Source organism: Paenibacillus kribbensis (genome assembly GCF_002240415.1).
Classification (GTDB): Bacteria; Bacillota; Bacilli; order Paenibacillales; family Paenibacillaceae; genus Paenibacillus; species Paenibacillus kribbensis.
In genome coordinates this window covers 1327501-1385171 of the sequence record NZ_CP020028.1, presented here as the reverse complement: position 1 = coordinate 1385171, position 57671 = coordinate 1327501, and the positions used below count along the sequence as shown (strand labels likewise).

The 57671-nt window shown below is 44.4% G+C and carries 34 protein-coding genes, 11 tRNA genes and 2 rRNA genes (2 of these 47 only partly in view); 3 read left to right on the top strand and 44 right to left on the bottom strand.

The features are described from left to right. The 15 genes from B4V02_RS06320 to B4V02_RS06250 all read right to left on the bottom strand — a co-directional run. Nucleotides 1-6691, bottom strand: partial view of an SDR family NAD(P)-dependent oxidoreductase gene (locus B4V02_RS06320; RefSeq protein ID WP_094154140.1) — the 5' portion only. The gene continues 3761 nt to the left of window position 1, outside the view; the window shows 6691 of its 10452 coding nt (coding positions 1-6691); the start codon lies at nt 6689-6691; its stop codon lies beyond the left edge, outside the window. Nucleotides 6692-6733: 42 nt separating this feature from the next. After that, a complete protein-coding gene (locus B4V02_RS06315; RefSeq protein WP_094154139.1) occupies nt 6734-11374 on the bottom strand; it encodes a type I polyketide synthase in 4641 nt (1546 codons plus the stop codon). After that, complete coding sequence (locus B4V02_RS06310; protein WP_167383747.1) at nt 11350-14358, bottom strand: type I polyketide synthase; 3009 nt, start codon at nt 14356-14358, stop codon at nt 11350-11352. Before B4V02_RS06310 ends, B4V02_RS06315 begins: the two co-directional genes overlap by 25 nt. Then, nucleotides 14351-16651, bottom strand: a complete 2301-nt coding sequence (gene fabD / locus B4V02_RS06305; protein ID WP_094154137.1) for an ACP S-malonyltransferase — start codon at nt 16649-16651, stop codon at nt 14351-14353. Before fabD ends, B4V02_RS06310 begins: the two co-directional genes overlap by 8 nt. Next, nucleotides 16645-17625, bottom strand: a complete 981-nt coding sequence (locus tag B4V02_RS06300; RefSeq protein WP_094154136.1) for an acyltransferase domain-containing protein — start codon at nt 17623-17625, stop codon at nt 16645-16647. The genes fabD and B4V02_RS06300 overlap by 7 nt, the downstream gene beginning before the upstream one ends. A gap of 104 nt (nt 17626-17729) precedes the next feature. After that, entirely contained in the window at nt 17730-18776 is a 1047-nt protein-coding gene (locus tag B4V02_RS06295) for a methyltransferase (RefSeq protein ID WP_094154135.1), read from the bottom strand. Then, entirely contained in the window at nt 18758-19492 is a 735-nt protein-coding gene (locus B4V02_RS06290; protein ID WP_094154134.1) for an aspartate/glutamate racemase family protein, read from the bottom strand. The genes B4V02_RS06295 and B4V02_RS06290 overlap by 19 nt, the downstream gene beginning before the upstream one ends. Nucleotides 19493-19578: 86 nt before the next feature. Then, on the bottom strand, nt 19579-23367 hold the full coding sequence (locus tag B4V02_RS06285) for a non-ribosomal peptide synthetase family protein (RefSeq protein ID WP_167383746.1): 3789 nt from the start codon (nt 23365-23367) through the stop codon (nt 19579-19581). Nucleotides 23368-23404: 37 nt separating this feature from the next. Further along, the gene (locus B4V02_RS06280; RefSeq protein ID WP_167383745.1) at nt 23405-26770 is read right to left on the bottom strand and encodes a condensation domain-containing protein; all 3366 of its coding nucleotides are present in this window, start codon (nt 26768-26770) and stop codon (nt 23405-23407) included. A 254-nt stretch (nt 26771-27024) separates the two neighbouring features. Continuing rightward, nucleotides 27025-27636, bottom strand: coding sequence for an antiterminator LoaP (gene loaP, locus B4V02_RS06275; RefSeq protein ID WP_094154131.1), 612 nt, complete (start codon nt 27634-27636; stop codon nt 27025-27027). 467 nt (nt 27637-28103) lie between these two features. After that, nucleotides 28104-28703 carry an acyl-CoA-like ligand-binding transcription factor gene (locus B4V02_RS06270; RefSeq protein ID WP_094154130.1) on the bottom strand — a complete coding sequence of 200 codons (600 nt, stop codon included), beginning with the start codon at nt 28701-28703 and terminating at the stop codon, nt 28104-28106. A gap of 284 nt (nt 28704-28987) precedes the next feature. Then, nucleotides 28988-31345, bottom strand: coding sequence for a PEP/pyruvate-binding domain-containing protein (locus B4V02_RS06265; RefSeq protein ID WP_094154129.1), 2358 nt, complete (start codon nt 31343-31345; stop codon nt 28988-28990). 642 nt (nt 31346-31987) lie between these two features. Beyond that, nucleotides 31988-32149, bottom strand: coding sequence for a hypothetical protein (locus tag B4V02_RS26080; RefSeq protein WP_167383744.1), 162 nt, complete (start codon nt 32147-32149; stop codon nt 31988-31990). A 133-nt stretch (nt 32150-32282) separates the two neighbouring features. Further along, nucleotides 32283-32729, bottom strand: coding sequence for a D-aminoacyl-tRNA deacylase (gene dtd, locus B4V02_RS06255; RefSeq protein ID WP_094154127.1), 447 nt, complete (start codon nt 32727-32729; stop codon nt 32283-32285). 139 nt (nt 32730-32868) lie between these two features. Further along, a complete protein-coding gene (locus B4V02_RS06250; RefSeq protein WP_094154126.1) occupies nt 32869-35046 on the bottom strand; it encodes a RelA/SpoT family protein in 2178 nt (725 codons plus the stop codon). Nucleotides 35047-35314: 268 nt separating this feature from the next. On the opposite strand from B4V02_RS06250, the gene uraA reads away from it, so the two are divergent. Then, a complete protein-coding gene (gene uraA / locus B4V02_RS06245) occupies nt 35315-36625 on the top strand; it encodes a uracil permease (protein ID WP_094154125.1) in 1311 nt (436 codons plus the stop codon). Between the two features lie 137 nt (nt 36626-36762). On the opposite strand, the gene B4V02_RS06240 is transcribed toward uraA, so the two are convergent. The 7 genes from B4V02_RS06240 to B4V02_RS06210 all read right to left on the bottom strand — a co-directional run bounded on the left by B4V02_RS06240 (nt 36763) and on the right by B4V02_RS06210 (nt 43841). Next, the gene (locus B4V02_RS06240) at nt 36763-37026 is read right to left on the bottom strand and encodes a hypothetical protein (protein ID WP_244188463.1); all 264 of its coding nucleotides are present in this window, start codon (nt 37024-37026) and stop codon (nt 36763-36765) included. Between the two features lie 146 nt (nt 37027-37172). Continuing rightward, nucleotides 37173-37685, bottom strand: a complete 513-nt coding sequence (locus tag B4V02_RS06235; protein ID WP_007431662.1) for an adenine phosphoribosyltransferase — start codon at nt 37683-37685, stop codon at nt 37173-37175. A gap of 69 nt (nt 37686-37754) precedes the next feature. Further along, nucleotides 37755-40151, bottom strand: coding sequence for a single-stranded-DNA-specific exonuclease RecJ (recJ, locus tag B4V02_RS06230; protein ID WP_094154124.1), 2397 nt, complete (start codon nt 40149-40151; stop codon nt 37755-37757). Between the two features lie 33 nt (nt 40152-40184). Then, a complete protein-coding gene (locus B4V02_RS06225) occupies nt 40185-41138 on the bottom strand; it encodes a cation diffusion facilitator family transporter (RefSeq protein WP_094154123.1) in 954 nt (317 codons plus the stop codon). Nucleotides 41139-41329: 191 nt separating this feature from the next. Beyond that, entirely contained in the window at nt 41330-42247 is a 918-nt protein-coding gene (gene secF / locus B4V02_RS06220; RefSeq protein WP_084011920.1) for a protein translocase subunit SecF, read from the bottom strand. Beyond that, a complete protein-coding gene (gene secD, locus B4V02_RS06215; protein ID WP_094154122.1) occupies nt 42237-43493 on the bottom strand; it encodes a protein translocase subunit SecD in 1257 nt (418 codons plus the stop codon). Before secD ends, secF begins: the two co-directional genes overlap by 11 nt. A gap of 90 nt (nt 43494-43583) precedes the next feature. Further along, nucleotides 43584-43841: a post-transcriptional regulator gene (locus B4V02_RS06210; RefSeq protein ID WP_007431667.1), complete on the bottom strand. Its 258-nt coding sequence runs from the start codon at nt 43839-43841 to the stop codon at nt 43584-43586. A 306-nt stretch (nt 43842-44147) separates the two neighbouring features. On the opposite strand from B4V02_RS06210, the gene spoVB reads away from it, so the two are divergent. Then, nucleotides 44148-45731: a stage V sporulation protein B gene (gene spoVB, locus B4V02_RS06205; RefSeq protein ID WP_094154121.1), complete on the top strand. Its 1584-nt coding sequence runs from the start codon at nt 44148-44150 to the stop codon at nt 45729-45731. Here spoVB and B4V02_RS06200 read toward each other — a convergent pair. Beyond that, entirely contained in the window at nt 45728-46507 is a 780-nt protein-coding gene (locus B4V02_RS06200; protein WP_094154120.1) for a YetF domain-containing protein, read from the bottom strand. The genes spoVB and B4V02_RS06200 overlap by 4 nt on opposite strands. Nucleotides 46508-46714: 207 nt before the next feature. Here B4V02_RS06200 and B4V02_RS06195 point away from each other — a divergent pair, with 207 nt between their 5' ends. Continuing rightward, nucleotides 46715-47104 (top strand): TIGR04086 family membrane protein, encoded by a 390-nt coding sequence (locus tag B4V02_RS06195; RefSeq protein ID WP_007431670.1) that lies wholly within the window; start codon nt 46715-46717, stop codon nt 47102-47104. A gap of 98 nt (nt 47105-47202) precedes the next feature. On the opposite strand, the gene yajC is transcribed toward B4V02_RS06195, so the two are convergent. The 21 genes from yajC to B4V02_RS06090 all read right to left on the bottom strand — a co-directional run. Beyond that, the gene (gene yajC / locus B4V02_RS06190; protein WP_094154119.1) at nt 47203-47538 is read right to left on the bottom strand and encodes a preprotein translocase subunit YajC; all 336 of its coding nucleotides are present in this window, start codon (nt 47536-47538) and stop codon (nt 47203-47205) included. 32 nt (nt 47539-47570) lie between these two features. Then, on the bottom strand, nt 47571-48710 hold the full coding sequence (gene tgt, locus B4V02_RS06185) for a tRNA guanosine(34) transglycosylase Tgt (protein ID WP_007431672.1): 1140 nt from the start codon (nt 48708-48710) through the stop codon (nt 47571-47573). A gap of 20 nt (nt 48711-48730) precedes the next feature. Beyond that, on the bottom strand, nt 48731-49759 hold the full coding sequence (gene queA / locus B4V02_RS06180; RefSeq protein ID WP_007431673.1) for a tRNA preQ1(34) S-adenosylmethionine ribosyltransferase-isomerase QueA: 1029 nt from the start codon (nt 49757-49759) through the stop codon (nt 48731-48733). A 7-nt stretch (nt 49760-49766) separates the two neighbouring features. Next, nucleotides 49767-51860 carry a SpoIID/LytB domain-containing protein gene (locus tag B4V02_RS06175; protein WP_094154118.1) on the bottom strand — a complete coding sequence of 698 codons (2094 nt, stop codon included), beginning with the start codon at nt 51858-51860 and terminating at the stop codon, nt 49767-49769. A gap of 310 nt (nt 51861-52170) precedes the next feature. After that, nucleotides 52171-53178: a Holliday junction branch migration DNA helicase RuvB gene (ruvB, locus tag B4V02_RS06170; RefSeq protein ID WP_007431675.1), complete on the bottom strand. Its 1008-nt coding sequence runs from the start codon at nt 53176-53178 to the stop codon at nt 52171-52173. Between the two features lie 49 nt (nt 53179-53227). Then, entirely contained in the window at nt 53228-53842 is a 615-nt protein-coding gene (gene ruvA, locus B4V02_RS06165) for a Holliday junction branch migration protein RuvA (protein ID WP_094154117.1), read from the bottom strand. Further along, nucleotides 53839-54342, bottom strand: coding sequence for a crossover junction endodeoxyribonuclease RuvC (ruvC, locus tag B4V02_RS06160; RefSeq protein WP_007431677.1), 504 nt, complete (start codon nt 54340-54342; stop codon nt 53839-53841). The genes ruvA and ruvC overlap by 4 nt, the downstream gene beginning before the upstream one ends. Nucleotides 54343-54571: 229 nt before the next feature. Then, a complete protein-coding gene (locus B4V02_RS06155) occupies nt 54572-55276 on the bottom strand; it encodes a BofC C-terminal domain-containing protein (RefSeq protein WP_007431678.1) in 705 nt (234 codons plus the stop codon). A 116-nt stretch (nt 55277-55392) separates the two neighbouring features. After that, nucleotides 55393-55466 (bottom strand) — tRNA-Pro (locus tag B4V02_RS06150). Between the two features lie 7 nt (nt 55467-55473). Next, nucleotides 55474-55553: transfer RNA gene (locus B4V02_RS06145), tRNA-Leu, on the bottom strand. A gap of 12 nt (nt 55554-55565) precedes the next feature. Next, a tRNA-Arg gene (locus tag B4V02_RS06140) sits at nt 55566-55642 on the bottom strand. 5 nt (nt 55643-55647) lie between these two features. Further along, nucleotides 55648-55722 (bottom strand) — tRNA-Gly (locus B4V02_RS06135). A gap of 35 nt (nt 55723-55757) precedes the next feature. Next, nucleotides 55758-55833 (bottom strand) — tRNA-Lys (locus tag B4V02_RS06130). Nucleotides 55834-55861: 28 nt separating this feature from the next. Next, nucleotides 55862-55938 (bottom strand) — tRNA-Asp (locus B4V02_RS06125). Nucleotides 55939-55952: 14 nt separating this feature from the next. Continuing rightward, nucleotides 55953-56029 (bottom strand) — tRNA-Met (locus B4V02_RS06120). Between the two features lie 31 nt (nt 56030-56060). Next, a tRNA-Val gene (locus tag B4V02_RS06115) sits at nt 56061-56136 on the bottom strand. A 10-nt stretch (nt 56137-56146) separates the two neighbouring features. After that, nucleotides 56147-56218 (bottom strand) — tRNA-Glu (locus B4V02_RS06110). Nucleotides 56219-56235: 17 nt separating this feature from the next. Then, nucleotides 56236-56327: transfer RNA gene (locus B4V02_RS06105), tRNA-Ser, on the bottom strand. Between the two features lie 3 nt (nt 56328-56330). After that, nucleotides 56331-56406: transfer RNA gene (locus B4V02_RS06100), tRNA-Asn, on the bottom strand. Nucleotides 56407-56424: 18 nt separating this feature from the next. After that, a 5S ribosomal RNA gene (gene rrf / locus B4V02_RS06095) occupies nt 56425-56541 on the bottom strand. Nucleotides 56542-56687: 146 nt separating this feature from the next. Beyond that, nucleotides 56688-57671 (bottom strand): 23S ribosomal RNA (locus B4V02_RS06090) (it continues 1944 nt past the right edge of the window).

The following is a 57671-nucleotide window of genomic DNA, read 5'->3' as shown; positions in this document are numbered from 1 at the left end:
AGGGCACCTTCCCTGTAGATGAGTATCCTTCGACGACTGTACCGGACTTGGTAAGCAACTCACTGTAGCCAGTTCTTCCGGTTCCTACAAACAATCCCATCCCGGTTCCTGATATCGCTCTAGCCGAATATCCGGCATCTTCCAAAACTTTCCAAACATAAGTCATTAGCAAACGCTGCTGAGGATCCATCAATTCGGCTTCTCGGGGAGTAATCCCAAAGAACAGAGCATCAAATTCATCCACTCCACTTATAAAACCACCCCACGGCACCTCCGCATTCGAATCCGGATCACAGGTCCCCCATTCCCCACGTTCACGAGGAACTGTAGTAATACAGTCTTTGCCTTGGACAAGATTTTGCCACAATTCATCTACATTTTTTGCCATAGGGAAAATCCCACTTATTCCGATGATAGCCACCGGTTCCAGAACTGTATGTTCTTGTAGGACAGGAGCAACAAATCTGGAGTTCATATGTCTGGAATGAAGGCTTGCTGTTTCTTCCCATTTCCAAGCTCCTAAGCCATTTTTCGTTTCCGATGGTTCTGGCAATACTTCTCCATGCCCCAGTTGCTCTGGCGCCTGCCAATTGAAAAAGTCACGGTGCTCTAATAACAGATACTTCGCAAATTCCCGAATTCCTGAATATTCAAAAAATAGAGCCGGCGTTATATCCAACTCATAAGCCTGATTAAGACGATTAGCCAGTTGAGTTAATGAAATAGAGTCAAATCCGTATTCTCCCCATTCAGCATCATCATCAATATCATTAGCATTCACATCCAAAACGTTGGATATCACTTCCGCCAAAATCATAAGCACCTTATGCAGCAGTTTTTCCGTACTATCAGCAGCTGTCGAAAGTGGTTGAATCGGCTTGGTCTTCGCCTTTTTTAAGGTAAGCAGTTTATCCCTCATTCGCGAATCCTGACCATATATGCCCATAATCTGTTTTCTCGCTGAGGACATGGCCTGATAAAAAATATCCAATCCGGTTTGAATGCTAATTGGCTGCATGCCAGTATTTTGTAGCATGAACTTCTCGGTATCCGTATCCATACGCATACCTCCGTCCCTCCAAAGGGGCCAATCTATTACCAAAGTTTGTCCTTTTCGCTGACAAGAAGCCTCCAATTCGGTCCGATATTCAGCGTAGCTGTCCATAAACAAATTGGCCATCGCATAATCAGATTGTCCAGCATTCCCCAAAATCCCGGCAGCAGATGAAAACAGAACAAAAAAGTCTAAATCAAACTCTTGGCTTTCTTCATCCAAATACAATGTGCCAGCAACCTTGGGAGCCATTACCTTCTTTACTTCTTCCGCCTGCTTGTTCAAAATGAAACTGTCGTAGATCACACCTGCACTGTGGATAATACCATTTAAAGCCCCAAACTCCTCTTTAATGCTTTCCATCAACACACGGACTGCTTGACGATCTGTAATATCTGTCCTTTTGTATAAAACTCTAGCCCCGGATGCTGCAAAATCAGTTAGTTTGGACTTCACAAGTTCATTCAGTGGAGATCTCCCAGCGAGAATCACAGTAGGACAGCGAGAATTTCTTACCATTTCTTCGCAAAAAATAAGTCCCAATCCCCCTGCACCACCGGTAATCAGATATATTCCATTATCCTTCCAAGGCTTCATGGTCTCGGACTGTCTACTAATTTCCTCCCACTCCGAGACCCAACGTCTTTCCTCATGGTAACGAACATGCAGACCCGGTGAGCATTGAGCGTTTTCTGTAATCATTCTAATAAGTTGATCCGCCGTTTCAACTGCATTAATCTCCAGCATTTGTCCTATAATTTTGCTGCTTTCAATTTGCGCGGTTTTGAGCAAGCCTAATAGGCCAGTGAACATATAACGTTCTAGCGGATTGAAGGCTACAATCTGCACTAGCACCTGTCCATTGGCCTGATCTCGAATAATTTTTTGTACTTCTCCCAATGCCTGTAATGCATAATCCTGATATCTATCTACCGCATGTATGGCCTTGGAAAGCAGGGAGACACACACCACATCGCGAAGTCCTTTTCGTATTGGTCCTATCCATCTTTCATCAGGTTCACAAAGCAAGACTACATGCTTGGTGCATTCCGTAGTTAGGACTGCTTGTTCAATGGTTTGCTGTTTCCATACAGGTGACAGTATTAATGTAGAACTATCGGGCTTATCCGCCACTTCTTCCTTTAAAATTCTTGAAGTAAGTCCATTCATTCGAATGCAGATATTCCCCGCATCATCGCAGATATCGACATCCACTCTTAACAATGAGCTTCCTGCATCATATCCTTCACTGTAACGAATACACGCCCACATGGTAGAAGTGCAGGACTGTAAGATAAGAATTTCTTGTAAGGCAAACGGCAAAAGTGGATTGTTCCCTGTCTGTCGCTGACTAAGCAATCCGATGGTTGCCTGCAATGCTGAATCGACCACACCTGGATGCAGAACATATGCCTTCCCTGAATCACTCGTCACCCATGGCAGACGCAGTTTCGCTAGAACCTGATCTGTCCCAGCATAGAGTACTTCAATTCCTCGATGTCCTTCACCGTAAGAATAACCCATTTTTTCAAATGCTTCATAACAAGCGGCCCCCGTCATACTAGTTTGATTACAGGCTGCTTGCAGACTTGAGATATCCAGTGATTGTGTTTTGATGTTCTCGCATATTTCGATTCGGCCCTGGCTGTTTACAAAATTTTCCGAGCCATCCTCAGACTTTCTGTAGATGGTATAACCAATCTCTCCTCCATCCTCCATGTATAATCCGATATGTACTTCAACAGGCAGCGTATCTACCATCACCGGACTGGCCCATACCACATTTTTTAATTTGATGGTAAGCGGATCTGCTGAAGACATGTTTGTCGCCAACTCTGCGGCTTTTCTTGCCATTTCCAAATGTGCTACACCCGGAAGGACTTTATGTCCTCTGATCCGGTGATCAGTCAAAAAGAATTCCTCGCCCGTAAATGTCGAGCTGTACCTTTGCTCAGTTAAATCTGATGTATTGCGATGAAGCAACGGATGAATATAGGCCGATCCTGCTACTGAAGAATATACGCTGTCTTTAATGCCAGCTCGGGACCTTTCGGATATCCAGTACCGCTCCTTGGCAAATGGATATACCGGGAGGCTCATTCTTTTAGGAATATCCGCTTCATATATTTGAGTCCAATCGATATCTACTCCCTTTACCCAAAGATCCAGAAGTTTGGTGTACTTTTTCTTCTGAATCCATGCCGATACCGCTTTCTTCATATCCTCATCTGCTAATAGCAGCATCATCGATTCTTTATTACGCTTGCTTCTCCCCCTATAAATATCCTTAAAATCTCCTTTTTTCTCATAAAACAACTTGAGTTTTTCTTCCAGTTCCTTGACAGAATCCACCATCAATCCCAAACGTTCCTCCATAGCCTCTCTACCTACTTGAAGGGTATAGGCCACGTTCCGTAAATGATCATCTTGAATTTGCCCTTCTTCTATGAAGGCCAGCAGCTGATGTACCTTTTCAAACAGCCTGTCTTCATTTTTTGCTGATAATACAACGATGGCTTTTTCACCTGAGTTCACATCAAATGAAGCTATAGATTCAACAGGTTCCGTATATTCCTCCATAATTACATGTGCATTGGCTCCACCCGCTCCAAAAGAGGAGATACCAGCGATTCTGGGATATTCCTTTCGCTCCCCATCCATCTCCACCATAGGTCGGTTCCAATCCGATAATTGCCTTTGAACCACAAATGGAGTATCTGAAAAAGGAATGTTGGAGTTCAATTGTTTCACATGTAAAGTGGGTACAATTTTTTGATGTTTCATTTGTAAAATTATTTTAGTCATGCCCGCCATACCAGCAGCCGCTTCCAAGTGTCCAATATTACTTTTAACCGAGCCGATTGCACAAAATTGTGATTGCTTTGTAGATGCCCTAAACGCTTGCGTAAGACCGGTAATTTCAATAGGATCTCCCAGGAGAGTTCCAGTTCCATGAGCTTCGATATAACTGATAGCCCGAGCGTCTATACCTGCTCTATCCATAGCAGTCCGAATAAGTTCTGCTTGAGCAGATGGATTAGGAACCGTATATCCACTCGTTTTACCGCCGTGATTTATACTAGTTCCACGGATACAGCCATAAATATGATCTTTATCTGCTGTCGCTCTGGACAATGGCTTTAATATAAATACGCCCACTCCCTCCCCGGGGACAAAACCGTTAGCATCCTGCCCGAAGCTTTTACACTTCCCATCCACCGACAGCATGTGCTGTCCGCATAGCTGTACATAGCTAGAAGGATGCAGGTATAGATTAACAGCTCCTGCGATGGCTACTTCACATTGACCATGACGAAGGTGCTCACAAGCTTCATGTATAGCTGTCAAAGATGATGAACACATTGTATCAATCGGCATGCTAGGTCCATTCAAATTCAACAGATAAGACACCCGGTTCGCTAACGAACTGAATGATGTATGCGGAAACAAAGTCTCTCCCTGACTCCACATATCCGGCCCATACAGATTAAATCCTGTTTTGGTAATTCCCGCAAATACCCCCACTCTTCCTTGGTGACGTATCTTCAACTGCTCGCGTGTATAAGCTGCATCCTCCAATGCTTCCCAACAAGCTTGTATAAACAAGCGCTCCTGTGGGTCCATGCTCATAGCTTCCCGAGGAGAGATATTAAAAAACAAAGGATCAAAATCAGCAAATCCTCGAACAAATCCCCCCCACTTGCTATAGCTCTTATTTTGAAGAATTGCTTCTTCACGATCCGGATGATAAAAAGAGTCCAGCTCCCATCGTTCCTCATCCAGTTCTGTTATACAGTCTTTTCCACTTACTAAATTGGACCAGAATTCTTGTAGATGATCTGCTTGAGGATAATGACCGCTTATACCGATAATGGCAATTGGGTCCGCCTCTTTTTCAGTTGACGATGGAATTTCAATTCGGGATTTTCGCTTAGCTCCATGACGTGGCACCAGCATCGTTCCTCTCTGCCGGACATCTTTTGCTGTTTTCAAGGATTCATCAGGAGCTGCGTATGAGGAAGTCAATCCTGTCCACCGTATACAAGCTTCCTGAAAATTAGAAATGAAATAAAGGGCTAATTCTTGTAAAGTCCTACATTCATAAAAGATAGTTTTTGAGCATTCCCCGAAAATACGCTCCAGCTTCTGATTTAGCTGTAAGATGAGTATAGAATCAATACCGTAACTTTCTAATGGTTCAAAAATATCAATGCGTTCTTCATCCCATTTTATTTCCTCTGCAAGCAACGACTTGAGCTTAGACACTGTTTTTTCCATTAGCTGTTCATAGTCTACTTCCACTGGTCGTTTTATAACCGCAACTGCAGTCTGCTCATTAATACCCTTTTTCAAATAATCACCTATTTTTAACCGATCCCCTTTGACCAACATTATTTGTTCCCGATCCAGACTGAATGCCTTATAGAAAGCTCGAATGCCTGTCTCTGTTGAAATAGGGTGCATCCCCGTACGATCTTCCAATATTTTGGCAATGGATTCATCAATCTGCATACCGCCTTCTCTCCACAGTGGCCAGTTTATGGATAGCGTCCGACCATGCCGAAATCCAAGCTCCCGCAAATCATTCCGGTAGCCTGCATAGGCGTCCAGAAATGCATTTGCTGCAGCATAGTCGACCTGACCAGGATTTCCAAGCGCACCAGCCACTGATGAAAACAAGATAATAAAGTCCAATTGCATACCTTTGGTCGCCTCGTCCAAACACAATAATCCTGACACTTTGGGCGCAAGGACAGCTCTGAACTCTTCTGAACTTTTATTAACAATGTAATGATCTTGAATAATCCCGGCACTATGAATAATACCGTTAACATGACCGTGCTCTCTCTCTATGGTATTTATGAATTCAACTACTCCCTCTTTGTCATTCAAATCCTGGCTTTTATAAATAACATGTGCCCCTAACTTCTGAAGCTCACTTATCCACTTCTCCTTATGCTCATCCAGGGGAGAACGACCCATAAGAATGATAGTGGAAGATTGAGTATTCTCCGCAATCTCTCTGGCAAAAATCTTTCCTAACCCTCCAGTACCTCCTGTCACTAAATACAGACCACCATCACGCCATGGTGTAGCCTGTTCCAACCAATCTTGGATACCTTCGTCCTCTAATATAAATTCCCAATGCATAACCTGCCTTTTCCCATTGATATAACGAATATGACTATCTGACGGATTATTCTTATTTTCTACAAGTTTTTGGATCAAACGGCCCTCGTCTTCATTTGCATCCACTTCAATCAGTTGCCCAGATAGTTTGGGATATTCAAGCTGCGCCGTTTTCAATATCCCGGCAAGCCCTGTAAAAAGCCTGCCTTCACCTCCACGGCTAACTATAATTTGAACTAGGATATCCTGATAGGTTCGGTCTTGAATTAACTGCTGGATAGTTTTAAATACCTGAACTGTGTAAGCCTCATATCGCTCTTCCACGGAAGTGTGTTCGGACTGTAGAGAAATACAGGTTGTTCCGTTAAGCTGAATATCTATGAGCTGACACATAGCTGGATTCATCTCACAAAGCATGACAACATGCCGAGAATGTACTGACACTGTTCTGTTCTCTGTGATAGCCTGTTCTTTCCATCTCGGCTCAAGCATCATTGTACTTGTCATGGCCAAAACTCCTTCTATAATTGAATTCTTCCACAAACATAATCAGAATCCGATCTGAATAGCAGGATATTCGTTTGACACCGTTACCAACCCCCTGATACGTATGCATACCTTCCCCTGCTCGTCGCACATTTCTACATCCAGTGACGGTATACAATCCTCATTTCCCCTACCGGGAACATATTGAAGCTTAACCCACATATTGGACGTGCAGGAATGATAGATATCAAGTTCTTTTATGGATACAGGAAAATAGGATATGTCAGCATGGGAACGTTTATTTTCCATGTAAGTCTGCCATATCGCAGACAATTGGGTAATTGCATGAATCAAATTAGGATGAACCACATATGACTGTGTGGATTCAGACATATTGTGTGGTAATGACAGCCTTACCAGGATCATATCCGCACCTGCGTAAATATCCTCAATTTCCGGCAGGTGATCAACAGACAATAACAGTTGCTGATTGCAATTCATACGCGCAGCCTGCAAATCAACATAATTAAGGTCCATGCTATCTTTCAGAATGGCATAACCTTGACTATATATTTCCACTTCTTGTCCTTGCTTTCCGGCCTGATAAATTTCAAAGCTGATTTCATCCTGATCCTCGGCATAGAGTGCAATGGTTACTTGAATAGCTTCTGTTTGAATTAAAATGGGGCTTCCCCAAACAATATTTTTCAATCGAATATATTTATGCTCTATCAGTTGGGTTTCGATTGACCATTTTATTGCCGCTCTTGCCATTTCTACCAAGACCTCTGCGGGAACAATCTTATAATCGGCCCCCTGTTCTTCCTTCACATAAAATTCCTGCCCGGTAAAAGCTGTGCAAAACCGCTGCTCCGATAAGATTGAAGTATTTTCATGCAGTAATGGATGTAGACGGGATACGCGCTCTTCTTTTGTAATTTCTTCGGTTTTTGTGGCTGGCACCCAATATCGTTGTTTTTCAAAAGGATACGTAGGAAGCGATACTCGCTGTGGTCTGGTATGATCGTTCAATAATGTCCACTCTATATCCAGGCCTTTCACCCATAATTGAGCAAGCTTTTCCAACTTCTTATTGCTCAGGAGCAGGTTCATAAACGCAGCTCCCTCTTCTCCCCCCATCAAAACCTGTAAAGTGGAATTACTTAACTTTACATTTCCCGTGTGAACATTTTCTATATTGCTTTTCGCTTGAAGATACAGATCTAGTTTCCCTACCAACTCCCCGATGCTTGATGCAACCACAGCCAGTCTTTCCTCCATAGCTTCTCTGCCGATTTGAAGCGTAAAAGCGATGTCACTCATATTGGCCTCAGGTTTTAATAAAAATGTACGAATTTCCTCAATATAGTGACAAAGTATGTCTTTGTTCTTGGCTGAAAACAAGAAAATGTGTGGTTCATTTGGTTTGGAACCATAGTCATGTTCATATTCCTCTACAACAACATGAGCATTTACCCCACCAAAACCAAAGGAACTTACGCCTGCACGTCGAGGAATATCATATCCCGTCTTTTCCCATTTCTTCGTGCTTTCTACAATATAGAACGGACTATTTTCCAGTTTGATATATGGATTTTGTTCCTTATAATGTAGTGTTTTAAGTAGCTTTTTGTGCTTCAAGCAAAGTATAATTTTGATTAGACCTGCGATACCCGCTGCTGATTCCAAATGACCTATATTTGTTTTTACTGTACCTATCCCGCAATGGGTTTTATCCGCCTGTTGTCGTCCCCAAGCGTTATATAATTCATCAAAAGCTTTTTTCAGTCCGTTAATTTCAATTGGATCCCCCAAAGATGTTCCCGAGCCATGTACTTCTATATAGCTCACAGTGGAAGGGTCCACTCTCGATTTCGTCCATGCATCTACGATTAAATCTGCCTGTGCATTTGGATTGGGTGCTGTAAGTGAATTGGCACGGCCTCCATGATTGACCGCTGTTCCTCTAATTACCGCATAAATATGATCCCCATCCTGTCTGGCTTGTGAGAGAGGCTTTAGCATTACCGCTGCACTCCCTTCACCCCGAACATATCCATTTGCTTTCTTGTCAAATGTCTTGCATCTTCCATCTTCAGACAGCATCCCGGCCTTGGCCAAAGCAATATATAGATTGGGACTCGCCAATACGTTCACGCCACCAGCAATGGCAACTTCACATTCACCACTACGCAAGCTTTCCACAGCGCGATGTATAGCAACCAAAGAGCTTGAGCAAGCCGTATCAATGGGCTCGCTTGGGCCATGAAAATTCAGTAAATATGAAATACGATTGGATAGAATGGAGTTAAACAGTCCTGTCGGTGTGTGCGCCTGCATTTCTATCTTGTGCTCTTTTAACAAATCGTCATAATCAGAGCTTCCAGCACCAACAAAAATCCCCGTCCTGCTGCCGGACAATACAGAAGCTTTGTAACCTGCATCTTCGATTACTTTCCAAACGGTCTCTAAAAATATTCTCTGACGCGGGTCCATTAATTCTGCTTCTCGGGGGGAAATACCAAAGAAAAAGGCATCAAAAGCATCTATGTCTTTCATAAAGCCGCCCCATCTAATATTTGTTTTCCCCATTTCCTTGGTCGGATCGCCATCATACTCCCCCCAATTCCATCGATCTGGCGGAATTTCGGTAATCAGATCCTTTTCTGACTCCAGATTTAACCAAAATTCGTTAAGATTATCTGACTGAGGCATCTTGCAAGCAACACCGATAACAGCAATCGGTTCAGTTGTGTTCTCAAAGGCTTGAGCAGGAATATTCGATGGAATAGCCGCTGCCTCTACTACTGCTTCTTTCACGGATTCAGCCGAGCGGAATAAAGAAGTTGAAGAATTGGCAGCATATAAAGAAGCCATTCGTTCTGCATAGTTATCTTTTAAATAAGAAACAAAAGAGCCCATATTCACAAATTCATAGAATACAGGCGGAGTCAACTCCAAGTGAAATTTTTGATTGACCCGATTAATAAAATCAGTGGTAGAAATGGAATCAAATCCGTATTCGCTGTAGTCTGTATCCATTTCGATCGTATCTTTATCTACAAATAGAACTTCCGAAGTAATCATTCGGATATCCTCACACAAGCCATGGTAAATCATCTGTTCATCCGATTCAGAAAGTTGCCCCTGCGCCGTGACCTTCTCCTTAATACTAGAAGTGGAGTCAAACAATTTTATTTTTTTCGACGGATTCTCCTTTAAAACGATCATCTGAGCTCCCGGCATATGTAGCGCATCTTCAAATGCCCTAATTCCTTCTTCAGTGGAGATAGGAAGAATCCCCATGGTATTCTCCATGAAAGCAAGGGTAGGGGCGTCTACCGTCATTCCACCCTCTTTCCAGAGTGGCCAATTTATCGACAAAAACTTTCCCCTGCGTCCCTCCATCTGCAATATGCTTGTATGGCGATGAGCATAATAATCCATAAAGGCGTTTGCATATGCATAATCACACTGGCCTGCATTCCCTATGACCGACATGATGGAAGAGAACATTAGGAAAAAGTCCAGATTTTCATGACGGGTCGTCTCATCCAGCCACACTGTTCCATATAGCTTAGCAGCCAGTACTTCCTCTATTTGATCAATAGACTTCCTCAAAATATACGCATCCCGCAGCACGCCTGCCGCGTGTATCACCCCATGAATATGACCAAATCTCTCTTTCGCCTTGGCAATCATTGTAATGCATTGTTCACGTAACGAAATATTTGCCTGCACATACAGAATACTTGCCCCACACCGTTCCCATTGCTTGATCTTTTGCTCATGTTCAGATGTGAGAGGCGAACGTCCTACAATAACCAGACGAGCTTTGTACTTACTGGCCAAATATCCAGCGAAAATGGAGCCTAATCCTCCCAATCCTCCGGTAATCACGTAAGTACCTTTCTCCCTCAATGAAATACTAGATGTATCTAATTCATTGACTAGTGACATATAACGTACAAACCGCTTTTGCGGCTGATAACGAATCTCAACCTCTTCATCATCCACGGAAAATTCACTTAGCAATTGATCAAGAGACGCTTCTGCCGACTCACTTAGTTCCACAGTAGCATATATTAATGCAGGATTTTCTTTTTGAAGTGTTCTGGCAAATCCTGATACTGCCGCATTCTGCGGCTGACCACTTCCTTGATAAACGTAAAGCAACTTACATTTCCCGGGCAAAGTCTCCCTCATTAATGCTTTGCTGAGGTAGAACAAAGAATAGATTCCACGCTTAAGTTGGGCCTGCAATTCTTCTTTTTCCGATACGAACCGTTGGTCCGACCAAGCGTGAATAAGGGCTTCAGCGGTCTGCTGGTTTTGTTTAATGGTACTGAACAACATTTCATAGTGCTTCGGATTCAAAGGATCTATTTCATAGACATCACCTTGCACAGAGCGATAGGCATCCCCTGGCTGTACAAGTACAGCCTTGATGCCGCGTTTTTTCAAGCCATTCCAAAGACCGAAATCCGTACCGAAAACGATCACCCGTTCAGGAACTCCTCCGTCGGAATTGGGAAGACATTCTCTCCACCGTGGTTGATAGTATGTGGTTGCTTGTTCCGCCGATTTCAAGGAAGATGTGCTTTTTCTGATTTTACGAATCTGCTCAAATCCTTTTTCTGAAGTCATCTTGCCCTCTTTGATCAAGATCAAAATCTCATCTATTGTGAATTGATCGTCTGACACCACGCATCCCCCATTTCCCTTTTGATGTCATCAATTTCCAGTTCACCTTTTTCAAGACTTAGTAGCAGTTGCTTAAGCTTCCAGTCCTCCAATTCGAGGGTATTGTTTGCCAATGGCTGTTCTTTTCGTTCATTGATCCGAAACGTATTCCGATCAAATGGATACACCGGCAGGCCAATTTTATGATAAGACTTTCCTGGAAATAATCGGTTCCAACGAATGGGTGCACCTTTCAACCATAGCTGAAAGACACCTTGATAAAACCGTGTAACCGAATCAATTGCTGCTCCAAAATGTATGCCAAGATCAGTGGCCGGATTGCAGTTGCCTATATATACAACCTTCATGTCCGCTTGGTGTGAAAAAACATGATCTGCACTTTCTATCCTGCTGATCCATTCAGGCTTCATAGCTACTTTCATTTCATTCTGATAATATTTTTTCATTAGTGGATATTCACGATCAGAAAGAATTTTTATCAAATTGTTGTTTATGATTGCAACTGCCGATACTACTGTATTAATTTGTGTCATTATTTGTACAAGCGTTTCTTTGGGTAAAATCCCCTCATCCAGCAAGTCCATTATTTCTTCCAATCGTGATCCAATAATGAATTGCTGCTCCTCCAAATTCCACTTTCGATACAGCTTTCTCAGGGAACTCACAAGCACAATCAAGAGTAAATCGTTGCTTACATTCCCTGTATTTAAAAGCTCCTCATCACACAATATACCGACAATACTACAGCTTGTCTCTTTTTGGATGACCGATTCCCAATCGTCAATGTATCCTTTAAAGGTGTACTGAACAGGGTACAGCAGCCTGGATTTTTGGATATATGTTTGAAGTCCATTATCATTGGGTGACTTGGATGCTGAAGAACCTGACTGTTCTTTTACTCCGTGTTCTGTCAAGCTGATTAGATCATGGATGTAAGCTTCATTACATTGTAATGGCACATAAATTTCACCTGTCACTGGCTCCCGAATAGGAATAGCAGGACAAGAAAACATTATGTCTTTTAGCTCACATTTTCCCGTTTTCACAGCTAGAACATCCTCCAGTGTCAGAATGCCACTTATAGCCATCGCAGCCCACCAGCCATCATTATGTCCAGTTACGACGGACGGAGCTAGCCCAAGAGATATAAGTGAAAAGGCGTATGCATACCCTGTAATTAACTGGTATAGTGATTTTTCTGGCCCAATCCAGGACTCCTGAAAGAAACCACTGCTTATTTTCCGACCTACATGCAAGCTTCTTAATGTCTTCATGGCGTCATCGATAACCTGCTTGAATAATTTACATTCTACATATAATGGCTCAATATCTGCATAACTTTCCCAAGAAAGATTACTAATGTTCAGTTCCCATGAGCATTTCGTCGCTTTCATTTGAGGCAAATAGTCAGCCAATAGTTTCTCTTTCAATTCTTCTTTGTGGTGTACCAGTATTCCGCAACGATACTGAAATGCCTCTCTGCCCATTAGCAATACACTGCTTATATCGCTTAAAGTGTGAGCTTTGAAATCTTCAGTGGTAACGAATGTCCTCCATGCCTCTTGTAAATTTTCCAATGCCTGAGGAGTCTTTGCAGATAAAATAAAAAATTCACTTCTATTGGTATTGAATACCTCGTCCGTCTCGGCGTTCTGATACTCCTCAAGCAATACATGGCTATTGACACCACCAAAACCAAAAGAACTGACACTGGCACGCAATGGACCGTCCTCCTCAACGGGTTCCCAAGATGATAAACCATTGGCAGGGATAAACGGAGAGTTAGCCCAATTTATGATCGGATTTAGAGTCTTAAGATGGAGGGTTTTTGGAATTTTTCTGTGCTTCATCATCATTAACACTTTGATTATACCTGCTAGCCCTGCAGCACTCTCCAAATGGCCGATATTGGTTTTGACAGATCCGATCTTGCAAAATTGCTTCTTATCTGTAAATTGTCGGAACGCCCGTGTCAAACCCTCCAGTTCTATCGGGTCTCCCAATGAGGTGCCTGTCCCATGAGCTTCCACATAATTGACCATCTCGGGACGCAAATCTGCATCTTGGTATGCACCTTTGATGACATCTTGCTGTGTCTGTATACGTGGAGCTGTAATCGACTGACTTTTCCCGGAATGATTGACGTCCGATCCTTTGATAATGCCATAGATAAGGTTTTGGTCTTTAACAGCTTCATCCAAACGTTGCAGCAAAAGAACAGCTACCCCGTCCCCAGGTACATAACCATTAGCATGGAGATCAAAAGCCCTGCATACACCGTCAGGGCTTAGCATACGAGATTTTGAAAAAGAGACATATTTCCACGGATGAAGATTTAGATTCACACAGGCAACTAACGCATAGTCGCATTTTCTAAGCCTTAGAGCCTGCTTCGCTTCATGTACTGCAACAAGTGAAGAAGCACAAGCAGCATTAATAGTTTGACTGGCTCCCTGAAAGTCAAACGTATAGGAAATGCGATTGGATAACAGGCTTTCAAAGTTACCTAAACATGCATAACTGTCCATTCCATGTTCTGCATCTATCATCTCTTGACGATAATCCGTCGTCATAACACCTGCATAAACAGCAGTTTGTTTATGTTGAAGTGTGGCTAAAGAGATACCCGAATCTTCAATACAATGCCAAGTTTCCTCTAGCATTAATCTTTGCTGAGGATCCATATGAATAGCTTCGCGAGGAGATATCTTGAAAAATTGATGATCAAAGTCATAAACATGGTCTAATAAACCGCACCACTTACTTATGCTTTGGCCAGACTTGTCCATATCCATTGCATAATAAGTCTTCACATCCCAGCGATCAGGAGGAATTTCCCGAACAGAGTCTACACCAAATTCGAGGTTATTCCAAAATTGGTTATAATCATAAGCATCCGGAAAACGGCATGACATGCCTACCACCGCGATATCAGCCTTTTTGGATCTCATCCGCCTCACTCTTCCCGATTGAACTTTACTCATAAACTGCTCCATGAAACGCAATAAATCTATGATTCAGTATTTGTGCTGTTTCTGCCATGATCTTGATGCCAATGTCATCTACATGACGATGCTGCCAGCGCTCCCATTTTGTACCTTTAACCCATTGATTAAATGAGCCCAGCGCCGGACCACATTGTATCTGATAATCGAGTCGATTGTCTGCTTCCCCACTGCAAGCCAAATACGATGAATAAGCAAAATACCACTTGAAAATTAAAGCCATTTTACGCTTGGGGTTTAGTTCCGCTTTTTCAATCTCCTGTGGTGGATAATGCCGTCTAACTTCCTCATATACTTCATCAAAACTTCGCTTGAAATATTTTTCCTGAATTTGCTTCTGATCCTTATCACTGATTTCTTCCAATGAATTATATTGACGATATAGATCATAGAGCTTGTTGGCCCGTGCTGGAAAGAACACACCTTTTTTCAGAACTTGTACTTTGGCCCCCAATTCAAACATATCTCCCGCCGGAGCATAGGTCGTGTCCTGAATATTGATCTGTTCAAGCATATCTTTGGCATTATTGCTAGTACCTGCCTCTACAGTACATTGATTAATAGAGCCGGTAACTATAAAATCGGCACCTAACATAAATGCAGCTGCGGCGGCTTCAGGAGTGCCAATACCACCTGCTGCACCAACTCTCACCTTTTTCTTGTATTCATACTTCTTCATCATGTCGTCACGCAACCTCGTGATAGCAGGCATTAGGACGTAGGCTACTCCGCCATCTGTATGTCCTCCTGAATCAGCTTCCAGACATAGATCATCCGCCATTGCAACCTGAGCCAGCCTTTTCGCTTGTTCTTGCGTAATTTGACCAGCCTGGACCATTTTCTCCACTAGTACAACAGGGGCCGGACTCAGAAAGTTTTCCGCAACCTCCGGCCTGGATACCTTGGCGAGAACGCGGTTGCGAATCTCTACCGTTCCGTCCGGTTTATCGTATAAACCATGAGCACGATAGCGGATTAGTGACTCTGTTATATTAATAAATGCTGAAACTTCTATGTTACGTATTTCATATTTGAGATAAAGTTCCGTAAGATCTCTTTCTCTATCAAGCTTGCCGGGTGTATGTAAAAAATTCATTCCGTAAGCTTGCCCTTTATTCAACTCCTGCTGAATATATTGAATATCAGATTCAATCTGAGGAATAGACAACCCTCCAGTTCCCAAAAAGCCCATCATACCTGCTTTGCCCATCTTAACTACCATCTCTTTGGATGAAATTCCTTTGAACATAGCTCCGCTCAGATAGGCATATTTGATGCCATAATCCTTTCTAAACTCCTCAGAGCCGAGAAACTCTGGTGTAATTCCAGACACAATTGGACTAGCAGGTACCCTAGTATCATTGGTTAGCTGAATTTGTTCAGACTCTTTATAAATCCATTCTTCCCGAGATAACGTAATGGGAGCAGCTCCCTGTTTAATTTTCTGCGTCAAACTTGTCAAAACATGACCTGGCCCAATTTCTCTGATTTCCACGTGATCCAATCCCAGCAGAATCTGAACGGTCTCACACCATTTTACGGAACTTGTCATTTGCCGAACCAGATTTAATTTTAATTCTGCCTTCGTGTAGGGTCTGGCACTAAAATTGGATATAACCGGGATATTCAAATTAGAAAATGCAAATCCATCTAAATAAGCAGCAAATTTATTCCCTGCTTCCTCCATATATCTGGAATGAAAAGCTCCGCTCACAGTAAGTGGGATATAAGTAATGGTAGACATCGCCTCAAAAATCAACTTTGCCCGCCCCATATCTTCTTCTAATCCGGAAATCACTACTTGTTGTGGAGAATTCAGATTAGCTATATCTATGCCATCCAGTCTATTCTGAGTTAAAATTTGCTGGATATTGTTCATATCCATTCCTACAATGGCTGCCATTTTGCCACCAGCAGCAAGACTCATTAATTCTCCTCTTTTTTTCACCAGCTTCAAACCTGTGGCAAAATCGAAGGCACCTGCAGCAAACAATGCATTATACTCCCCTAGACTGTGCCCTGCTACAATTTCGGGAGAAACACCACTTACTTGCAACGTTTTTAGATACATCAGTGCATTAACAGTGTATAAAGCAGGCTGTGTAAATTGCGTTTGTTGCAACTGGTTGTACGCATCCACTAAACACAATTCCTCTATGGAATAACCAAGAATGGCATTAGCCTGCCGTGTAAGCTCAGGAAATTCCTCAAATAATCCTTCACCCATTCCTTTACGCTGCGAGCCCTGTCCGGGGAAAACAAATGCTAACATACGCCATTCTCCTTTGAATCAGCATAACGCCGTATAATGTCATCCAATTGATTACAGTCTTTGTGAAAGGGTGTCATTATAGACAAAGACGTTTGTTTTTGATTATATATAGTCAAATTTTTCATAACATTTACCAAGGAACCCGAAGGCCCCATATCAATATAGATGCCTTGCTTTTGTTCGTGTGTTATAGAACTTACTACCTCAGCGAATCGGATCGGTTTACGGACGACCTTCCAAAAGTAATCTGGTTCCAGTCGTCCAATAATTGTACCGTATACGCTTGATCCATAAGGAATCACAGGCTCATGCAGGACCTGCTCCTGCACATAGCTCAGGTAGGGCTTCTCCGCAGGATCAATACAGGACGAGTGAAATCCATGCGAAACCGCGAGCCGTAAGCAGACAACTTCCTTGCTCTTAAGCAATTGCTCTACGCGATCAATATTTCGGGCACTACCTGATACAATAAAATGTGATTGATGATTTACAGCTGCAAGTTTACAAAGCTCACGCAACAACGGATCAGACGAATATATATTCAAATTGTGCAGAATGGCCAGCATTCCTCCTTCAGCACAGGTGGATTCAAGCAGCTCTGCTTGTCGAACGACCGCTTGAAGAGCCGTTTCCATACTCCATACTCCTGCGGTTACCGTGGCTGCGTATTCTCCCAAGCTTGTTCCTATGACAACATCCGGCTCAATTCCATGACTCAGCAATACCTTGGTGAGTGAGCATTCGACCATAAAAATCGCAATATGAGTGTATAACGTACGGTCAAAACGTTCTCCCACCCTACGGCCCGGGTCATAAATTATATCTAGTACTGACTCCCCAATAAGCCCGTACACCTGGTCATTTAATGTGTCCATACACACTCGAAACACATCATTATGTTTGTACAGCTTAATTCCCATATGAAAATACTGCGATCCCTGACCCGGATACATAAATACAACTGGCTGATTCATACACAACACCTCCTCCACTTGAAATACATATGAAAAAAGTTATGTTCATCTTTTGATGAACATAACTTTACAAAACGGGTTTTAGACTATCATAAAGGCTATAGTTATTGTTTTCGCTCACATTCAATAATGCAAAACTGATCTGATGTGGGAATAACACGTGTAATTTGTAAACCAGATCGATGTATCAACACCTCGAATTCCGACTGAGTTCTAACACCTCCACCCGGGGTGACGGCCAGAAACAGTAAATCCCGAATTACCTCTTCTTTTGTTGGATGCGCATCATCAACAAGCATCTCTATAATAATTAATTTAGAGTCATTTAACATCGCTGAACGTATATTACTGAGTGCGGACAGAACATGCTCATCATTCCAATCGTTTAACGCTTTGCTGATAATATAGAGGTTTCCGCCAGCCGGAATCGTTTCAAACATATCTCCACCAATTAACTCACAACGTTCTGTCATATCTACAGATTCTATATATTCCTTTGCCCGCTCGATCGTTGTTGGCAGATCATATAAAATCCCGCGACTATTTACATTTGCCTCCAGAATGCCGGCCAATATTTGTCCTAGACCACCCGCAACATCCACAATGACATCAAACTCGTCAAATGAATATGAATTCAGTATTGTCGGTAAGCTTACTTTTGAATATACTTCCATCGCACGGTTGACCACTTGTTGTTGCTCAATATTTATTTTCCCAGCTTCAAACCATGCGGAATTGTCAAACGCAGGTCGTCCGGTCCGGATGCTGTATCCCAAATTCATCATAGGCTCAATAATAAAATCCCCGAGCAAATAATTTGCAATGGATTCTATCGATTGAGGAGTTTCCCCTGGTTGCAATGTAGCTCCATACGCCGTTACCTCGTAATTTCCGGATGCATCAACCTTAAGGAGATCCATGGCGACTAATGCTCTTAACAATCTTCGTAAAGAAACTGAGTCTAACTCCAAATGAGTCGCTAACGCGTCATTCGTTTTTTTTCCTTGCTGCAAACCTTTAAACACACCCAGCTCTGTTGCAGTCTTGATCACAAACGAGAAAAAATAACTACCAATATACCCCATAACACTAGCCTGTGGCGTTATAGATTGCGGCTTAATCCCAATTTTGTTCACATTTGTTGTTTCCATAGCGATAACTCCTCTCTAGTGTTTGCACTTCCAAGCATAAAATCAATTCCACTGTCTGCATGCAATGTAGTAGTATCAAAAACAGGAACGCTGACATCCTTTTGATTAATAAGCAACGGAATCTCTGTGCAGCCCAGTATGACTCCCTGAGCACCTTCAGAGATTAATTTAAGGATAATGCGTTGGAACTTTCTCTTAGCTTCTGTGGTAAATAGGCCCAACACCAATTCGCTGAAAATTACTTGATGTATATCATTGCGATCAGGCTGATCCGGAAGGATAACATCAATCCCCCGAGCTTCCAGCTTGCGTTTATAAAATGTTTCTTTCATTGTAAAGTTGGTTCCAATAAGTCCAACTCGCTTAATGCCTGTTTCGGAAACTTTATTTGTAACTGCATCTGTTATATGAAGAAGAGGTATACGGATATGACGTTGTACTTCTTCCGCTACTTGATGAACCGAATTGCAACATATCAGCAGACAATCAGCCCCGGCTCTCTCAACTACGATTGCAGCATTGACTAATATTTCCGTAACATCCTGCATTCGATTAGCATTTACAAGAGACAAGACCTCCTCATTATTTAAGCTGTTTAAAATCAACTTGGCCGAATGAGTTTTTCCAAGCTGCTGATTGACACGCTCATTAATATACTTATAGTAAAATAACGTCGATTCATAGCTTAATCCACCAACTAACCCAATTGTTCTCATCTTCTGTTTCCTCCTTCAATGATCTATCAGCTTCAACCGCTGCACCTCCCTCCCCCATGTCATATGTATATTAGAATCAATAATTATCAGCTAAGATAGCATTCGATCTGTTGCTGCCCGATAGTCCCCCACTCAAATCCAAGACGGTTAAGTATGAGTTCTGTTCGGTCGCATACACGTAAATAATTCAACCATTCAGTATTGCGGAGTAAAAAAAGATTAAGAATGACATTTATGACTTCTTTGCGAGTAGAAAGGTCATTAAACTTTTGAGTTATGATACGTATAAATAATTCGTAGTCGACCAGTTCTATTTTTCTATTGATAGCTTGTAGTTCTCTCCCCAACTGTCCCCAGCTGATTCGATGAGGATTAAATACATGATGGTTTTGATTATACAGAGCAGGCCGGTCGAATAGAGTAACAATAGCATTGGCAGCTTGATCCACACCTGTCATATCCAATATTGGTTCATGCAAATCTGGAAACAGACCGATGCCATTCATTGCATTTACAAAAGAATAAAATGCGTTGCTCTCCTTGTTAACCATAAACTTTCCTGTTTGAGTATTATTATTAAGAGAATTTAAACGATAGATTGTACAACTCAGTCCTCTGTCTCTAGCGGTCCGCAACAGTGCTTCAGCTTCCATTTTACTTCTCAGAAAGTGGTTATTAATATCCGCTCGAATAGGCCCAGCCTCTTCAATATACTCGTCAAACAACTGAATATTACTTCCCGTACCGATGCTCATATTGGACGTAAAGTGAATGTCCTTGATATTCTTGAATGCAGCAAAATGAAGTATGTGTCGAGTACCATCGATGTTCACTTTTTCAAATTCCGCTGCTGTGCCGTAATGTCTTGTCAGTGATGCCGTATGAATGATACAATCCACGTCCTCAGCCAAATTCTCATATTCTGTGGATTCCAATCCCAGGTTTAATAGTGTTACATCTCCACAAACTACAGATACTCTTGCCCTTCTCATTTCATCATGTCCTTCTAACGAATAGAACTGTAGTCTCTCTTTGAGGTATTCCTCTGATATTGTTCGAGACTCTCCTCTTATCAGAAGTGTAATTCGGGCATTCGATCTGTTAAGAAGCTCCTGTAGAAGATGTGTACCCAAAAAACCTGTACCACCTGTTAATAGAATATGCTTGTAGGACTTTTGCAGCGTGAGATCTCGATCTCGCCAAGCCTCCACTTTTGCTAGGTATGTCTGTAGCGCCTCTTCTCTTGATGCGAGTGACGCAACCATATCCACATCCGAATGAATGGCTGAAGGCTTCATCACCTCAAGCAAATGATGAAAATACCCTGCATGTTCAACCACGTGAAGAGACAGTTGAGCGATGGTCGGATAATCAAATAAGTCGTTAATGGAGATAGTGTATCTGTCACTCAGCAGTGCAACCATTTTGACCCCGGTCAAGGAAGTTCCTCCAACTTGAAAAAAATTATCATCGATTCCTATCCGTTCAACTCCAAGCAATTGCTGCCATACTTCAACCAAAACTCTCTGGACATCATTCATGGGCGCCCGGTAAAGTGTAGCTCCAGATAGATTCAGTTGATCCATGCTTGCCAAAGCAGATTTATCAATTTTTCCATTTACCGTCAAGGGCAGAGCAGATACCTGAGCATAGCGCACCGGAACCATATATTCAGGTAGCTTCAGCTTCAAAAAGTCGTATAGAACGTTGAAGCTCAATTTTTGATCGCCAATCAAATAAGCGACCAGTTCCCCAACACCATTAGGTCCTGGATTAACAAGCACAACTGCCTCACGAATATCTGGGTGAGAGATTAAAGCGGTTTCAACATCACTGGTTTCAATGCGGTATCCTCTTATTTTGACCTGACTATCAATCCGTCCCAGATACTGAATCTCCCCTGTGGGCAACCAACGTGCCAAATCGCCTGTCTTGTACATTCTTTGTCCCTCATACAGCAGGTCTTCAATGAATTTCTCCTCGGTCAATCTCGGGTTGTTCACATATCCCCGTGCCACCCCGGTTCCGGCTATTACCAATTCGCCAACTGCACCGATTAGCTGCAAACGATTCTGTTCATCTACAATGTAGCATCTATAATGATCCAATGGGCGACCAATCGTGACTTGAGAAGCCCCATTCAATACAGCTGATGTAGCCAAACACGTCGCTTCCGTTGGTCCATAGACATTCACAATATAAGCTTTGGTCATTTGCTGAATCTCACGCAAAAAACCTATCTTCAATTCTTGGCCACCAATAAGAAACATTTTGATACGCCGCAGTGCTTTCGCAGACTCCTTGTGAAGCATCATCAGTTGCAATCGCGAAGGTGTAATCATCATGACATCGATATGATGTTCTTCTACCAAACGCCCCAACTCAGCAGAATCTATGTGTTCTCGTTCATTGGCAATAACGACTTGAATTCCCTTAAAAAGACCATACAGGGCTTCGGATATAAATAAATCAAAGGCTATGCTCGCAGCATTAAGAATAACTTGAGGTGAAACAGGAGCAATTACTTCATCGATAGCATGTAGGAAACGGACGACAGAATGATGCTCAATTTCAACCCCCTTGGGTTTCCCGGTTGATCCAGATGTAAAAATGATATAGGCTAGTGATCCACCGGAGCTAATCATTGATAAAGGCTCTGCTGCCATGACACCAAGATCATCTGTATCTATGCAGAAAACACTTTCCAGAAATCCACATTTCAGCTTAATTCCCTGTAAAGCTTGCTTGTTAGCAGCTGTTGTTAGTGCAATACGTACATTCCCTTCCCGAAGAATGTCTGTCACACGTTCCAATGGAACAGCCGGGTCAATAGGAATAAATACACCACTTGCCTTCCAAATCGCTAACATGGCTATATATACATAAGGTGATCTATGCATGTATACGGCAACTGCTTCTTCTGGGAGCAGTTGATATTTTTTTACGAGATCAAGAGCCAAACGATCAGCCCGATCATTGAGCTCTTGATAGGTCCATTCTTGGTGTTCAAAAATTAAAGCTGTTTTCTCAGGCTGTATTTGAACCTGCTCATTGAATAATTGTTGAAATGTGCAAGCAGCACTGGATTGTAATTCCAGCGGCTTGTTAAATTGATAGAGTATCTGATGACGCTCATTCTCAGAAAGCAGTTCAAGCTTTTCCAGGATTGTTTTCGTATCTTTCAATATGCAGGCATAGTACAGAAACAATGCATCTGTCAGATGCTCTATCGTAGCGGCAGAAAACAATTGGGGAGAGTACTTAATTGTCAAGGATAATACTCCCTCTATCATATCAAAGTCAAAAATGATCTCCGAATGAATTTCATCTATACTTTCCCTTGACTGAATGGTACCGAATAGCACAAGTGTTTTTATCTGCGGCTTGGTGTCATCAGAATATATAATTCCTGCTCGCTGTGCTATATCGTGAAACGATACATACTGATGCTGAAATGCTTGTGTCATTGTTTCCTTCATCGTATTGATCCAATCGCGGATCGTCATATCCGGGATAAGCTTGCTACGAAGCAAAACCCACGAGCTATCATTTGTCTCACCATTCTCCATTTTTAGAGCGGGTGCCCCCACAACTATGTCTCGCAGTCCGGTATACCGGGATAACAAATACTTTATGCCGGATACCAAAATCATAAATACACCCAAATGGGATTGACGGGTCATCTCATATAATCTAGTCTGAACTTCGTCAGAAAATAGACGAGTATTTAAAGCTTTTTTCGATCTCGACTCTTGTCCAGTATGATCATGAGGAAACCCAGTAATGTCCATTCTTTTATCCAAAGTACGACTCCAAAAGTCCAAGCCAACTTGATTTGAAGGTTGTTTTATTTCTTCTTTAGAAATAATCTCCATTGTTTGCCCTCCTACTTGCCGATTCCAGATTAGCCATCTAAAACAAGAACTCAACATCTTCTACAATGTTCACATTTTTGTGAAGGCAAGAATGCTTACCAAGTGGAATATCCGGTTGGTGGATTAGCTGTGCCAAGATATCCATGAATTCCTCTCCTAATGCTTGCACGGTTTCTTGCTGGAACAACGAAGTGCAATACTCCCAGTTACAAGAAAGTCCCCCTTCAGTCTCATGCACTTCCAAAGCAAGATCGACCAGTGAAACTCCATTATGAAACGGATAATTATACATTTCATAAAAATCTGGACTTCTCAGAGATGTATACATGTTATGCAAAATAAATGCCGCATCAAATAAAGGATTACGGCTTCTATCTCTATTCAGCTGTAACATAGCCACCAAATCTTCAAACGGGTAGTCTTGATGCTCAAAACTTTGCAGCGTATTGGTCCTAACCTGATTGATAAATTCATGAAACGTGATCTCTTTGCTGGAACAGTTACGCATGATTATGGTATGAACAAACATACCAATTACAGGGTCTACATCTCTGTGAGGCCTTCCCTGTGATACAGAGCCAATGATAATGTCGTTTTGTCCAGTCTTTTTCTCTAGCAGTAAATGATAGGCGGCGAGCAGCACAACATATATCGTTGAGTCTGTTTCCTTAGCAAAACGATATACGCTCTCTGCTAACTCTGAATTCATTCGCAAACAGATTTGTGAGCCTTGATAGGTTTTATGGGCTGGTCTTTCAAAATCTGCAGGCAAATTCAATTGAGGGATCGGTGCAGCGCATTTGGATATCCAAAATTGCCGCATCCGTTCCTGCTCTGGAGAATATTTTCGTTCATTTTGCCATACCACATAATCTCTAAATTGAACTGTAGGTGGCTCCAGCTCCTGATTTGATTTATAGAAGTGGACTAGCTCTTTGAAAAAAATCAATAGCGAAGTGCCGTCCGAGATTAGATGATGGAAATCAAAAACCAGAGCTTGTTTGTCATTTGTTAATTGAACTAGAGTTCCTCTTACCAAAGGCGCTATTCTCCAATTAAACGGGTACGTGAATTTTTTCATCATCACTTCCAATTCATCTTCCTCTAATATTGAAGGATACATTTCCAATTCTATTCTCGCATCATCATGAACAATTTGGATCGGCTCTCCATCCATAACATCAAATGATGTCCGTAACGCCTCATGTCTTCTCACAATTCGATCGATTGCCATTTGCAGCCTGTTAAAATCCATGTTCCCATCCACAACAAGTGCCAAAGGCTTGTTATACATCGTAAAATCAGGATTATACTGCATCATTACAAATATCCTGCTTTGATCAGACGATAACGGATAAAAAGGTTGGGGGGGGTGCTTTTTTATGGTGCTGATTGAACCATGTATCATCCCTTCAGTATTCCGCAACAATTCAGTCAGCTGTGCAACAGACGGGTTTTTAAGCACATCCACATCTTTTAGATCGGTATGCAATACAGCATTCAATTCATTCACAATCTTGATAGCTGTAATAGAATCTCCACCTAATTCATAAAAATTATCTGCCAATTTTATATGAGAGAAGCCAAGGTATTTTTTAAATAACTCTAATATGATTTCCTCTCTGTTCTCCCTTTCAGTGCCAATATTATTTGAGACTGGCGCCGACGAATCTATCCAACAACGCAGCTTTGCAAATGGATATACAGGCAGGCTGATCTTTTGATAATCACAATTTTTGTATATTTCATCCCAATCCAGCTCTGCCCCTTGTGCATACAACTGACCAAGCTCGTTCATCGCTTTTTCACGCTCTTCATATTTCTTCAGGCATGTTTCCGTTACTTTCTCAATGACTGGTTGGTGATTGTCCAACTCGCTATAATATACCGCTGATACCTCCGACAGTTCCAAATTTGTTGTACATGATGCTGTCAGTTTATCCAACAGCTCCCCTTTATTCGAAGCTATAATAGCCAATCGATATCGAAAGTGTTTGCGACCAGCATTTGAGGTATAACATAAATCACCTAACCGGTATCCTTCAGATTGAATCATCCACTCTTTGTAACGGTTCATTAACTCCAGCAAACTTGATTTGCTCTGAGCCGATAGAGCCAGCATCTCCCATTCTTCGCTTTTTTCCTCTGAAGGGACCTTTAAAAAACTTTCTAAAATGACATGACAGTTGGCCCCTCCTCTAGCAAAGGAACTGACTCCGCACCGCAAAACTTCTTTTTGTGTCGAAAGATGGATAACATCGCTATAACATACAGCAGGATCACCAGGAGTGATACTAACATCTCTCCATTGCTTGTATGTTGCTGATGGAAGCTCCTTATATTTCAAGGCCATAACAGCTTGCAATAGCCCTGCCAGACCAGAAGCATGATGCAACTGTCCTATAGAAGATTTTATAGACCCCAAGAGGAGCTGTTTCTGTGTTCCCATCAAATGTGAAAATGCAGACTGTATTCCCTCTCTTTCCCTGACGTATTCCAGGTTATCTTCAATGCTATGTGTTTCTATAAATGAAATGGTTGAAGGATCGATACTTGCATTTTTCCATGCTTGTACAAGCAAATCCTTATATGTACCGCTATCACGTACCCGTCCATGATGATTCGTCGACGAGCCCTTTATAACAGCATGAATGTGATCTCCGTCCAGCATCGCCTTGTTTAAGGACTTGATCAGGATTGCCATAACTCCTTCTCCATAATCTACTTGAGTGTCACCTGATTGTATTGGAAACAAATTAATACGGGACGTCCCTATTAGTGCTTGTTCACATTCTCCCGCCCGTATTGATTGGCAAGCCTGATGTACTGCAACTAATGATGAAGCATCGGAAGCGTTGGTTACTACAGTGGGGCCGTGCCAATCCATGATATAAGCGATCCGACTTGGAATTAACGAAGATAAATTCTCTGTAACACATGAACCACCTAGCACTGGATTCACATCGGCGACCATCTGAGCATATGAATATTCCGGCAGATCACTTTCTCCGTAAAATACACCTGTTCTGGTTCCATACAATGTATCGCCAGCGTACCCCGCATCTTCCAGCGTATGCCATACTACTTGCAGCAACAAACGAAGAGAAGGGTCTATCATACATGCCTCTTCAAAAGAGATGGAGAAAAAAGGGTAATCAAAATAATCAACACTATCCAAAAAGGCTTGGCGTGCAAATGAAATCGCTTTGTTTGGCTCTTTCCCCATGATCCAATTCAAATAGGAATTCGTATCCTGCTGCCGTTTTTCTGATAAATTTTTGATAAACGCTTTCCCCTCTTTTTGATGATCCCAGAGCTGATCAATTGTAGAATTGGAAGCAAGTATCCCAGATATGCCTATAATAGCGATATCATTTTGTTGAAGATTTTCGAAAGTTTGCATGCACTTCAACATCTCCTTTTACTCAAAATATACGTTCTCTGATTAACCTATAAATATAATAAAAAGGATGCTTCGCATCCTTTGAATATGCCTCTATTATATTTGAACAGATTTTGAGAAGACTTGTACATCAACTAAATGCATTTCGGAAAAGAACATAGCTTCGCCCACTCATCTATTTTTCACATAGACTACCACACAACTGCTATATATGACCTCAGCGCTACACCAATGTACCGAAGCATCAGTTGGTTTCACTCTGATTTTTTGGAGTGCTGTTCATCTTGGGCATTTTCCGATACTGAAACAATCTTAATTCCCACATCAATGCATTTTTCTACACCATTCAGCCTCAAGATAATTCTCGCTCTTTTTTTCCGCGCATCAATCTTTTTTATTCTTCCTTCCTCACCTGTCAGCGGGCCATCACATACAACTGCCCTTGCATTCCTTAGATACAAAGACGAATATCCTATAACTTCATCATTATCGATAAGTTGGAGGATCGGTCTCATTTCTTCGTCGTCAATCTCTGAGAATGAATAGGATTCAATTCTATCTCCTACGTCCACTTTTATTTCTTTAGACTCAGTTTGATGATAACGATGGTTAAAGCTATTTAGAAGCCTATAGCATTTAGGAATCCGCCTAAGATCATTATATGTTTTAGCATTCATCTCTGTATTCACAAATACATAACCTGGAAACATCGTTCGACAAACTTCATAAATATGACCCTGTCTTTTTTCTAACAGCCTACGTTTGGGAACTATCGCATACATTGACGACGGATTGTAGAATTTACGTATCATCGCTCGAACCACATTTTCTTGTCCGGTTTCGACATGCAGCACATACCAGCTCATAATCGCTGTCAATCCCTTCTCAGTAGAGACATTGAAATATTTTATTTTTAAATATTCTATTTATTTACTTTTCTTGTTCGATTATGCAATAGATATTATCAAAAGGAAAACTATTAATCAATAAATAATTTAATACAAGTTTCGACATATATTTATTTTTTATCCAATTAAATCATTTCCTGATATCGTGCGGTATCATGAATATATAACAGGTTTACACTAATATCATTTGTTGAATTTATGCATTTAATTTTACTAAACATAGAAATTGACACGAACAGGAAATGGCCATACTACCATGAAAAAGATCATAGAATGATATAATCAGTATATTTTATGTATTGTTAAACCAAACAAGCTGCCTCCGGCCGAATACCGAAGACAGCTTACAGCTTGTTTCTGTAACATAATGATATGGGATTTAAGCAGGCAACCCAAAGCCTCTTCTTAAACTTAGGCCTAATTATTTATAGCGGAAGACCTGTCTCCAAGAGGTTTAATGCTTCAGATAATAATTCAGAAAAATTTTCATTGGGATTTTCCGCATAATGCAACATAACAGATATGTTAACACCTATGACAGCACCTGCGAAAGTCCGAATCTGCAAATCTCCCGGATCTCGTCCTACCCGTTTGGCAACCATTTCGGCTATCATATGCATCGTATCAGTCAAGTTATTCAAGGTTGCAGCCCGGAGCTCCGGTACTGACATCACGAGTTGGTTACGCTCACGGGTCGTGGACATCTCGTCGCCTGACATGTCAGACGTTGTTGATAACATAGCATTACGTACTGCTTGAAGTGGAGTTAAATGAGATGGCTGATCCTCAAATGCTGATATAAGAAGGGGATCGTAGTTATCCGTAATAATCACATCCTCCTTGCTCGAAAAATAGCGAAAAAAAGTACTTGGTGAAATTTCCGCTGCTTCCGCAATCTGTTCCACAGTAGTTTCGTTATATCCCAGTTCGCTGAAGAGGCGTAGTGCATGCATTTGAATGGATGCAATGGTTTTTGCTTTTTTCCGCTCCCTCAGCCCGAGATTTTGCTGGTGTTCTAGTGACATCTGTTTCACTCCTCAATAGTATGCTCATTCAAGTTTCGCTCCTCATCGAGCAATTTACCTCAGCATATATTCCTGACACATACACACTATTGCCCGATTTTGCGTTTACATTCAGTTTATCATGATCCTTTGTACTTCACGATACCCAGAATCGTATATACCTGACTGTAAAGCATTACATCAAAACTTGAGACCATTCCAATATCAGCTCCTATAAGCGAATATACAGCGTACAGAAGCTGATAGGTTGAAAAATCTATTGAGATATTTAAAAATTTATTCCCTTACCTCATTTGTACAATTCCCTGCCCACCGTCAACAATAACCTTGTCACCAGTTTTCATCCTTGTGGTAGCATTTCCACATCCTACAACAGCTGGAATGCCTAGTTCTCTGGCTACAATAGCAGCATGGGATAGCGGTGCTCCGATATCTGTTACAATCGCAGCTGCTTTTGGAAAAAGCGGAGTCCAGCCTACATTCGTCGTCGAGGTCACCAAGATTTCACCAGGAAGAAGCTGGTGCCCATCCTCTGGATGCCTGAGAACACGCACAGTTCCCTCGATTCTGCCTGCCGCTCCTGCAACTCCTTCAATGATTTCGGAATTGGTCGAAATATCTAATGGTATATATGGATCATAATAATCTACTCTGCGATTCGGATCCTCCAGCCATTTTAAAGGTTCAAAGCGCCCACGTATAATCGAGGGTAACGGAGGCAATTGCTTATATTTTAAATAGTTCATTCTTCTGATCGAAATACACTCCATATCTTGACTTCCTCCTGCAAGCCAATTCAATATTTCATCTATATACAGAAAAAACACATCTTCTCCTATACCCATAAACTCTCCTGCTTTCAGCGCGAAAGAGCGATTTAATCTGAACACACGTGTCCATTCTGAACGTACAGCTTCCCTTAAGTGCGGTCCTTCAGAAATTTTTGCTATTATACGCTTCAACTTCTTTATCTTGTATGGAAAACGCTGTTCTAATCTTGTCCATACGATTTCATTTTGTTCACGTTGCTTATACAATAAGTCGTCTACACTCATGCCGGATTTCTTCGCTTCTTTGATCTGCTTTTCCAGCCAATCAGGGTTCTCTCTTGGATCAGGCATCGATAGCTCAAACTCATGCGGCCCTCGATGCCCATATTCCAACAGATAGTCCTCCTGGCTCATTTCACCTTTCACTACTGAAGATATACCAACAACGGGTCCCAAGCTCGCCAAACCTTTAGATCCTCTCAGGTTAGATAGAAGCACACTGGTATCATCACGCCCAATCCATTTCTCCAACTTTTCTTTCCATCGAACAAAATTTTGCATTTTACTACTGGGGCCTTCCAATGCAATCCACATCGCTTCAATATTCTTAAACCAAAGCTGCTCATTCCATAATGCTATCAACTCATCTTTGGACTGAGTATTACGAATTAACTCTTCAGTTTGAATGCACCAGGCTGCTGTTTTTTTTATGTGCTGCGGTATTAACTTCATAGCTTTTCGGCTCTGTTTAAAAGCATACAGCATTTTGGGGAGCATTATTTTGATAAGTTCTTTTTTAGAAAACGGGTATACAGGAATTTGGATTTCATCAGGAATTTCCCCGAAAACATTGCTCATTTTTTTTAATAATGACTTTTTATTCCATCCAAATGCCAAAAAAGCGGATAATGATACGCTCACATTGGAGTATACTCTTCCACAAATATTACCAGACATTAAATAATGGCCGGGGATCACATTATGTTCTTCATCCAAGGCACGAATAATGGACCAGCTTAAGGGAGTAACAACGTCTGAAATGGATTCACCCACATTTGTATTCGTCCAGAGAAAATCGCCTGTTAAAGAATCATTCCATTCAAATGTATCCATATTTCCGGGGCTTAAGGTGGTAACAGGTCGTGCTTGTAAAAAAAAGAGTTTTCCATTGGCAATGCCCCACTCAATATCCTGTGGCTCTCCCATTTCTTTTTCCAGGCGAGAAGCATATCGATATAACTTTCGGACATATGGAAGTAGCTCTTTCGGTCCTTCATATCGACCAGAAGGTTTGAATAAGGAGAAAGCATGAGCATTCCCTTCACCGGATACCAGTTGCTCTCCTAATCCAAATACAAGATTTCCAGACATTGCAGAACGATTGCCCGTAATAGGCTCAACTGTGAAAAGAACGCCCGAAATTTCAGAAGGAACCATTATTTGGACTACAACCGCCATTTGGTGAGCTTCTTCAATACCCTTAACCGCACTATATGCCTGCACTCTCTCACTGTATTGAGAATAGTGAACCACATCCAGGGCTTTCAGAACGTCGTCATTCGTTTCTACTTCCAGGACACTTTCAAACTCTCCTGCAAAAGAAGCTACAGCAGAATCCTCGCTCAAGGCTGAAGACCTTACTGCAAAGGAAGCATTAGGGTGATCCTTGCGTAGCTTTTCCAAATACCTTATAATTTCTTTCCATGTCTTTTTCTCAAGCCTCTCCCCTTTGAATGCCTGTGGAAAAACAATAAAACCGTCAGGAATCGGATAGCCAGCCTGAAGCATCCTAGCAAGCATCCCCCCTTTGCCTCCGGCCCATTTCTGAAGTTCGGGAGTTATTTCTGCAAACCATTTTATTTCATTTCCCATTTTGACACTTCCTAACTTTTTCAGTTGTAATATTTCGGCCCCGTGATTGGAAGTGGGTATATTTTCTGGTTATGTTTTTTATTATTTCGGGACTTAGTATCTTTTTACACTTTATACAAAAAGAAAGTTAATGTCAAATTAAATAATCTTTCATTTTTTCTTGAATTATTTAGGAAAAATGAAAAATAATTATCCCTCGCATCGCAGGTTCCGATATTGTAAGCCTCATAACAACTTGCTGTATCCTGCAAATAAGTCAATAAGTCTTAACAACAGAAAAAAACCTGCGGAAACGGTCCGCAGGTTCAAAAGTTATATCAAAAGGGGGTCATGCTGTTATTATAAGCAACGAATATTAAGGAATGATGTTTCGAATATTACAATTGTATTACAACCATTCTGTAGCAGACTAATTCCCGCAAGTATCGATAATCTTGTGACCATCTCCCGGTTTTAATCCAGTTGCGCCACATATCCACGATTTGAACGTACTTTATAAATGACCTCATCATAGTCGCCTGATTTCAAATCTGCAATAGCTTTTTCAATGGTGTAGAATACTTGCATTTCAGAATCCTCAAACTGGTCAGTCAATAAGAAAAAGAGCCTTTCGGCTCCTTCACTGCTGATACATATCATGCCTTACCTGCGCGGCAAAGCACCGCGCCCCGGCTTGTTCATGGCTGCTGCAACATGTTGCAATAACGTATCAGCATCGCGGGTAAGGCTGATCGCCTCCTGAATACTACCGGGGAAAAGCAGTGCAGCGCTTCGATAACCGTCCATTTTTGGGATTTGACGCATTGCTTTGTCTCTCCTGTCACCCTTAAGGCTATCCACCCGGCTTATCACCAGTTGGGATAACATTATCGTCTCCATGAACGGTCATTTTATTCTGCTTCGTGCTGATCCATGCCCACGAACCAACAACGTGTACCTACGAACGTTCGCTATCCAGAATCAGCGTCACCGGGCCCCAGTTGGTTAATGATACATCCATCATCGCTCCAAAAATGCCCGTCTCGACCTCCAAGCCTTTGGCTCGAAGCTGGCTGTTGAAAAAATCATACAGCTTCTCTGCATCCTCAGGCTTGGCCGCTCCCATAAAGTTGGGCCTTCTCCCCTTACGGCAGTCACCATACAATGTAAACTGAGAGACCGACAAAATGGACCCGCCGACATCCAGCACACTGTCGTTCATTTTTCCTTCAGCATCCTCAAATATACGTAATCCCGCTGTTTTATCCGCCAAGTAAACGGCATCAGCCGCCGTATCTCCCTGACCTATACCGACCAGCAGCATTAATCCGGCTCCAATCTTGCCGACCACCTTTTGATTAACCGTTACCTGAGCGTCTTTACAGCGCTGAATGATGATTTTCATCGACTATCCGCTGTCTCCTTTAACTTTCCCCTTTAAAAGGTGCTTGCAGCCGCAGCACGACTTCTCATAGCGACCTATGGGGGGCTTTATACCCAAATACGCTACACAAGGCTACAAGCCTTTTTTCACGCTTACAAGGCTATTGCATAATCCGATGCACGGTATATACATCTTTCACCCGTTTGATCCGTTCGACAACAGAATGCAAATGATCCGTATTGCGAATGAGAATCGTAATGTGAATCATCGCCATTTTGTTTTTGTCGGTACGGCCTGTGACGGCCGAGAAGCTGGTTTTGTTCTCGGATATAGCCTGAAGCACTTCGTTCAGCAGACCGTTGCGGTCATGTCCTGTAATCTCAATATCGACGCTGTAATTGACCTCTGCTGCTTCCTCCCACTCAACCTCGATCACACGAGCCTGATCTTCCCCCGTACCCGCAGGAATATTCGGGCAATCTGTCCGGTGAACCGATACGCCGCGGCCACGTGTTACATAACCGATAATGTCGTCTCCCGGCACGGGATTGCAACATCGTGCAAAACGAACGAGTAAATTGTCGACTCCTCTGACGCTGACGCCGTTGGTCGGTGTTTTTTTACGTTCGCCCTGCGGCTTGTACTCCTTGACCTCGGTGGTTAGCTCGATTAGCCGTGCCTCTTCCTGCTCCTTGCGCAGCTTCTCTGTCAGGCGTGTACAGACCTGAGCTGCGGTGATGCCGCCAAAGCCAATCGCAGACAGCATATCCTCTATATCGTTGAAAGAGAATTTTGCTGCCGCTTCCTGAAGCTTATCGTCACTCATCCATACCGAAGGCTCTATATCGCGTTTTTTGAGCTCACGCTCCAGATTCTCACGGCCTTTTTCGATATTCTCCTCGCGCTTTTCTTTCTTAAACCATTGCTTGATTTTACTGCGCGCGTGAGAGGACTGGGCAATTTTGATCCAGTCCTGACTAGGTCCATAAGAATGCTTGGACGTCATAATTTCGACGATATCGCCGGTTTTAAGCCGATAGTCCAGGGGCACAATTCTTCCATTTACCTTGGAGCCAATCGTTCGGTTACCAACTTCAGTATGAATACGGAAAGCAAAGTCCAGCGGAACCGATCCGGCAGGCAGCTCAATGACTTCCCCTTTTGGAGTGAACACAAACACAAGGTCCGAGAAAAAGTCCATTTTGAGCGATTCCACAAATTCCGACGCGTCCTTCGCCTCATTTTGCAGCTCCAGAATTTCTCGAAAAAAAGTGATTTTATCCTCAAAGTTCGTGTTATTGGCTCCGTTGCCTTCTTTATAAGCCCAATGGGCCGCAATCCCGAATTCAGCTGTGCGATGCATATCCACCGTGCGAATTTGCACCTCGGTAGGTTCCCCGTTGGGGCCCACGACTGTTGTATGAAGGGACTGATACATATTGGCCTTAGGCATGGCAATATAGTCCTTAAACCGTCCAGGCATAGGCTTCCACAACGTATGGATAATCCCCAGAGTGGCATAACAGTCCTTAATATTATCCACAATAATACGAATCGCCAGCAAATCATATATTTCATTGAATTGCTTGTTCTTCGTTGTCATTTTTTTAAACACACTGTAAATGTGCTTGGGACGCCCGGAAAGATCAGCCTGAATGCCCATTTCTTCCAGTTTCTCCCTGATACGTACAATAACATTATCAATAAATTGCTCCCGCTCTGCCCGTTTCTTATGCATCAAATTGGCGATGCGATAATACTGCTGAGGATTCAGATAGCGAAGAGCAATATCTTCCATTTCCCATTTAATCGCTGAAATACCCAAGCGGTTCGCAATCGGGCAGAAAATCTCCAGCGTTTCATAAGCAATTCGGCGCTGGCTTTCCTCCGACTGATATTTCAAGGTGCGCATATTATGCAAACGGTCCGCCAGCTTAATAACAATGACACGAATGTCCTGTGCCATAGCAATAAACATTTTTCGATAATTTTCGTTCTGCTGTTCTTCCTTGGAACGGAACTGGATACGCTCCAGCTTCGTCAAACCATCGACAAGCATCGCACATGTATCGCCAAAATGCTCGCGAATCTGCGCCAAAGACACCGTCGTATCCTCCACAACATCATGCAAAAGAGCGGCGATAATGGAGATGGTATCCATCTGCATATTAACGACGATATCAGCAACCGCAAGCGGATGCAGAATATAAGGTTCACCGGACTTGCGCGTCTGCCCCGAATGGGCCTGCTCGGCAAAATCATAGGCGTCCCTGATGCGGATAAGATCTGCTTCTCTGGTATAGGCCCCGGCCTTTTTAAGTAATTGCTCTATCCCCATTCTGCTCTATTCCGTGTCCTTTCTATGCAAAATGGAACCCGCCGATCAATGTCGCGCAAAGGTTCCCTTTTAAAAGTGATTTCCTATAATTATGACGGTTACTACGTCACACGTCAACTATTACAGGTTGGGTATTGTCGTGTTATTCCGTCACAAATAGACCAGCAAATCAGGAATGTTGACGAAATAAGACGAATTGTATTGAAAAAATTACGAAAAGTAATTAATGTATATAAGAATAATTGAACGAACTAAGGAGTGAACTGCGTTGCAACGCGAAATTCAAGTTAATGAAAAGCTTCCGGCAGGACCCGGGTTCCTGCTCAGCCTACAGCATTTGTTTGCCATGTTTGGCAGCACCGTGCTGGTGCCGAATATTTTCGGTGTCGATCCCGGCATGATTTTGCTGATGAACGGTATTGGCACACTGCTGTACATATGGATCTGCCGTGGCAAAATTCCCGCCTATCTCGGCTCCAGCTTCGCTTTTATCGCTCCCGTTAGTCTTGTGCTTAAAAGCAATCCAGGCGTTAACGGTTACGCTATGGCCCTCGGTGCTTTCATCGCAACGGGTGTTATTTTTTGCCTGGTCGCACTGGTGATCAAATATGCTGGAACCCGTTGGCTGGACGTGGTATTCCCACCCGCAGTCATGGGCTCCATTGTAGCTCTGATCGGACTGGAGCTGGTTCCGGTTGCAGCAGGCATGGCAGGCATTATCAATTCGGACCCTACTAAAGCATGGTCTCCAGATCCCAAAACCATTACCCTTTCCCTTGTTACACTCGGAGTCACTATTCTGGGTGCGGTACTGTTCCGTGGATTTGCCAAAATCATCCATATCTTGATCGGTATTGTGGTCGGCTATGTGCTTGCTTATTTTATGGGTATGGTCAATACACAGGCCATTGCGGATGCTCCCTTGTTTGGACATCCTGTCATTACCACTCCAGTATTTAATACTTCGGCTATGCTGACAATTCTTCCTGTCGCACTGGTCGTCATCGTGGAGCATATTGGTCATTTGCTCGTAACCAGCAACATTGTCGGACGCGAGCTGTCCAAAGATCCCGGCCTGCATCGTTCACTGTTGGGTAACGGTATTTCCACTGTGATTTCCGGCTTTGTCGGCTCTACGCCCAATACAACCTATGGTGAAAACATCGGTGTCATGGCACTAACGAAGGTGTACTCTGTTTGGGTCATTGGCGGAGCCGCAGTGATTGCCATCCTGCTCTCCTTCTCAGGCACCTTCTCAGCAATTGTTTCGAACATCCCGGCTCCAGTCATGGGCGGCGTATCCTTGCTGTTGTTCGGTGTCATCGCTGCCTCTGGTCTGAGAATCTTTGTCGAGCAAAAGGTGGATTTCGCCAAACCGACCAATATGCTGCTCGCTACCATCGTACTTGTTGTCGGAATCAGCGGTACGACACTCACTTGGGGCGCAGTTACCCTGAAAGGTATGGCGCTGGCAACAATCATCGGCATCGTCCTCAGCCTGTTCTTCAAGCTGATTGACGTGCTCGGCTGGTCGAATGATAAAACACAGGAGCCTTTAACGGAAAAAACACCGGATTAGTACCTGTTCCTTTACATGAAAACGCCGACTCTATGAGATACGGGTCCATCACGCACTTGTCTAACATCCAAGAGTGTTGGTTCGTACCTGCGTGGACGGCGTTTTTTTAATTCATATCTTATAATTTAAGATTAAAATCACACACGAAAACGGGATAACACCTGGTTGAATGTGTCAGAAACATCTGTAAGCGACTTGGCCGAGCTATCCAGACCCTCCAAAGCATTCAACTGACGTTGGGATCGGTCAGCGGCTTGCCCAGCACGTTCAGAAGAAGCTTTAGCAATATCGGCAAGATAACTAATGGATGCCGCAACTACCTCAGAACTTGCTGTCATTTCCTCTGAAGCTGAAGAAACCTCCTGTACCTCTACTACTATCTGCTGGATATCCTGATTCATGGCAGCAAAGCGCTGCTCCACCTAATGTATTACACAAAACAAAATAGTCCGATGGAGCAACTCTTTAGATAAAGAGATGTTCCATCGGACTATTTAGGTGATCCATGCATAAATATTTCCCGGGAAAACCCCGGATTTCCAAAGTCCTAATATTTAATCAGGGTGAACACATCTACGTCAGGCAGTTTTGCCCGACCGTTGAGTTCAGACAGCTCTATAAGAAAAGCAGCTCCCACCACATTTCCACCAAGCTGACGCACCAAGTTCACAGATGTAGCAATGGTTCCACCTGTAGCAAGCAGGTCATCTGCAATCAATACATTTTGCCCTGGCTCAATAGCATCCTTATGCATAGCAAGCATATCCTTGCCATATTCCAAACCATATGCTTCTTCAATGGTTTCCCCAGGCAGCTTTCCACTTTTACGAATAGGAATAAAACCAACGCCAAGAGCATAGGCCAGGGGCGCACCTACGACAAATCCGCGTGCCTCGGGACCCGCAATCAAATCAATTTTCAAATCCGATACCAGTTCCTTCATATCGTTGATTGCCTTGCGGTACAGCTCACCGTTTTTCATCAAGGTCGTAATGTCCTTAAAACTAATCCCTGGTTGTGGAAAATCGGGAATCACTCGAATATATTCTTTGTAGTCCAACTTAGTTCCTCCTACTGTAAACTTCTAAATTAGTATATCCATTCTACAACTTAAGCTTGAGACTATACCCTAAGACGCGCCCTTCATCAGCGACATGATCCAATTCGTCATCTGTGTTGTATCCGAATCCAGTAAATAACGCTCCATCTCAGCCATATCATATAATTCCTGATAGCGCGGAGAAGTCGTTAAATCGCGCTTGGGCGGATTGGGCACAAAACAAAATTGCCCTTCTGCACGCGTCATAAACTCAAGCTCCTCGAAGATGTCCAGCACTTTGGATAACATACGTACTGAACAGGAGCACTGCCGACTAAGAGCAGGCAGCATTGCTTTTTCGTCAACAGGCTGTGTTCCCATGCGGGAAAGCACAACATAAATACGCTTGAACAGCTCCCTGTCAGGGATTACGAGCCGACCAGCACGTTCACTGACCGAGTGCAGGAGAAATACATTTTCTACATTTTCAAAGGTAGACCATACTGCCTGTAGCTGCTCCGGCGTTTCCGGTGGCTCCAGCACGAACAGTGCCTTCACAGATTGCTGCACATCCCTTTGACCATTGCTGGGAGTAACAGTACCATCCTTATCGTATAACCATATGAATTCAGTGTTCACAGAACCCGTTGGACGAAGTGTGGATGACGGATGTACCAACACCGCAACGTCATTTTTTCTCTCCTCTACACGCGGATGAAAAATGTTCAAGCCTCGTTCCAACTCGGCAATAGGATTCGAGACTCCGCGATAATCAAAAATTTGCGGGGCCTGCACACGAATATCCTGCATCATCAGTTGGAGAGACCGTTTGCCATTCCACTCATTAATGGACAGCTCACCCAGCAGGTCCAGCTCGGTTTGCTGCTGTAAAAAATCAGCCAAATCGCCACGCTGAAAGGCAATCGCATCCAGCGATTGTCCGTTCTGTTCCAGCAGAAGCTTCACATGATTTTTCTCACGTCCCATTTTACGAGCCTCGCGTAATTGAAGACCCTGTAATACGAATCGTGGAGAAGGGTTCCCCATACCAAAAGGTTGCAACAATTCCAGTTCTTCAACCGCCTGTAAAGATACCTCGTCCAGACGACAAACCATATCTGCTTCAGCTACCGGAATAAGGTCTTCCGGTATCAAAATTGAACCGGCGTAGCGGTTAAGCCGCTCCTCGAACAATTCCAGATTGTCACGGCTCAGCGTCATACCCGCAGCCGAAGGATGACCACCAAAATGCTCCATCAGCTCATGGCTGTCGGTAAGAGCACTGTAGATATCCAATGCAGGGATAGAACGAGCAGAACCTTTACACATACCTGTCTCGGCATCTATCCCAAGAATAATGGTTGGACGATAATGGCGTTCCAATAGCTTGGACGCCACAATGCCGACGACCCCCACGTTCCAGCCTTCACCGGCCAAAACAATAACTGAGGGGAGCTTGCCTCCATTCAGCTTGGCCGCCAGCTGCTGCTCAGCTTGCTCCACAATTCGTTCGACCACCTGTTGACGCTCACGGTTAAGCAGATCGAGCGCATGCGCTAGTTGATCCGCTTCTTCTTCTTGTTCTGTCGTCAGCAGGGAAACCGCTCGTCCCGCATGATCCAGACGTCCACTGGCATTAATACGCGGTGCCAAGGCAAATGCGATGTTGACAGAAGTTACTGTAGGCATATCCACACCTGCTACACCAAGCAACGCCCGAATCCCAGGAAACGCAGAGCTTTTCATCGATTGAATCCCTCTACGTACCATCGCCCGGTTCTCGCCATGTAACGGCATCAAATCCGCTACCGTACCAATAGCAGCGATTTCAAACCATTCCTCAGGCACCTCATCCAGCAGTGCCTGCGCCAGCTTAAGAGCAACACCAACACCTGCAAGGCCTTTAAATGGGTATGGACAACCGGGCAGCTTCGGATTAATCAAGGTATACGCCTTTGGAAGCACAGCAGGCGGCTCATGATGATCGGTCACAATAACATCGATACCCAAGGATGTTGCATAATCAATTTGCTCAACTGCACTAATTCCAGTATCTACCGTAATGACCAGCGTAACTCCCTGCTGATGAGCCCAATCCAGGGCATGATTGTGCAGGCCGTATCCCTCATTGGAACGGTGGGGAATATAAATATCATAAGAGGCCTTTAGGAAACGCATAAGCTGAATCATCAATGATGTACTGGATACTCCGTCTGCATCATAATCGCCATAGATTAATATATGCTCTCCGTGCTCCAGAGCCTTGCGAATTCTAGGCACGGCCTCTTTCATGCCAAGAAGCAGATAAGGGTCGTGTATATCATCCACACTTCCGTACAAAAAGCGGTTTGCTTCCCCGGCTGTAGTGACGCCCCGGTTCACTAAAAGCCGGGACAACAATGGTGAAATCCCCAGCTCTTCTGTTAACGACTGAGCCGCCGCCAGATTAATTTCCGGGGTCTTCCATCTGTACTGCGAATGAAGCAATCCTGTTCACCTTTCTTTCATCATCGCCTTGCATTATTGCAGCAAGGACGACACATCATTATCCGGCAGTTCATGATTGGATTTGTAAGGATATCCGGCTTGATAGGGAATGAACTGCATTTGTACATGGGTCACCTGTGGAAAACGGGTCAGCAGTAAATTTTTAGCCCGATCGGCAATTTGCTGTGCTTCCTGCACCGTAATCCGAGGATTTACACTAATCGTTACATCCACTGTTATGAAATGGCCCGCTTCCTGGGCATGGAAATGTTCAATCGTTACAATACCATACACCCGTTGAATCGTCTCCATAAAACCTCGGGAGTCTTCCTCCCGCAAGGGCCTCGCCGGTGCCTGATAAGCGGTGTTCATCACCATCAGATAACCCTTACGCAATACCATACAAGCTACCAGCAAAGCTGCGGTTGGATCAAGATATAACAATGCCGGCCACTCCATCGCTTTACCAGTCATTGCACCGATCATGCCGATCAATGCAATCAGTGATGCATACAGCGAGTATCGTTCATGATTAGCGTACAGATCTGCTTCCGCTTTATGACCATGCTTAATCGAGTAGCGATACTGAAACTGAAATAACGCCTCTCTCAGCACCAAAGCAACAAAAGCAGTAATTAATGCATACAGATCGGGAGCCTGTGGTTCCGGGCTGCTCAATGAGCGGACAGCCGAGATCGCTAGCTGGAGACCACTCATCAGTACTAAAATAGACAGCACCACAGAAATGACAGTCCGAACCTTTTCACCATTTCGCAGCCGTGCCAGCACCCCGTGTCCTGTACCACCTTTGGAAAACAGGTCCTGCAAACGGAAAGCACTATCCGCAGCCGTGTGCAGTGCATCCCCCAACAATGCTTTACTGTTTGCCGCATAACCGACAGTCCCTTTGAGAACAGCAAGTGCGAGATTACCAACAATCCCGCTCCACGCTGCAGTTTCTAATGATCGGCTGCGTTCGCTATTCACAACGTTTCCCCCTCAATCCTGAACTGACCATTTCTCAGTAAGCTCCATTCCAAATCAATCGAATCCCTCAAAACAAACGATACATGGGCCGCTCCCGGGCATCTACTCAAGGTAAATCTCCAAACCTTAGAAAACCGCGCCCAAGCAGACGCGGCTTTCTCTTAAAATTATACTACTGATATTTGCGTAACTTAAGACTTTGCAGTTTTGACCGTGCCACCGCCAGCAGTCGGCGTTTTTTGTTTCCCTTTCAAAGCTACCCACAGCGGGCTGGCAATGAAAATGGAAGAATAAGCACCAAACAGCAAGCCGATAACCATCGCAAGCGAGAACATCCGAATCGACTCGCCCCCAAAAATGAACAAGCACACGGAAGCAATAAACACAGTAAACACGGTTGCGAGTGAACGCGTCATTGTCTGGGCAATACTATGATCGACTACCTGCTCCAAGTCGGCTCTGGATTTCTTTTTCGCAAATCGCAGATTTTCCCGAATACGGTCAAAAATAACGACAGTATCATTGATGGAGAAACCGACAATCGTCAGAATTGCAGTAATAAAGGTCAAATCCACCTCAAGGCGGAAAATGGAGAAAATACTGATGACAAGAAACGCATCATGCAGCAACGAAACAATAGCTGCAACGGCAAAACGCCATTCAAACCGGATCGAGATATAGACAGCGATGGCCACTGAGGCCAGCAAGATTGCCCAGATTGCATTTCGCTCCAGTTCTTGGGCCATTTCCGTATCTACCGTATTGACCTCAAATGAAGCCTTTGGATCAAGCTCTTTATTGAAAGAGGTTTTAAAATCATTCACTTGCTGGTCCGTCAATACCTGTGAAAAACGAATGCCGAAGCGCTCTTTACCCGGTGTATAATCTACCTCTTTGCCGATTCCCTTCTTGTCCAGCAAAGTTTGAATCTGCTCCTGCGTAACTACCTTGGTCAAATTGACATCCACGTTGGAGCCGGAACGGAAATCAACCCCGTAATTCAAACCGAATATTGACAAACTCAAAATACCGAGCAATGTGATAATAATCGAAAAGGTATAAAACCACTTGCTCATCTTGACATATTTATAGTCCCAATTAAAGCGCACTGATATCACTCTCCTTCACACCAAAATAACTTGGCTTCTTCACAGCATCCGCTTTAACCAGCAGATTGAGCAAGAAGCGGGAGAAGAAGATATTTGTCAAGATACTGGTGACAATATCAACGATGAGTACGAGAGCGAATCCACGAACGGAACCTGTTCCCAGTCCAAACATGACTGCTGCTGCTATAATTGTCGTAATATTGGCATCCATAACAGTACGGAACGAGGCCTTACTGCCTGCGATGACAGAAGAACGAATCGTTTTGCCTGACTTGATTTCTTCTTTAATCCGTTCATACGTGATGATATTGGCATCGACCGCCATCCCGATCCCGAGCACGAAGGCTGCGATACCCGGAAGCGTAAGCACGAAGCCACCCAAATAGAAGATCGCAAGCACCAACCAGGTATGAACGATGAGACAGAAGCTGGCAATTATTCCTGGTACACGGAACATCGCAATCATAAATACCAGAATAATGATCGAGCCGATCAAGCCAGCACGGATCGTTTGATCCAGTGACAGCTGACCCAATGTAGCACCTACGCTCTGAGAATATTTTTCCGTAAGTTTAAGCGGAAGAGCTCCCAGGTTTATCGTATCTGCCAGCTTGTTCGCTTCTTCACGAGTGTAATTACCTGTAATCGAGGCACTGCCATCCGTCAATTCTCCACGTACTGTCGGTGCAGATAGTAAATCATTATCCAAGAAAATAGCTAACTCTTTGTTAAGAAGCCGCTTTGTGATCTCTGCAAATTTGGCTTTGTCCTTCACTTTGATGCTAATTTCAGGCTGGTTCAGCTGGTTATAGCCAACAACAGCACCATTCTCCACAAAATCATTACCGCGGAGCTCAATTTTGCTGTATTGACCCGGCTTTTTAGCATCCGCTGCCGTTGCGCTGCGGAATGTCAGCTCGGCAGGCTTTTTCAGCATGGAGCGAACTTCTGCTTCATTAGAGACACCAGCAAGCCGCACGCGAATACGGTTGCTGCCCTCTGTTGTTACTTCCGGCTCAGTCGTACCAAGCGCGTTAATCCGTCTCTCCAGACTTTGAGCTGTTTGTATAAGAGACTGGCTGGTGACACGCTGCCCTGCTTCCAAAGGCTGGGCTTCATATAAAATTTCAAAGCCTCCCTTTAAATCGAGGCCTAGTTTTAAACTGTTCAGTAGGCCCGGGCTTGTCCCGACCATAACACCAGTTGTTATGAGCACGACCACGATGAAACTTAGAATTCTTTTCATTCCGTCCCATGTTCCCCTTTCATTCTCAATATTCCTATTATAGCTACCCCTCAAAAAGCAGTCAATTTGAACGCAAAAAAAGACTCCCTTCTATTCGAAAGTGGAGCCCCGTAATGCGGACATCGTCAAATAGTTCATAAAGCTCGTCGCTTTAAGGGAAAGTATATCGTTAACGAGCTTGTGCAGCGGAGGAATCCCCTCCTTTTCATATTTATGGCTAACACAATTCCATACGTCCTTACTTGTGACATGCTCATAGCCTACGAGAACCAACTCGTCTGCCTTGCTTTGACACAGCATCTCTATGGCGTCATCCCAATCCTGCTCATCCAGCTCTTCCATACCCACGATGGTCGTTCCTCCTCCCAGCGACTCCGTTTCCGCAAATCAGCAATTAGCGGGATCATTGACTGCTTTATATAACAATTCTATCCTGATCTTGGAAAATCCTTCTTTTTGTCGAAAATAGCCGTAAATCAACAATATATGCATTCATTTCGCTCGTCAATAGCAGAATTCACCACCTTCCCTCTGCTTGCCTGGATTGTTCTGCTTTTAATCCGAAAAGCTTGTCATGAACATGGACAGGTCTGGCATATCTTCTAAAGTAACGCATAGATGGAGAATTACATTTGGGGGAAGAGGGAGTTGCGATTGAAAAAGCAGACATTCATCCATGGAGCAATTATTTTATTGGCAGCGGGAATCATCAATCGGCTACTGGGCTTCATTCCGCGAATCGCGCTCCCGCGTATTATCGGACCCGAAGGAGTCGGCTTATACCAACAGGGGTATCCCTTTTTTATCGTGCTGGTGACTCTTATTACCGGGGGAATCCCACTTGCAGTAGCCAAACTTGTGGCCGAAGCTGAAACTGCGGGACAACCCGAAATGTCAAGGCGTATTTTACACACCAGCCTGCGCTTTACCATTACGCTCAGCCTGCTCGCTATGGTACTATGTCTTGTATTCGCCTCTTGGATCACAAACCACATCCTGACCGACAGCCGTGTGTATTATACATTTATTAGCATGAGTCCAATGATTGTTATCGTTGCTGTATCCTCTGCCTACAGGGGCTATTTTCAGGGAAAACAAAATATGATTCCGTCCGCCAGCTCCTCGATTGCCGAAACTGTTATGCGCATTTTTTGCGTCATTTGGTTTGCATACTTGCTTCTTCCTTACGGTGTTGCCTACGCTGCTGCAGGAGCCATGCTCGGTGCATTGGCGGGCGAACTGGTTGGTATGGTTGTGCTGCTATGGCAATACGTCATGAACCAGCGAAGCGATGGTTCTCCCCCTCAAACGAAGACATCTTTGTCCTCTGAGGCTCGTCCTGAGGAATCATCCGTTTTGTCACGTCTTATGTCTATATCTGTTCCCGTTACGGCTGGGAGGCTCGTCGGCTCCTTGTCCTATTTGCTCGAATCCATTTTATGCATGCGCAGCCTCGCCGCAGCAGGCATTGCAACTGGTATTGCAACCGCACAGTATGGGGCCATGCAGGGCATGGTCATTCCTGTATTATTACTGCCAGGTGTCCTCACCAGTTCACTGGCTGTTTCACTCGTCCCTTCCTTATCTGAAGCAGCTGCCAAAGGACACATTACCGCCATTCACAAACGTTTGCATCAGTCGCTTCGGCTTGCTTTGGTTGCAGGAGCCCCATTCGCCGTTATCATGTACGTGCTGGCAGAGCCTCTGTGTCTGTTACTCTACAATAATGGCGATATAGCAGGCATGCTTAAACTCATGGCGCCCTTTGCCCTGTTTATGTACATCCAGGCTCCGCTTCAGGCGGCACTTCAAGCCCTGGATCGTCCCGGGAGTGCTTTATTTAACACCTTTGTCGGAGCCGTTATCAAAATTGTGCTTATCGTATGGCTTGCTTCTCAGCCTCAGTATGGTATCTACGGAGCGGTCATCGCCATCTGCATTAACAATGCCATTGTCACCCTTCTGCATGGCTTCAGTGTCAGCAGACTACTTCGCTTCCGCGTGCGTTTGCTTGATTTCTGGAAAACCGGGGCAGGGATGATCATTATGGCAGCTGCGGTATTATATGTTTACAGACATCTGGCAGTGTTCAACCAAATGTGGCTTCAATTTATTTTTGCCGCAGGAGTGGGGATTATCCTGTACCTTTTCCTGATGACCTCAATCAAAATGATTGACTGGGACAACCTTACCCGCATTCCCATTCTGAGAAGATGGTTTAAAGCCAAAGAAATCTAATCCGAAGATTCCCCAAAGGCCGGTGGCGTAACATATACATGACCTCTATGATTCACAGTGCATAAGAAAACATCTTTAAAATCTTTGTGACCCTTCGCTTGAATCTGATTTTTAAGCCAAAATCGGTTCATATCCATCCGCTCCAAATTTCGGTCCAGCACCTTGCCATCCATAATTAATGGAACCGGCAGGCCTTCATATCTAAACTTCCCGCCGATTTGAGGAGTAGGATGAACTTTTTCCACCTGTTGCTCAATGTTCGTCAAATTCCTTTGACTTAAATCCTGTCTCATTTTGTCTAACTCTGCATCTCCATCTTTCTCATCCTTAGCTACCACCGTGAGCTTGCCTGTGGTTTCCAAAATAACACATTCGACTTCATCCAGACTTTCAAAATTTTGTTCACGAAGCTGTAACAACAAATCATCTAAATTGTAGCGTTGCTTAGCCATTTCATCCTTGTTTAGTTGTCCATTGGAGTACAATACACTGGGCCGGCCATCGAATAGCAGGCGCAGACGTCGGCTTTTAAGACTGAAATAGGAAATCCCAATTTGCAAAACCAAGAGTACTCCTAAAGGAATCAACCCTTCATAAAGTGGACGTTTTATATCCTCCAGGCTGAATACAGCAATTTCCGCAATCATAATGGATATGACGAGGTCGAATACAGACAATTTTCCGATCTCCCTTTTACCCATCAAGCGCATCACCAGATATACAATAAAATACATGAGCAGCGTCCGAAAAATATGAGCAAAAATATCGTGACTCAATATGTTCGCCTCCTCCCCTGTACTTTGCGACAAGACATTAATGGTTCATTGTACATGTATTCTGGCCGTTCCCCACTTGACTCATACAAAAAACAAAAGGCTAAATTATTGAAATAAAGAGAAAGACTGCTTGCGACTTGGTACTAAGCCTGAAGGCTTGACCATAGAATGATAATAGTTCAAACCTTGGTACAGGAGGAATTATCAATGGAGCTCATTCGCCGCTGGTGTTCGTTTCGTCTGGCCCATCCCATTTTATCCGGCTTGTTTTATGCTTTTGCATGGATGCTGCTTGGCGCATTGATTCTTTCACTACTGTTGTGGCTGACACAAATGCAGGAACAGGACTTATCCTTGTATACGTACATCGTTCACGCATTCGCTATGCTATCAGGCGGTTTCGTCGCAGGTAAAAGATCAACCAACAAAGGCTGGTATCAAGGCGGCATTACAGGCATCCTGTATGGCCTTATCGTTCTTCTGGTCGGTTTTCTGGCACTGGATGCGGGCATGAACGCTAAGGACCTATTGCACTTAGGAATTGCCTTTGTCATAGGCGCGGGAGGCGGGATGTTCGGGATTAACCTTAGTAAATAATCAAATTTCAAAAAAAGTGTACCAGCCCGTGTAACGAAGCAACACAAAAAAACCGAGCCTCCTCAAAGGCTCGGTTTTCACATGACAATCGGCAGATTCTACGACTTAGAAACAGCTTCCTCAGCTGCAGTATCTTTTGCAATCGCATTACTGATTGCACTGCGGTCAAAGGTCAGCTTCGTCACATCATTCACACGCAAAACAACCACATCGTCCGTAATCTCCACAATTGTACCGTGAAGACCTCCGATTGTTATCACCTTATCTCCCTTTTTCAAAGCTTGAAGCATCGATTGACGCTGCTTTTGTTTTTTCTGATTCGGACGAATCAGCAAGAAATAAAAGATTACAAACATCAGAGCCAGTGGCCAGATCATTTGAAAAAGTCCCCCAGCTCCACCGGGTGCAGCCGCAGCTGTAGCAAATTGAAACACGTTAAATCCCCCTTTCAAATCTCCCCTAAAACTTAAAAGCCTTTATCATTATCATGAAGACCGTACTGCTCAAAAAATTCATCGCGGAAATCAAGCAGTCTGTCATCCATAATCGCTTGTCTGACATTGCGCATCAATTGTATTAGGAAATGCAAGTTATGATACGTTGTCAGTCGGAGCCCGAAGGTTTCATCTGCTTTAATTAAATGTCGCAAGTACGCGCGTGAATAATTGCGACAAGTGTAGCAATCACAAGCCGGATCAAGCGGGCCAAAATCGCTTGCAAAATTGGCATTACGAACGACAAGACGACCTTGACTTGTCATCGTTGTCCCGTTGCGGGCAATCCGGGTTGGAAGTACACAATCGAACATATCCACACCACGGATAGAACCTTCAATCAAGGCATCCGGCGAACCTACGCCCATCAAATAACGTGGCTTGTTGGTAGGAAGCAGCGGAACAGTATAATCGAGCACTTCATACATCAAATGCTTTGGTTCCCCCACACTCAGTCCACCAATAGCATACCCCGGGAAATCCATGGAAGTCAAATCTGCCGCACTTTGCTTGCGTAGATCTTCATGCATACCTCCTTGTACAATGGCGAACAGCCCTTGATCATGAGGACGCGCATGTGCCTCCAAACAACGCTCAGCCCAACGGCTGGTGCGTTCCAATGACTTTTTCACGTATTCATACTCAGCCGGGAACGGTGGACATTCATCGAAGGCCATCATAATATCCGAGCCAAGCGAGTTTTGAATTTCCATTGCCACTTCCGGCGAAAGAAACTTCTTATCTCCATTTAAATGAGAGCGAAAATGAACACCCTCCTCTGAGATCTTACGCATTTCACTTAAGGAAAACACCTGGAATCCGCCACTATCCGTTAAAATAGGACGGTCCCAATTCATAAACTTGTGCAGTCCACCCGCTTCACGAATAATATCATGACCGGGACGAAGAAACAGATGGTACGTGTTACTCAAAATAATTTGAGCATCCATCTCCTTCAATTCCTCAGGACTCATCGTCTTGACTGTAGCTTGCGTCCCCACAGGCATAAAGGTTGGTGTCTCAATAACTCCGTGAGGTGTATGCACACGCCCGAGGCGAGCTCCTGATTGCTTGCAGGTTTTAATATGTTCGTATCTTATTGCTGGTGCCATATTTTCTCTACCATCCTTAATTAATAAATGAACATTGCGTCCCCGAAGCTAAAAAACCGATATTCGCGGTCAATCGCCTCCTGGTAAGCATGCATAATATTCTCCCTGCCCGCCAGTGCGCTGACCAGCATAACCAGGGTGGATTTAGGCAAATGGAAATTCGTAATCATTGCATCCACCACACGGAATTCATAGCCTGGGTAAATAAAAATCTGTGTCCAGCCGCTGCTAGCCTGCAATACTCCATCTGCAAATGTATTGCCCACCGTCTCCAGCGTTCGGCAACTGGTTGTCCCCACTGCCACGACTCTTCCACCGCGCGCCTTGGTTGCATTGAGTATATCCGCCGTTTCCTGTGACAATGAGTAATATTCTTCGTGCATGACATGCTCTTCAATCGTATCCACCGACATCGGTCTGAACGTCCCTAAGCCAACATGAAGTGTGACAAAAGCAATGGAAACACCCTTCTCCCTAATTTGGTCCAGCAATTGTTCTGTAAAATGCAGTCCTGCCGTAGGAGCCGCAGCAGAACCTTCGTGCCGAGCATAAACCGTCTGATAGCGCTCGCGATCATCCAGTTGCTCCTTGATATAGGGCGGAAGCGGCATTTGTCCAAGGCGGTCCAATATCTCTTGAAAAATACCTTCATAAGAAAAGGAAAGCACCCTTCCCCCCATATCTCCTTCTTCCTCAATAACTGCCTTCAACTCATCACCGAAAACGATAACAGCTCCCTTTTTCAGCTTCTTACCGGGTTTTACCAATGCTTCCCACCGGTCTCCCTCCAGTTGCTTAAGCAGCAACACCTCGGCCTTAGCTCCGGTATCTTCCTTGATGCCGAACAAACGTGCAGGAATCACTCGCGTATCGTTCAATACCAGCGTATCCCCCGGACTGAGATACTGGACAATATCCGAAAATGTATGATGCTCCACTTCGCCGTTATTCTTGTTCAGCGTCAGCAATCTGGAAGCGCTCCGCTCCAGCAAAGGCGTCTGAGCAATTAATGCTTCAGGTAATTCAAAATCATAGTCGTTTACGTTCATATATTGGTCATTCCTTAACTATATCCACATTTTTGTAATAGTGTTGCAAAATTTTCTTGTAATCATACCCCTGCTCGGCCAAACCGTTGGCTCCCCATTGCGACAAGCCCAACCCATGGCCATTTCCTTTACCTGTAAAAATAAAGCTTTGTGTTTTGTCAATGACTCGTGCATGACGGTCTTCATTCATGACGATCACCCCGTTACCGCTTGAAGTGCTGCTCCCGGATGCTGACAGAATTTGAGTTCCTTGCGTGCCACTTATATGAGAAGTAGCCCCATCTGCGCCTAATACAGTATAACTGCCGGTACTCGCAATATCAAACAGAGTGCTAGGCAATCCCCCCATCGCTGAACGATACATATCGGGGTATTTTACCGCCAAAGGTGACCCGTTGGCTTCAACCTCCAGCACACGCCCTGACGGACCGCGTTTGGTAACATCCAGATGATTAATTGAGGCTGGTACTGTACCCGTTACTTTCCCTTGTAGTGATTTAGCAATTTGCGCTGATGTAAAAGGTCCACGCACCCATGCATAGTCTCCGGATTGAGGCACCTTCTCCAAAACAATCATCTCTTCACCCGGTTGCGCCTTGGCTACTGGTGCAACTGCCGACTGAATTTGGGGGATAGGGCGCACATTGGTATTTTCAGCAGTAACGGTAATTTTGTCTAACCCTGCTTCTGTGACTCCCTCCAGCTCCTTGGCATTATCCTCACGTATATAACCTGTTTGGCCACTGGAGAGAAGGACATGATACCACTCCTGTGCTCCTTTTTGCGCTGTTGTATCTCCCGAACTGTCTACGCTGGCGAATGCTTCACCACCACTGTTCCATACCTCGGAAGCATCTGCTGTTACACCGCCCGCATTAGATGAAAATACAGCTTCGACCACTTTGCCGCCGCTTTTAATCACTTCACCAGCCGTGGCATCTACAGCCTCATTGACATTCGCATGTTCCGAACCTTTACCATTGTAAGCCTGACTTAATGTGCCATCCACCACGTTCCCGATCTGAAACCGATTGCCTTGGGCAAGGGCATAGCTGCGGGCCGCTACCGCTTGAGCCTTGAGGGCTTCAGCAGGCCATGAGGAGTAGACCTCCGCTCCTACCACGGAATATAAATACTGCTCGAGCGGTACGTCATTAACAAGCGCCAGTTGTCCTGAGGTCATGCTAATCTCCATGTCGCCGCGATATGTACGCTGTGATCTTTCAACCACTTGAATCCCATTATTACCGCCGTTGACAATGACCTTGCTGTTATTAGAGCCACTCAGCATATAATGTGACATCGCTTGCGAGCCTGTCGTTACTCCTGCTTCTTGTCTTATCATGAGTCCGGTTTGAGTAGCACTAACTTTAGATAACGTAAGTTTGGGCTGCTTGCTCTCCAGCTCTGTCTTTAAAGTCGATAGCTTGCTGTCGTTACTCTCTTCTCCAACCCACACAGCATACTGACCTCTTGATTGAATCACAGTAAAAGCATCAAAGCCTGCCGCAGCAATTGTCGCTCGAACGAGATTTGCCTCCTGCTCGGTTCCATAGTTTCCTGTAGACCAGTGCTTATTGCCCTTAACTTCAGCCTGCGTTCCGGTTGCCGAAGAAATCCGCTGTACAGCAGCCTGTGCGGACTGTTCACTTGCATAAATTCCCGCGTACACCTGATAGACAGAGCTACCGTTTTTAGAACCGATAAAAACCGTAGGTTTATCATTCGTCTTTTGCAGGATTTGAGCCGCTTTAATTGCTGCTGCTTCATTTCCTTCAAGTACCTTCACCCGATAGCTGTCTACACTAAAACGAGCGGTGCTGTCCGGTAGTCCCATCCAAGCCTGATAACTGCCTCCACTGTTCTGTCCGACACTCAGACCTTCTGATGATTTCAAGGTTACCGCGGGAACTATTGCTTTATATTTACTGCCTAGATCCGCAAAGATCACTACACGAATATCTTCTTGGGCGGCAGCAGCCTGAACACACGAAGACCAGGGAATGCAAACTGTAGCTAATACCATAATCGCTGCTGCTCGTTTGGCCCGACCCGTCCATGTACTGAAAATTGTTTTTCGGTTCAATGCTTTTCCATTCATTTCTGAATCCCCCCATTCTGGCTATCCTAGCATGCATAAAGCATGATTTGGCGGGATCTCGACCATCGCCTGTCCCTTTAAATACATCGGCGGAATAAACCGAAATTTGAACACGCTCAATTCTTGCTCAAATGGTCTTTTCCCCTAACGATCCTATTCCACCAATATCGTACTTACTATATCGTACTTCCCCTTTCGCACTTACCATAATTGCGTAGCTACGCTGTAAATTAATCTCAATTACTTTCTCTTTAAAACCGTACTTTGGGCTGTGCTCTTGCAATAAAAGCCAAAAGCCCACCATTTCTAGTCACCGTGGATCCGTTGGCATAGGGATTCCAAGGTGAGCATATGCCGCTGGAGTCACCGTACGTCCCCGAGGTGTTCTTTGTAAAAGTCCAATTTGCAGCAAATAAGGCTCATACACGTCCTCAATCGTCTGGCTCTCTTCACCGATGGTTGCAGCAATGGTATCCAATCCCACAGGTCCACCCCGAAATGAATGAATCATGGCCTTAAGCATTTTATGATCAATTTCATCCAGTCCGAGCGGATCAATTTGAAGTCTTTTCAGCGCCTCTGCGGCCAATTCTGAATGGATCATACCGTCTCCGGCAACTTGGGCAAAATCACGCACCCTTTTTAACAGTCGATTCGCAATCCGTGGTGTCCCCCGTGAACGCAATGCAATTTCTTCGGCTGCATCCCCAACGATCTCAACTTCCATAATATCCGCGTTTCTGGATACGATGTAGGCCAGCTCGTCCGTCGTATAGAACTCCAATCGACTGATAACACCAAACCGGTCGCGCAACGGCGCAGAAAGCAGCCCAGCGCGTGTAGTAGCCCCTATAAGGGTAAAGGGCGGCAAATCCAGGCGAACTGAACGCGCACTCGGGCCTTTACCAATCATAATGTCCAGCGCAAAATCCTCCATCGCCGGGTACATGACTTCTTCCACCGTACGATGGAGGCGATGAATTTCATCAATGAATAAAACATCGCCTTCTTGAAGATTGGTCAGCAGCGCTGCCAGGTCTCCAGGTCTTTCAATCGCAGGCCCTGAGGTGGTACGCAAATTAACCCCTAGTTCATTCGCAATAATGTTGGCGAGAGTCGTTTTACCCAATCCGGGAGGACCGTACAACAGTACATGATCCAGCGCTTCTTTACGCATTTTGGCCGCTTCAATGTAAACTTTCAAATTTTCCTTAACCTGATTTTGCCCGATATATTCATTAAGATAACGGGGGCGAAGGCTTAGCTCCGCCGTCTGGTCTTCCATCATCAAATTGGCGGAAATAATCCGATCATCCATTTTCCATCGCTCCTCTTTCACCAGACTTCTGTCAACGGACACCAGCGTCCTATCCGGCAAACAACAGTTGCAAAGCCCGTTTCATCAAAATATCGGCAGATTCATCAGGTTTCGCATCCTTCTTCATTCTGCTCCATACCTTATCCAACTCTGCATCTGTGTAACCGAGTGCCTTGAGCGCCTCACGTGCCTCGCCCCAATACGAACCCTCGCCCTCTTCCACGACAGGCTCTGCAAACAGTCCGGTCACCATCCCCAGCGAACCAATACCGTCCAGCTTGTCTTTCAAATCCAGAATCATGCGCTGCGCCGTCTTTTTACCGATTCCCGGCAACTTGGTGAGAAATGTGATATTTTCCTGATAAATCGCCGTCACCACATGAGCAGGCGTACCGCCTCCCAAAATCCCAAGTGCCACACGTGGTCCAATACCAGATACATCAATCAGTTTACGAAATAATTGCTGTTCCTCACGGGTTGCAAACCCAAACAGTAAAATAGCATCTTCCCTCACATGATGGTGAATGTAAATAACCACCGGTCCTTCCGTTTTGGCGAAGGCGTAAGGATTCGGACAGAACACCCGATATCCCACCCCCTGCACATCCAAAACGACATATTCATTTTCCAAGTGAGCCACAGAACCACGCAAGAAATCTATCATTTTCGCAATACCTCATTTAATTTTGAATTTAGTCCATAGGAATGCGCATGACAAATAGCCACCGCCAAAGCATCCGCTACATCATCCGGTTTAGGCACAGCCTGGAGCTTTAGAAACATTCTAACCATCTCCTGCACCTGCTTCTTCTCCGCCTTGCCATACCCTACAATAGCCTGCTTTATCTGCATCGGCGTGTATTCCCCAATAGGGAGATTACGTTGCCTTGCAGCCAGCACCAGCACACCACGCGCCTGACTTACAGACATAGCAGTCGTAACGTTGCGATTAAAAAAAAGCTTCTCCAGCGCTACCGCATCAGGCTTATATTTATCAATCAATTGCAGCATGCCTTCATACACATGAAGCAGCCTATCTTCTTCCGGTGTATGGGCTTCTGTCTGAATGCAGCCGTACTGCACAGGAACCACCTTACTGCCAATCTTGTCCACAAATCCGAAGCCCACAATAGCAATACCCGGATCAATTCCTAGAAAACGCAAAAAAATCTCTCCCTTATCGCTAAACCATGGCGTTAACTAACATCAGCCAACTCTATCCTGAATACATTTATGGCTAAATTCCATACAAAGCGAACATATGTGTCGTTCATTTCATTATAACAAAACTTTGCATCTAATAGAGGAAAAAATTTAACTCTCAGTGAAAACATAAAAAGAGACGCCACAAGCATCACCTGATCGGTAAAAGCCTGACGTCTCTTGCTTCTAATCAATATTGCTGTTTTAATACCCTCTGTGTTCGTTCCACCGCAAAGTCACTAAAAGTAGAGATTACACTGTTGTACTCGTTTATATCCTGTACACGGATTCCCTGTTGCAGCTGTTCATACACCCCTTCCGGCAAAGCCGTTTCCATGGAGTCTACATCCAGTTGGAAAAAAGTCCGTATCACCTTCTCCTTTTTAGGTGGCCCTTCAAACAAAGTGAGTTGTCCGTCAGCGCTCAAGCCCATGTAGCCGTGCTCTTTACACGATTCTGACAGGTCTTCCACCCTTCGCTCGAACCATACCTCTCCCTTAGTATTAAGCCGTCCCTTCCAGTCGGGATGCTGTTTCAGTAAATTTTCCAGCTGCTGCGAGCTTAGCGTTCCCAAGGAAAGTGTTTCCGTACCACATACATAGGTAGTTAACAGGTGAGTTTTCCTGCTTATACCGGAAGCACGTATGCTTTGCAAAACCTGCATCTGTGAGGAGTGATCTTCAGCCGGTGTTGTGTGTGAGGATTCCTCCATATCAACCTCTGCCATAACGGCAGTAGCGAGTGGCTGTGACAGCATAGCCTGCATATGTCTTGAAAACAGAATACCCAACCCAGCCAGCAAACAAGCTACTCCAAAAATGGTGCAGGCCCATACTGTTCTTCTTCCCTGTTTCCAGCGCCGTTTCATTTGTTTTTTCCAGCTTAATCGCTTCACAGTAATCCCTTCCGTCCCACTTTTTGTGTTAGTGTGACCTGGAGATTACTGAATTATACAAAAAGATAATAAAGACAATAAAAAAAGCCGCTGCTTCCAGCGACTTTCCCTTTGAATCGGGATGACACGATTTGAACATGCGACCCCCTGGTCCCAAACCAGGTGCTCTACCAAGCTGAGCTACATCCCGAAATACATGCCGGTGAGAGGACTCGAACCTCCACGGTTTCCCTCACGATTTTGAGTCGCGCGCGTCTGCCAATTCCGCCACACCGGCTTATGAAGTTAATGGCGCGCCCTGAGAGATTCGAACTCCCGGCCTTTTGATTCGTAGTCAAACGCTCTATCCAGCTGAGCTAAGGGCGCAAATATGGAGCGGACGACGGGAATCGAACCCGCGACCCTCGCCTTGGCAAGGCGATGCTCTACCGCTGAGCCACGTCCGCAATACAATTATATTATAACATATAATTTCAAAAAATGGTGAGCCATGAAGGACTCGAACCTTCGACACCCTGATTAAAAGTCAGGTGCTCTACCAACTGAGCTAATGGCTCCCAACAGGGTCATGCAACTTTATAAAAATGGCGGAACTGACGGGATTCGAACCCGCGATCTCCTGCGTGACAGGCAGGCATGTTAGGCCTCTACACCACAGTTCCATAATAAAGTTAATTGGTTGCGGGGGCAGGATTTGAACCTGCGGCCTTCGGGTTATGAGCCCGACGAGCTACCGAACTGCTCCACCCCGCGAAAGTAGAAGGGAATTCTTTTTAATTATTTATGGTGGAGGCTGAGGGGATCGAACCCCCGACCCTCTGCTTGTAAGGCAGATGCTCTCCCAGCTGAGCTAAGCCTCCGTACTACTTATGACCCGTAGGGGATTCGAACCCCTGTTACCTCCGTGAAAGGGAGGTGTCTTAACCCCTTGACCAACGGGCCATGCAACAAAATAATTCTGGCGGAGAGAGAGGGATTCGAACCCTCGAGACGCTTTTGGCGCCTACACGATTTCCAATCGTGCTCCTTCGGCCAACTCGGACACCTCTCCATATGGCTCCCCGAACAGGACTCGAACCTGTGACAACTCGATTAACAGTCGAGTGCTCTACCAACTGAGCTATCAGGGAATAATAATCATAAAGCTTGCTTGGCGGCGTCCTACTCTCCCAGGACCCTGCGGTCCAAGTACCATCGGCGCTGGAGGGCTTAACGGTCGTGTTCGGGATGGGTACGTGTGGAACCCCTCCGCTATCGCCACCAAACATGAATTTGCCTCGCAAATTCTTTTTCAGGAAGCAGCATCGCCAAATGCTGTGTGTTCGCTTGTCCAGCCTAAGCCACTTGAGCTTACGCTATATCAAACTTACACCCTGAAAACTGGATCCGAAACTCCATTGCGTCCTATCTTTAGGATAAGCCCTCGACCGATTAGTATTGGTCAGCTCCATGCATTGCTGCACTTCCACCCCCAACCTATCTACCTCGTCGTCTTCAAGGGGTCTTACTAATTGGGAAATCTCATCTTGAGGGGGGCTTCACGCTTAGATGCTTTCAGCGCTTATCCCTTCCGTACATAGCTACCCAGCTGTGCTTCTGGCGAAACAACTGGTACACCAGCGGTACGTCCATCCCGGTCCTCTCGTACTAAGGACAGCTCCTCTCAAATTTCCTACGCCCACGACAGATAGGGACCGAACTGTCTCACGACGTTCTGAACCCAGCTCGCGTACCGCTTTAATGGGCGAACAGCCCAACCCTTGGGACCTACTTCAGCCCCAGGATGCGATGAGCCGACATCGAGGTGCCAAACCTCCCCGTCGATGTGGACTCTTGGGGGAGATAAGCCTGTTATCCCCAGGGTAGCTTTTATCCGTTGAGCGATGGCCCTTCCATGCGGTACCACCGGATCACTAAGCCCGACTTTCGTCCCTGCTCGACTTGTAGGTCTCGCAGTCAAGCTCCCTTCTGCCTTTGCACTCTTCGAATGATTTCCAACCATTCTGAGGGAACCTTGGGGCGCCTCCGTTACTCTTTAGGAGGCGACCGCCCCAGTCAAACTGCCCACCTGACACTGTCCTCGTACCGGCTTACGGTACCAAGTTAGAACCTAGATACGATCAGGGTGGTATCCCAAGGATGCCTCCCCTCAAGCTGGCGCTCAAGGCTCGACGGCTCCCACCTATCCTGTACAGATCGTACCCAAATTCAATATCAAGCTGCAGTAAAGCTCCATGGGGTCTTTCCGTCTTGTCGCGGGTAACCTGCATCTTCACAGGTATTAAAATTTCACCGGATCTCTCGTTGAGACAGCGCCCAAGTCGTTACGCCATTCGTGCGGGTCAGAATTTACCTGACAAGGAATTTCGCTACCTTAGGACCGTTATAGTTACGG

What these genes read in the sequence shown, in the direction of transcription:
- ruvA (WP_094154117.1), bottom strand. Translation starts at nt 53,842, where the DNA reads ATGATAGATTTCTTGCGTGGTTCTGTGGCTCACTTGGAAAATGAATAT.
- loaP (WP_094154131.1), bottom strand. Translation starts at nt 27,636, where the DNA reads ATGAGCTGGTATGTGCTGCATGTCGAAACCGGACAAGAAAATGTGGTT.
- tgt (WP_007431672.1), bottom strand. Translation starts at nt 48,710, where the DNA reads ATGGCACCAGCAATAAGATACGAACATATTAAAACCTGCAAGCAATCA.
- queA (WP_007431673.1), bottom strand. Translation starts at nt 49,759, where the DNA reads ATGAACGTAAACGACTATGATTTTGAATTACCTGAAGCATTAATTGCT.
- B4V02_RS06285 (WP_167383746.1), bottom strand. Translation starts at nt 23,367, where the DNA reads ATGGAGATTATTTCTAAAGAAGAAATAAAACAACCTTCAAATCAAGTT.
- B4V02_RS06195 (WP_007431670.1), top strand. Translation starts at nt 46,715, where the DNA reads ATGGAGCTCATTCGCCGCTGGTGTTCGTTTCGTCTGGCCCATCCCATT.
- B4V02_RS06290 (WP_094154134.1), bottom strand. Translation starts at nt 19,492, where the DNA reads ATGAGAACAATTGGGTTAGTTGGTGGATTAAGCTATGAATCGACGTTA.
- B4V02_RS06295 (WP_094154135.1), bottom strand. Translation starts at nt 18,776, where the DNA reads ATGGAAACAACAAATGTGAACAAAATTGGGATTAAGCCGCAATCTATA.
- B4V02_RS06270 (WP_094154130.1), bottom strand. Translation starts at nt 28,703, where the DNA reads ATGTCACTAGAACACCAGCAAAATCTCGGGCTGAGGGAGCGGAAAAAA.
- B4V02_RS06250 (WP_094154126.1), bottom strand. Translation starts at nt 35,046, where the DNA reads ATGGGGATAGAGCAATTACTTAAAAAGGCCGGGGCCTATACCAGAGAA.
- B4V02_RS06240 (WP_244188463.1), bottom strand. Translation starts at nt 37,026, where the DNA reads ATGAATCAGGATATCCAGCAGATAGTAGTAGAGGTACAGGAGGTTTCT.
- B4V02_RS06300 (WP_094154136.1), bottom strand. Translation starts at nt 17,625, where the DNA reads ATGAATCAGCCAGTTGTATTTATGTATCCGGGTCAGGGATCGCAGTAT.
- dtd (WP_094154127.1), bottom strand. Translation starts at nt 32,729, where the DNA reads ATGAAAATCATCATTCAGCGCTGTAAAGACGCTCAGGTAACGGTTAAT.
- secD (WP_094154122.1), bottom strand. Translation starts at nt 43,493, where the DNA reads ATGAAAAGAATTCTAAGTTTCATCGTGGTCGTGCTCATAACAACTGGT.
- B4V02_RS06280 (WP_167383745.1), bottom strand. Translation starts at nt 26,770, where the DNA reads ATGCAAACTTTCGAAAATCTTCAACAAAATGATATCGCTATTATAGGC.
- fabD (WP_094154137.1), bottom strand. Translation starts at nt 16,651, where the DNA reads ATGTTAGCATTTGTTTTCCCCGGACAGGGCTCGCAGCGTAAAGGAATG.
- B4V02_RS26080 (WP_167383744.1), bottom strand. Translation starts at nt 32,149, where the DNA reads ATGCGTCAAATCCCAAAAATGGACGGTTATCGAAGCGCTGCACTGCTT.
- ruvB (WP_007431675.1), bottom strand. Translation starts at nt 53,178, where the DNA reads ATGGATGATCGGATTATTTCCGCCAATTTGATGATGGAAGACCAGACG.
- B4V02_RS06265 (WP_094154129.1), bottom strand. Translation starts at nt 31,345, where the DNA reads ATGGGAAATGAAATAAAATGGTTTGCAGAAATAACTCCCGAACTTCAG.
- B4V02_RS06175 (WP_094154118.1), bottom strand. Translation starts at nt 51,860, where the DNA reads ATGAATGGAAAAGCATTGAACCGAAAAACAATTTTCAGTACATGGACG.
- B4V02_RS06310 (WP_167383747.1), bottom strand. Translation starts at nt 14,358, where the DNA reads ATGAGTAAAGTTCAATCGGGAAGAGTGAGGCGGATGAGATCCAAAAAG.